The 57,671-nt window shown below is 58.2% G+C and carries 48 protein-coding genes and 6 pseudogenes; 30 read left to right on the forward strand and 24 right to left on the reverse strand.

The window, feature by feature from the left end; translation table 11 throughout:
* Positions 1-368: 368 nt before the first annotated feature.
* The 7 genes and pseudogenes from JAB4_RS29510 (at position 369) to JAB4_RS29540 (ending at position 8,449) form a co-directional block, all read left to right on the forward strand.
* Positions 369-3,338, forward strand: coding sequence for a hypothetical protein (locus JAB4_RS29510; protein ID WP_139143916.1), 2,970 nt, complete (start codon positions 369-371; stop codon positions 3,336-3,338).
* A gap of 329 nt (positions 3,339-3,667) precedes the next feature.
* Positions 3,668-4,054, forward strand: a complete 387-nt coding sequence (locus JAB4_RS29515) for a transposase (protein ID WP_070224719.1) — start codon at positions 3,668-3,670, stop codon at positions 4,052-4,054.
* Positions 4,051-4,398, forward strand: a complete 348-nt coding sequence (gene tnpB, locus JAB4_RS29520) for an IS66 family insertion sequence element accessory protein TnpB (RefSeq protein ID WP_070224718.1) — start codon at positions 4,051-4,053, stop codon at positions 4,396-4,398. Before JAB4_RS29515 ends, tnpB (JAB4_RS29520) begins: the two co-directional genes overlap by 4 nt.
* A 29-nt stretch (positions 4,399-4,427) precedes the next feature.
* A pseudogene (locus JAB4_RS29525) lies at positions 4,428-5,051 on the forward strand (IS66 family transposase zinc-finger binding domain-containing protein); the annotation flags it as partial.
* 515 nt (positions 5,052-5,566) lie between these two features.
* Positions 5,567-6,844, forward strand: a complete 1,278-nt coding sequence (ltrA, locus tag JAB4_RS29530) for a group II intron reverse transcriptase/maturase (protein ID WP_227742196.1) — start codon at positions 5,567-5,569, stop codon at positions 6,842-6,844.
* A 64-nt stretch (positions 6,845-6,908) separates the two neighbouring features.
* Positions 6,909-7,880, forward strand: a pseudogene (locus JAB4_RS29535) (IS66 family transposase); the annotation flags it as partial.
* A 275-nt stretch (positions 7,881-8,155) separates the two neighbouring features.
* On the forward strand, positions 8,156-8,449 hold the full coding sequence (locus JAB4_RS29540; RefSeq protein WP_071650206.1) for a hypothetical protein: 294 nt from the start codon (positions 8,156-8,158) through the stop codon (positions 8,447-8,449).
* On the opposite strand, the pseudogene tnpB (JAB4_RS30855) reads toward JAB4_RS29540, so the two are convergent.
* Together tnpB (JAB4_RS30855) and JAB4_RS29555 are read right to left on the reverse strand one after the other, a co-directional pair.
* Positions 8,361-9,251 (reverse strand): annotated as a pseudogene (tnpB, locus tag JAB4_RS30855) (IS66 family insertion sequence element accessory protein TnpB); the annotation flags it as partial. The gene JAB4_RS29540 and the pseudogene tnpB (JAB4_RS30855) overlap by 89 nt on opposite strands.
* A gap of 444 nt (positions 9,252-9,695) precedes the next feature.
* Complete coding sequence (locus JAB4_RS29555; RefSeq protein WP_175444839.1) at positions 9,696-10,073, reverse strand: TraR/DksA C4-type zinc finger protein; 378 nt, start codon at positions 10,071-10,073, stop codon at positions 9,696-9,698.
* A gap of 75 nt (positions 10,074-10,148) precedes the next feature.
* Between JAB4_RS29555 and JAB4_RS29560 the strand changes: the two genes are divergently transcribed.
* Complete coding sequence (locus JAB4_RS29560) at positions 10,149-11,636, forward strand: DUF1173 family protein (protein ID WP_139142999.1); 1,488 nt, start codon at positions 10,149-10,151, stop codon at positions 11,634-11,636.
* A gap of 275 nt (positions 11,637-11,911) precedes the next feature.
* Positions 11,912-12,463, forward strand: a complete 552-nt coding sequence (locus JAB4_RS29565) for a DsbC family protein (RefSeq protein WP_071650204.1) — start codon at positions 11,912-11,914, stop codon at positions 12,461-12,463.
* A 5-nt stretch (positions 12,464-12,468) separates the two neighbouring features.
* Here JAB4_RS29565 and JAB4_RS29570 read toward each other — a convergent pair whose 3' ends face one another.
* Positions 12,469-12,810, reverse strand: a complete 342-nt coding sequence (locus tag JAB4_RS29570) for an EAL domain-containing protein (RefSeq protein WP_083287453.1) — start codon at positions 12,808-12,810, stop codon at positions 12,469-12,471.
* Between the two features lie 32 nt (positions 12,811-12,842).
* Here JAB4_RS29570 and JAB4_RS29575 point away from each other — a divergent pair, with 32 nt between their 5' ends.
* Positions 12,843-13,757, forward strand: a complete 915-nt coding sequence (locus JAB4_RS29575) for a hypothetical protein (protein WP_070221482.1) — start codon at positions 12,843-12,845, stop codon at positions 13,755-13,757.
* An 84-nt stretch (positions 13,758-13,841) separates the two neighbouring features.
* Here JAB4_RS29575 and JAB4_RS29580 read toward each other — a convergent pair whose 3' ends face one another.
* Positions 13,842-16,871 carry a Tn3 family transposase gene (locus JAB4_RS29580; RefSeq protein WP_070221481.1) on the reverse strand — a complete coding sequence of 1,010 codons (3,030 nt, stop codon included), beginning with the start codon at positions 16,869-16,871 and terminating at the stop codon, positions 13,842-13,844.
* Positions 16,868-17,461, reverse strand: coding sequence for a recombinase family protein (locus JAB4_RS29585; RefSeq protein ID WP_070221480.1), 594 nt, complete (start codon positions 17,459-17,461; stop codon positions 16,868-16,870). Before JAB4_RS29585 ends, JAB4_RS29580 begins: the two co-directional genes overlap by 4 nt.
* A 241-nt stretch (positions 17,462-17,702) precedes the next feature.
* Here JAB4_RS29585 and JAB4_RS29590 point away from each other — a divergent pair, with 241 nt between their 5' ends.
* The 8 genes from JAB4_RS29590 to JAB4_RS29625 all read left to right on the forward strand — a co-directional run bounded on the left by JAB4_RS29590 (position 17,703) and on the right by JAB4_RS29625 (position 23,267).
* The gene (locus JAB4_RS29590; RefSeq protein ID WP_005797945.1) at positions 17,703-18,038 is read left to right on the forward strand and encodes a PepSY domain-containing protein; all 336 of its coding nucleotides are present in this window, start codon (positions 17,703-17,705) and stop codon (positions 18,036-18,038) included.
* A gap of 56 nt (positions 18,039-18,094) precedes the next feature.
* Positions 18,095-18,691 carry an undecaprenyl-diphosphatase gene (locus JAB4_RS29595; RefSeq protein ID WP_040329257.1) on the forward strand — a complete coding sequence of 199 codons (597 nt, stop codon included), beginning with the start codon at positions 18,095-18,097 and terminating at the stop codon, positions 18,689-18,691.
* 70 nt (positions 18,692-18,761) lie between these two features.
* Positions 18,762-19,544, forward strand: a complete 783-nt coding sequence (locus JAB4_RS29600; protein ID WP_005797951.1) for a membrane protein — start codon at positions 18,762-18,764, stop codon at positions 19,542-19,544.
* A 29-nt stretch (positions 19,545-19,573) separates the two neighbouring features.
* Positions 19,574-20,023, forward strand: coding sequence for a hypothetical protein (locus tag JAB4_RS29605; RefSeq protein WP_005797953.1), 450 nt, complete (start codon positions 19,574-19,576; stop codon positions 20,021-20,023).
* Positions 20,024-20,032: 9 nt separating this feature from the next.
* Positions 20,033-20,791, forward strand: a complete 759-nt coding sequence (locus JAB4_RS29610; RefSeq protein ID WP_005797954.1) for a membrane protein — start codon at positions 20,033-20,035, stop codon at positions 20,789-20,791.
* A 22-nt stretch (positions 20,792-20,813) separates the two neighbouring features.
* On the forward strand, positions 20,814-21,479 hold the full coding sequence (locus JAB4_RS29615) for a response regulator transcription factor (RefSeq protein WP_005797956.1): 666 nt from the start codon (positions 20,814-20,816) through the stop codon (positions 21,477-21,479).
* Positions 21,455-22,807 (forward strand): ATP-binding protein, encoded by a 1,353-nt coding sequence (locus JAB4_RS29620; RefSeq protein WP_062739164.1) that lies wholly within the window; start codon positions 21,455-21,457, stop codon positions 22,805-22,807. The genes JAB4_RS29615 and JAB4_RS29620 overlap by 25 nt, the downstream gene beginning before the upstream one ends.
* Before the next feature lie 28 nt (positions 22,808-22,835).
* Positions 22,836-23,267, forward strand: coding sequence for an EamA family transporter (locus tag JAB4_RS29625; protein WP_005797960.1), 432 nt, complete (start codon positions 22,836-22,838; stop codon positions 23,265-23,267).
* Positions 23,268-23,333: 66 nt separating this feature from the next.
* Here JAB4_RS29625 and JAB4_RS29630 read toward each other — a convergent pair whose 3' ends face one another.
* From JAB4_RS29630 to JAB4_RS29645, 4 genes are read right to left on the reverse strand one after another with little or no spacing between them, the layout of a single operon-like run.
* Entirely contained in the window at positions 23,334-23,948 is a 615-nt protein-coding gene (locus JAB4_RS29630) for a recombinase family protein (RefSeq protein ID WP_062739166.1), read from the reverse strand.
* A 60-nt stretch (positions 23,949-24,008) separates the two neighbouring features.
* Positions 24,009-25,226, reverse strand: a complete 1,218-nt coding sequence (locus JAB4_RS29635) for a TniQ family protein (protein WP_070221479.1) — start codon at positions 25,224-25,226, stop codon at positions 24,009-24,011.
* Positions 25,223-26,131 (reverse strand): TniB family NTP-binding protein, encoded by a 909-nt coding sequence (locus JAB4_RS29640; protein WP_009687862.1) that lies wholly within the window; start codon positions 26,129-26,131, stop codon positions 25,223-25,225. The genes JAB4_RS29635 and JAB4_RS29640 overlap by 4 nt, the downstream gene beginning before the upstream one ends.
* A 2-nt stretch (positions 26,132-26,133) precedes the next feature.
* Positions 26,134-27,816 (reverse strand): DDE-type integrase/transposase/recombinase, encoded by a 1,683-nt coding sequence (locus JAB4_RS29645; protein WP_011875634.1) that lies wholly within the window; start codon positions 27,814-27,816, stop codon positions 26,134-26,136.
* Between the two features lie 318 nt (positions 27,817-28,134).
* On the opposite strand from JAB4_RS29645, the gene JAB4_RS29650 reads away from it, so the two are divergent.
* The 4 genes from JAB4_RS29650 to JAB4_RS29665 all read left to right on the forward strand — a co-directional run bounded on the left by JAB4_RS29650 (position 28,135) and on the right by JAB4_RS29665 (position 31,964).
* Positions 28,135-28,515 (forward strand): hypothetical protein, encoded by a 381-nt coding sequence (locus JAB4_RS29650; RefSeq protein ID WP_157808928.1) that lies wholly within the window; start codon positions 28,135-28,137, stop codon positions 28,513-28,515.
* Between the two features lie 354 nt (positions 28,516-28,869).
* Positions 28,870-29,976 carry an IS5 family transposase gene (locus JAB4_RS29655; protein WP_070221477.1) on the forward strand — a complete coding sequence of 369 codons (1,107 nt, stop codon included), beginning with the start codon at positions 28,870-28,872 and terminating at the stop codon, positions 29,974-29,976.
* Between the two features lie 231 nt (positions 29,977-30,207).
* The gene (locus JAB4_RS29660; protein WP_232731426.1) at positions 30,208-30,741 is read left to right on the forward strand and encodes an MgtC/SapB family protein; all 534 of its coding nucleotides are present in this window, start codon (positions 30,208-30,210) and stop codon (positions 30,739-30,741) included.
* A gap of 74 nt (positions 30,742-30,815) precedes the next feature.
* Positions 30,816-31,964: a patatin-like phospholipase family protein gene (locus JAB4_RS29665; RefSeq protein ID WP_070221475.1), complete on the forward strand. Its 1,149-nt coding sequence runs from the start codon at positions 30,816-30,818 to the stop codon at positions 31,962-31,964.
* Between the two features lie 130 nt (positions 31,965-32,094).
* Here the strand turns inward: JAB4_RS29665 and JAB4_RS29670 are convergent, their stop codons facing one another.
* The 10 genes and pseudogenes from JAB4_RS29670 to JAB4_RS29710 form a co-directional block, all read right to left on the reverse strand.
* The gene (locus JAB4_RS29670) at positions 32,095-32,661 is read right to left on the reverse strand and encodes a hypothetical protein (RefSeq protein ID WP_070221486.1); all 567 of its coding nucleotides are present in this window, start codon (positions 32,659-32,661) and stop codon (positions 32,095-32,097) included.
* Positions 32,662-32,767: 106 nt separating this feature from the next.
* A complete protein-coding gene (gene phaP, locus JAB4_RS29675) occupies positions 32,768-33,328 on the reverse strand; it encodes a TIGR01841 family phasin (RefSeq protein WP_071650202.1) in 561 nt (186 codons plus the stop codon).
* A gap of 348 nt (positions 33,329-33,676) precedes the next feature.
* Positions 33,677-34,402 carry a transporter gene (locus tag JAB4_RS29680; RefSeq protein WP_070221474.1) on the reverse strand — a complete coding sequence of 242 codons (726 nt, stop codon included), beginning with the start codon at positions 34,400-34,402 and terminating at the stop codon, positions 33,677-33,679.
* A gap of 483 nt (positions 34,403-34,885) precedes the next feature.
* Positions 34,886-35,103: pseudogene (locus tag JAB4_RS29685) on the reverse strand (type II toxin-antitoxin system RelE/ParE family toxin); the annotation flags it as partial.
* Positions 35,103-35,300 (reverse strand): annotated as a pseudogene (locus tag JAB4_RS29690) (CopG family transcriptional regulator); the annotation flags it as partial. The pseudogenes JAB4_RS29690 and JAB4_RS29685, both read right to left, overlap by 1 nt.
* Before the next feature lie 108 nt (positions 35,301-35,408).
* Positions 35,409-35,540, reverse strand: a complete 132-nt coding sequence (locus tag JAB4_RS31070) for a zinc ribbon domain-containing protein (RefSeq protein ID WP_232731431.1) — start codon at positions 35,538-35,540, stop codon at positions 35,409-35,411.
* A complete protein-coding gene (locus JAB4_RS29695) occupies positions 35,492-35,728 on the reverse strand; it encodes a hypothetical protein (protein ID WP_070308611.1) in 237 nt (78 codons plus the stop codon). The genes JAB4_RS31070 and JAB4_RS29695 overlap by 49 nt, the downstream gene beginning before the upstream one ends.
* 191 nt (positions 35,729-35,919) lie before the next feature.
* Positions 35,920-36,324, reverse strand: a complete 405-nt coding sequence (gene flgB, locus JAB4_RS29700; protein WP_100429664.1) for a flagellar basal body rod protein FlgB — start codon at positions 36,322-36,324, stop codon at positions 35,920-35,922.
* 788 nt (positions 36,325-37,112) lie between these two features.
* A complete protein-coding gene (locus tag JAB4_RS29705; protein ID WP_227742197.1) occupies positions 37,113-38,762 on the reverse strand; it encodes an alkaline phosphatase D family protein in 1,650 nt (549 codons plus the stop codon).
* A 400-nt stretch (positions 38,763-39,162) separates the two neighbouring features.
* Positions 39,163-40,071, reverse strand: a complete 909-nt coding sequence (locus JAB4_RS29710) for an NAD(P)/FAD-dependent oxidoreductase (protein WP_070221977.1) — start codon at positions 40,069-40,071, stop codon at positions 39,163-39,165.
* Between the two features lie 332 nt (positions 40,072-40,403).
* Between JAB4_RS29710 and JAB4_RS29715 the strand changes: the two genes are divergently transcribed.
* The 5 genes from JAB4_RS29715 to JAB4_RS29735 all read left to right on the forward strand — a co-directional run bounded on the left by JAB4_RS29715 (position 40,404) and on the right by JAB4_RS29735 (position 46,312).
* Positions 40,404-40,808: a hypothetical protein gene (locus JAB4_RS29715; protein ID WP_139143934.1), complete on the forward strand. Its 405-nt coding sequence runs from the start codon at positions 40,404-40,406 to the stop codon at positions 40,806-40,808.
* Positions 40,809-40,844: 36 nt separating this feature from the next.
* On the forward strand, positions 40,845-44,030 hold the full coding sequence (locus JAB4_RS29720; RefSeq protein ID WP_070221981.1) for a CusA/CzcA family heavy metal efflux RND transporter: 3,186 nt from the start codon (positions 40,845-40,847) through the stop codon (positions 44,028-44,030).
* Positions 44,031-44,072: 42 nt separating this feature from the next.
* On the forward strand, positions 44,073-45,509 hold the full coding sequence (gene lpdA / locus JAB4_RS29725; RefSeq protein ID WP_070221983.1) for a dihydrolipoyl dehydrogenase: 1,437 nt from the start codon (positions 44,073-44,075) through the stop codon (positions 45,507-45,509).
* Positions 45,510-45,532: 23 nt separating this feature from the next.
* Positions 45,533-46,033 (forward strand): signal peptidase II, encoded by a 501-nt coding sequence (gene lspA, locus JAB4_RS29730; RefSeq protein WP_070221985.1) that lies wholly within the window; start codon positions 45,533-45,535, stop codon positions 46,031-46,033.
* 78 nt (positions 46,034-46,111) lie between these two features.
* Positions 46,112-46,312 carry a hypothetical protein gene (locus JAB4_RS29735; RefSeq protein ID WP_139142992.1) on the forward strand — a complete coding sequence of 67 codons (201 nt, stop codon included), beginning with the start codon at positions 46,112-46,114 and terminating at the stop codon, positions 46,310-46,312.
* Between the two features lie 94 nt (positions 46,313-46,406).
* Here the strand turns inward: JAB4_RS29735 and JAB4_RS29740 are convergent, their stop codons facing one another.
* Positions 46,407-48,335: a cytochrome c/FTR1 family iron permease gene (locus tag JAB4_RS29740; protein ID WP_070221987.1), complete on the reverse strand. Its 1,929-nt coding sequence runs from the start codon at positions 48,333-48,335 to the stop codon at positions 46,407-46,409.
* Positions 48,336-48,504: 169 nt separating this feature from the next.
* Here JAB4_RS29740 and JAB4_RS29745 point away from each other — a divergent pair, with 169 nt between their 5' ends.
* The 3 genes and pseudogenes from JAB4_RS29745 to JAB4_RS29755 all read left to right on the forward strand — a co-directional run bounded on the left by JAB4_RS29745 (position 48,505) and on the right by JAB4_RS29755 (position 50,943).
* Complete coding sequence (locus tag JAB4_RS29745) at positions 48,505-48,843, forward strand: hypothetical protein (protein WP_139142993.1); 339 nt, start codon at positions 48,505-48,507, stop codon at positions 48,841-48,843.
* A 121-nt stretch (positions 48,844-48,964) separates the two neighbouring features.
* A pseudogene (locus JAB4_RS29750) lies at positions 48,965-50,127 on the forward strand (IS3 family transposase); the annotation flags it as partial.
* Between the two features lie 435 nt (positions 50,128-50,562).
* On the forward strand, positions 50,563-50,943 hold the full coding sequence (locus tag JAB4_RS29755; protein WP_071650215.1) for a CzcE family metal-binding protein: 381 nt from the start codon (positions 50,563-50,565) through the stop codon (positions 50,941-50,943).
* Between the two features lie 560 nt (positions 50,944-51,503).
* Here the strand turns inward: JAB4_RS29755 and JAB4_RS29760 are convergent.
* The 4 genes from JAB4_RS29760 to JAB4_RS29775 form a co-directional block, all read right to left on the reverse strand.
* Positions 51,504-51,905 (reverse strand): hypothetical protein, encoded by a 402-nt coding sequence (locus JAB4_RS29760; protein ID WP_139142994.1) that lies wholly within the window; start codon positions 51,903-51,905, stop codon positions 51,504-51,506.
* 842 nt (positions 51,906-52,747) lie between these two features.
* Positions 52,748-53,898, reverse strand: a protein-coding gene (locus JAB4_RS29765) for an IS3 family transposase (protein WP_139143955.1) whose coding sequence is annotated in 2 segments (ribosomal slippage) — positions 52,748-53,652 and positions 53,652-53,898 — 1,152 coding nt in all. Because the reading frame shifts where the segments join, the coding sequence is not laid out codon by codon here.
* Between the two features lie 57 nt (positions 53,899-53,955).
* On the reverse strand, positions 53,956-55,671 hold the full coding sequence (locus tag JAB4_RS29770; protein WP_070219752.1) for an ATP-dependent helicase: 1,716 nt from the start codon (positions 55,669-55,671) through the stop codon (positions 53,956-53,958).
* On the reverse strand, positions 55,668-57,521 hold the full coding sequence (locus JAB4_RS29775; RefSeq protein ID WP_070219782.1) for an AAA family ATPase: 1,854 nt from the start codon (positions 57,519-57,521) through the stop codon (positions 55,668-55,670). Before JAB4_RS29775 ends, JAB4_RS29770 begins: the two co-directional genes overlap by 4 nt.
* Between the last annotated feature and the right edge of the window lie 150 nt (positions 57,522-57,671).

The following is a 57,671-nucleotide window of genomic DNA, read 5'->3' on the forward strand; positions in this document are numbered from 1 at the left end:
GTCGCGATCACCGATGCCTGCTAGGAAATGATGCCGCGCAGTAGTATTTTGGTGTTCATTCTTTGACAGGTAAGAAGTGGTCGCCGCACTTAGCAAAGCGGCACCGGCAACGCTCCCTCTGCTGCGAGAGCTTTGGCAGCATCGAAACTTTCCTTTCAGTCTCGCAGCGCATTGTTTAATTAGTTGAAACCAGAGGGATAAGCTTGGAAAATTCGGTAATGCAAACGGACGGCGGACGGCAGCAGCAGGTAATAACAGCTGAGACCCAACTCACTTCGGCAGCGGCATCCATCGATAGCATCACTCGCTCACAGCTTGAGCACGCGCTAGACGCGGAGCGACGCGGTCTTAAGGTGTATGAGAGCCTGATGAGTCTGAACGAGATCATCGGGACGCAGTACGGCGACCGCGTCCTCTTCGAGCTGCTTCAGAACGCGCATGACGCGCACGACGCTGGCGAGAAAGGCGAGGTCGCGATCCGCTTGGTGGTGGCCAATGACCAGAAGAGCGTATTGCTCGTAGCCAACAAGGGTCGCCCTTTTTCTGACTCGAACTTCGTGGCAATCCGCAACATCGGCACGAGCGATAAGGAGATCGGGGAAGGGATCGGGAATAAGGGCCTAGGCTTCAGAAGTGTCGAGGCACTGACCGACGACGTCCACATCTTTTCTGCCGGCTCTGAGATGCCTGCGCCCATGTTCAACGGCTACTGCTTCCGGTTCGCATCAACTGTAGAGATCGAAGCGCAATTGGCGGAGATTGGTGCTTTACCGGAGATGGCCGCTAAAGTCGCCGCCGACATTCCTCGCTACCTCATTCCCGTCGCCGTTACCGAGCAAACGGACGATGTGCGGCGCCTCGCCTCGGAGGGGTACGCAACGGTCGTTTGCCTTCCATTGGCTTCGTCCCGTGAGGTCGAACTGGCACAGAAGCAGGTGGCTGCGCTAACTAACGCGGCCGCGCCAGTCCAGCTCTTTCTCGATCGCCTCGCGTCGCTGGAAGTCTCGATCGTTCGAGATGGGGCCGAGGTAATGAAGGCAACGCTATCCCGCGCGGTTGAACCGATCTTGCGAGACCCGTCGTCGAGCATTCGGATGCAACGTGTCACACTGAGCGACGGAAGCGTTTTTCTGGTCGTCAAGCAGACGCTGCAAAAGGACGTCGTACTCGCAGCGGTAACGGAGAGCATTTTGGCGGCGCCGCCACTCAAACGTTGGCTTAGCTGGAAGGGTGAAGCTGTCGTTTCGATCGCCGTGTGCTTGGACAAGGCGGTCGCTCCGCGTCTGTACAACTTTCTTCCAATGGACGACCACGCGGTCTCGCCGATGGCCGGCCATATTGATGCGCCGTTCTTCGCGGACATTGATAGGCGTACCATCAAGCCCGACTTGCCACTTAACCAGTTGCTGATCGAAGCTGCGGCGGACACCGCGGCGAAGGCCTGCCTGGCGATCGTTGACGAGAACTTGGCCATTCCGCCCAGCGCAATCGTCGACATGGCTGCCTGGTCGGGTGCACGAATTGCGACGATTGTCGGCGCGTTCAAGGCGCTCGAACGGCCGATGGAATTCGCCGCGATCTGGCCGGCCACCTCTGGCCGAGGCATTATGTGGGTACCATTGAACGAGCTCTACGCATGGCCGGGTATCACAACAAAGCAAATGACCCCTTTACGGCTTGCGTCGATTGCCGAGGCCCATATCCTGACTGGAGTATCCGACGATCAGTTGTCTCGGATCAAGGCGCTCGCGACCTTCATGTCATTGCCGCTGGAGTTGCATAAAGCAGTGTTATGCAATTGGGTCGAAGCAACGGCTTCATATCTCTTGTCGAAGAAGAAAAACGCGGCCGCCACCAGGTGGGGAGAGTTCTACCAGGATGTACTCTCAATCTTCTCCGTGTCGAAGATCGAACTAAACGCGTTGGAGGGCAAGAAGGTTCTGCTCGGAGACGGAGACAAGCTTCTCGTCGCGACGGCGACCGGGCTGGAAGATGCGCCCCCTGTGTTTGTGCGGACAACAGGTGCGGGCGGACAGCGAACCCAGGGACTTCCCAATCCACCTTCGGCCATTTCGCGCAAGTTCCGGTTCCTGAATCAGCAGTTCGCGGTCCCGGACGAGGTCATCCACCAGTTCACAAAGGCCGGCCTTCTTCGACAGTATGATCCACTTGAGACGTTGGCGGCCCTCAGGAGCGCCTTGGAGTGGGGAAGTGATAGCCAGCGACAGGAAGCCCTGACGTGGGCCTTCAGAGTCTGGCTCGGCACTGGCGACAAGCCAGTGGAAGCCGTGTTGCGTCAGGCTGGTTTGAGCGTGCCGAGCCAAGGCGGCTGGATTCGTGCCGAGAACGCCCTGATGTCGTCGTCGTGGAGCTCCCTTGGGCGAACCCTCGAGCAGTATCTCGATGAGGCTTCATCCTTCTCCCTAGACTGCAATGAGCAGCGCAAGCGCCTACTCATCGACTTCTCCGACTGGCCCCGCGCCCGCGCTGATGATAGGCGCGAAGACTGGACCCGCTTCCTTCAAATTCTCAAAGTCCCAGACGGACTTCAGCCTATAGCAGCTAACCTGCCTCGTGCGGCCACGCCGAACGGCTACTGGAACTGGTTCCTGAGCGCCGGCGACCCCAAACTTGGGTTTGACGTGACCTGGATCAAGGAAGCCTCTCAGCATAAGCTGCTCTACCCGCAGACCGAGTACAGAGTACGCCATGAAGCTTGGAGAGTGCCGGGCCAACTTGAACACGATCAGCTGCCGACATCCGCGAAGGAGGCGCTGTCGAACTTCTTGGTCGCCTACCTGAGGGTCTGCGGATCAAGCCACTTTGAGTTCGAAGTCCAACACTGGCGCGGGTACCAGACAATCAGACTTTTCACGCCGCTTTATATTTTCCTGCGACACGGCGGGTGGCCGACTAGCACTCGCTCGGACGAGGTCGTCTTCGCACCACCATGCGACAGTTGGTCTACGAGGGTAGCCCGTCAGAACCCACCTCGCTTCGTGGCGCGATTTAAGTCCGAACCCGGCGCCCGCGAGGAGCTCCCAGCCATCCTCTTCGACCCCAAGGTCGGCCTTCGCGACTGGTCGGACGCGTCGAGCGCGCCAGATCGGTTGGCATCGCTTGCCGCAGTGTTCCTGGATCTTTCTACTGCCGAAAGACGCGACCTGCGCGACCAAGTTCGGCGTGCGTGGGCCGACATCGCGGTGCACCGAAGTGCGCTGCCTGCATCGCTTGAATTAATTGTGGAGCGGGCGGGAACCCCTGCCCAACCCGGTCGGTATCAAAACGCGCGACCAATTCCGCGTAGTACGAAGCGGCTCCGTCCGGTACGGCTTTGAGCAGCGTTAGACCCTTTGCAATCATCTACACGCCATGGACGGGGCCTAGCTCAATCATTATTAAAAAGGGTATGGTCCCGCCCGGAACTGCAACATCCCGCGTCGCGTCTATTTCAGAACCTCACAGTTCGGCCGGAGCGCGCGGAAAGCGTTGCGGCGCCAGAGGCGCCTGCCCGTGGCGTGCGGCGCTATGGGAGGATCCTATCAGGGACGGTGCCTGCAAGCTTGATTGGCAGTAAGCGTAAAGCCAGCGCCGTCTTTACCTCGACTACTCCTGCCAGCATGATTTGAGGTTGAGACACAAATCGATTGTGTCCACAAACTCGATTATGGACACAATAATTCAACCAGTCGCAAGACCCTCAAAACGTGGCAGCTACCGGCGCCACTCCGATGCATTCAAGCGGGCCGTCGTCGCCCAGTCGCTGCTGTCGGACGCATCCGTTTCGCGCATCGCCCGCCAGCACAACCTCAACGCCAATCAGGTATTCGCTTGGCGTAAACTGTTCGGAGAAGGCCAGCAGGAATCTGGCAATAATGTCTGCACACTGCTGCCGGTGACGGTGGTGGCGCCGGTCATGGCACAGCCCGTGGCTGAGCAGGCACCAGCGTGCGGCGGCATCATCGAACTGACCGTTGGCAAAGCGCGGCTGCGGCTGGAAGGCGCCGTTGACACTGCCGTGCTGCACCTGGTGTTGCAGCGGCTGCTGCCATGATCGGCCTGCCGGCCCACACCCGGATCTGGATCGTCGCTGGCATCACCGACATGCGCTGCGGCTTCAACGGCCTGGCGGCCAAGATAGAGACGACGCTGCAGGCCGATCCATTCAACGGCCATGTGTTTGTATTTCGTGGCCGGCGCGGCGACATCATCAAACTGCTGTGGTGGACTGGCGACGGCCTGTGCCTGCTGGCCAAGCGGCTTGAGCGGGGCCATTTCATCTGGCCGCAGGCCAGCAGCGGCACGGTCACGCTGACGCAGGCCCAACTGTCGATGCTGCTCGAAGGCATCGACTGGCGCCAGCCGGTACGCACCTGGCAACCATCGTCGGGCTTGTAAACGTCGGCGCCCTCGCGTAAACTTGGCCCATGCTCAATTCAGCCGATCTGCCCAACGACATCAATGCCCTGAAGGCGTTGCTGCTGGCGGCCGAGCAGACGCTGCGTGAGCGCGACACCGTCATCGCCGCGCACGACGAGCTGGTGTCAGGACTGCGCGCGCAACTGACGACGACCGAGGTCGAGATCGAGCATCTGAAGCTGATGATTGCCAAGCTGCGTCGCATGCAGTTCGGTCGCAAATCCGAGAAGCTGGACCACCAGATCGAACAGCTGGAACTACAACTGGAAGACCTGCAAGCGACCGAGGGTGAGGCCGAGCGCGAGCGGCCGCCTGCAGACAAGGCACCGCGCACCAAGTCGGCGCGCAAACCGCTGCCGGAGCACCTGGCGCGCGACGAGCGCGTGTATCAACCGCAGGCCGAGGCTTGCCCGGCGTGCGGTGGCGGGCTGCGCAAGTTGGGTGAGGACGTCGCCGAGCAACTGGAGTTCGTGCCGGCCAGCTTCCGCGTGATTCGTCATGTACGTCCGAAGCTGGCGTGCAAGTGCTGCGACACCATCGTGCAGGCACCGGCGCCAAGCCGGCCGATCGCGCGCGGCATTGCCGGACCGGGGCTGCTGGCCCATATCCTGGTGGCCAAGTTCGCCGACCATCGTGTGTTACGAACACAGCCTCCATAGTAGTGCGGAGAACTGTGGTGCTTTATTGGAGATGAGGGTAGGCCCCTCGGAGTCGGTTTGCAGGAGCAGGCTCCAAACCACCTCAAGCTGCTGAGGTAAAGAGCCTTGGTGGTGAGCGTTGAGGAAAAGGCGTGGCAATGACTGCGTCAGGTATGTTACAGAGAGACGAATGAAAATGAACCGTCGATGTGGTGTCGAAACGATAAATGGTGTCGAAACCGGGCCTTGGTGGTTAGCCCGGGATGAAGGTCGAGGGATGCCTGCTGACTGCTCGACCGGCGCCCGGCATGAAGACGGCGTGACTCTGTATCAGGCTTCAGTAAGGAACGTAAGAACCTGTCGTCCCGATGTTAAGGAAGAAGTTCAAGTGGAAAGCCTCTGCGAGAACGAGAGTACCGATGCGGGGCACAGGGACGGAGACGCTCGTAGTAGGGTGGAAGGCTCTGTAATGGGGCTGGACCGAAGGGGCGTCGTCGTTCAGCCTCAGCATGGATACAACCTGGAAGGGGATGATGTTCATGTCTGAGGCAAAGTCATTTGATATTACCAAGCGGGAAGTTTGGGACGCATATAAGCGCGTTAAAGCTAATCGTGGCGCGGCTGGAGTTGACGGGGTTGGTATCATCGAGTTCGATCATGATCTAAGCAAGAATCTTTACAGGATATGGAATCGAATGGCCTCTGGCAGCTACTTCCCGTCGCCGGTCAAGCGGGTTGACATTCCCAAGGGGGATGGCAAAACCCGACCGTTGGGAATTCCCACGGTAGCTGACCGGATTGCGCAGATGGTTGTTCGGCGGCGGCTTGAGCCGTTGTTGGAGCCGGTATTCCATAAAGATTCTTATGGATACCGACCAGGGCGCTCGGCACATCATGCCGTGCGTGTTGCCAGAGATCGTTGCTGGCAGCGTCCTTGGGTGCTTGACCTTGACATCAAAGGGTTCTTCGATAACATCGATCATGACCTCCTGATGAAAGCTGTGCAGCGGCATACCAGCTGTCGGTGGACGGCGCTTTATATTAAGCGCTGGCTGACTGTAGATGTGGTGATGCCGGACGGAACTCGGCAAATGCGGGACCGGGGTACGCCACAAGGGGGCGTAATTAGCCCCTTGTTGGCAAACCTGTTCCTGCATTACGCGTTCGACAAATGGATGGAGCGACAGCATCCCAAGGTGTTGTTTGAGCGCTACGCGGATGACATCATCTGCCATTGCGCGAGCGAAGCTGAAGCGCAGTCTTTACTGACTGATCTGAAGGCACGCATGGCGCAGTGTCAGCTGGAATTGCATCCGGAGAAAACTCAAGTGGTGTACTGCGTCGATGCAAACAGACGTGGCGTTTTTGCAGTCAAGCGGTTCGATTTCCTTGGTTACACTTTTAAGCCTCGGAAAGCGATAAATCGACGAGGAGAGCTGTTCACCAGCTTCTCGCCGGCCGTGAGCGACAAAGCGGCGAAAGCTATGCGACAAGAGATGCGTGACTGGGGCCTATCGCGTCTGAGCCGATATGATCTCGGGGAACTGCTAGCGCGGATTGGCCCGAAGATTGTCGGCTGGGTGCGTTATTACGGGCTCTTCCATCCATCGACTTTGCAACGCTCCCTGAAAACACTGGACTTTCATCTGGTGCGGTGGGCGCGGCGCAAGTACAAGCGGCTTCGCGGCCATATTTCGAAGGCATGGGATTGGCTGTCCGAACTTCAACGTCGCGCTCCGGCATTATTTCCACATTGGGGCGCAGCGATACAAATGATTGGACGATAGGAGCCGGATGAGTTGAGAGACTCACGTCCGGTTCTGGGAGAGCGTAGGGGTGAGAGTCCCCTGCGCCACTCACCTGCCGCTGTACCGGCAGTCTGTCATCTATGCCCGCGAAGGTGTCGAACTGGAACGTGCGCTGCTGGCGAACTGGGTCGGGGCGGCCAGCGCGCTGCTGCGCCCGCTGGTCGAGGCGATCCGGCGCCATGTGCTCGCTGGCGCCAAGCTGCACGCCGACGACACGCCGATTCCAGTACTGGCACCAGGCAATGGCAAGACGAAAACAGCACGGCTGTGGACGTACGTGCGTGACGATAGCGCCTCCGGCGACACCACGCCAGCAGCGGTCTGGTTCGCCTACACGCCGGACCGCAAAGGCATCCATCCGCAAACCCACCTGGCCAGCTTCAGCGGCGTGCTGCAGGCTGACGCCTATGCCGGCTTCAATGCGCTGTACGTCGACGGCACCATCCAGGAGGCGGCATGCTGGGCGCACGCACGGCGAAAATTCTACGATTTGCACGCGGCCAGGCCATCTGCCATCACGACCGAGGCGTTGCGCCGCATCGCCGAACTGTATGTGATCGAAGCCGAGATTCGCGGCAAACCACCGCACGAACGACAGCTGGTTCGCCAATCAAGAGCGCGCCCTTTGCTCGACGACTTAGACCATTGGCTGCGCGCCACGCTCGAAAAACTGTCGCGCAAGTCGGACACGGCGGCGGCAATCCAGTACGCGCTGAACCTATGGCCGGCGTTGCTGCGTTACTGCGACGACGGCATCATCGAGATCGACAACTCGGCCGCCGAGCGGGCGTTGCGCGGTGTCGCCATCGGCCGCCGCAATTACCTGTTCGCAGGTGCCGACAGCGGCGGCGAGCGTGCCGCCGCGATCTACTCGCTGATCGGCACGGCCAAGCTCAACGGTGTTGACCCCGAGGCCTGGCTGCGCCATGTGCTGACCAACATCGCCGATCATCCGGTCAACCGGGTCGACGACTTCCTGCCTTGGAACTGCGCCGCGCAGCTCCCTTCGGCTTAAAAACACGCCGCTTCCCAGCGGTGTGATGCCATCATCTTCTAATTCATTGCCGGGCTCAAGACGGTGCTGGATTTACGCTTACGATTGGCAAGGAACGGAGTAATTTTGTCGTAAGAGATATGTAACCGTTCTCCAGCCGAGGGGCACGGGCTCTCACCCAGGCTTCTGATTCAGGCATTGAAATCGCAGCCTCTAGGTAAGCGGCCAACCATCCCATCTATGAATTCCTGATTGGCCTCGCCAAACTATCCTCTCGATCACTACGGGAGTTAAAGATGTCAAACGAGGACCGGCAGAAGATGTGGGAGGAGCGGGTGGCGCAGTGGCGGGCCAGCGGACTGTCGCAGAGGGCATACTCCATCGAGCATGGCTTTCCGATTCGCCAAGTTGGCTATTGGGTACGGCGTTTGGCCAAGGTGTCGTCCGTGCCCAGCTTGTTGCCGGTGCGGGTGGCGCCGGCGGCACCTTTGGTGGCTACGATCAGCCTGCGCAACGAGCGCGGCTGGACGTTGAGCTTGCCGAGCGAGGTGCCGGCCAGCTGGCTGGGCGAACTGATGCGCGCGCTGTGATGGAACTATCGGCCGATGCAATCTGGCTGGCGACAGCGGCGGTGGACACCCGCTGTAGTTCGTCCGGCGCCTTGCCGCGTATCTCGGCTTCGATCACATACAGTTCGGCGATCCGGCGCAATGTCTCCGTCGTGATGGCCGACGGCCTGGCCGAGTTCAAGCCATAGAAATTATGGCGCGCGTGCGCCCAGCACGCCGCTTCCTTTATCATGCCGTCGACGTAAAATGCAATGACGCGCGCATATGCGTCCGCCTGCAGCACGCCGCTAAAGTGGACCAAGTGGGTTTGCAGATGGATGCCACGTGCGATCGGCCGGCTCGGCACAGGCGCCTGCACGATCGTTTCGCAGCAACTGCAAGCCAGTTTGCGACGCACGTGGCAGATCACGAAGAAACTTGCCGGCACCAACTCGAACTACTCGACCACATCCTCGCCCATATGGCGCAGGCCTCCGCCGCAGGCCGGGCAGGCGTCGGCCTGCGGCTGATATTCGCGCTCGTCGCGCGGCAGGTGCTCTGGCAGCGGCTTGCGGGCCGGCTTGTGGCGCGGCGCATTGTCCACCGACTGGCGCCAGTCTATGCCTTCGAGCAGCATCGACAGTTGGGCTTGAGATAGCGCCACCGTACCGCTGTTAGCCTGCGGCCAGACTACGCGGCCCCGCTTGAGCCGCTTGGCCAGCAAGCACAGGTCGTCGCCGGTCCACCACAGTAGTTTGATGAAGTCGCCGCGTCGGCCACGGAAGACGAACACGTAGCCGTTGAATGGATCGGCTTGCAGCGCTGTCTCGACCATGGCCACCAGGCCGTTGAAGGGTTTCCACTATCCGGCTCGCTATCACATCCAATCATGAGCGGTACCAATCAGTCCCTATGCTGTCACCCAATGAGGAATGTAGGATCCTTTGGCTCACGAGTTTGCTATAAGGCAGGTTTTCCATCTGCACTGTTTGCGGAATCGAAGGGTGCTTTGCACTTGGCCTGGTGTGTTCGCGATAGTCGCCCATAAGCGCCCGCAATTCACGCAGGCCGAGTCCTGTCTCCTCGTGCATACTGATTAGGATCGCGGGAGTGACCAAAAGACGTCGCTTCCTAATCTTGCAAATTTGCGGCGGTTGTACACCGAGGCGATGAGCCAGATGACGGTCATACTTCAAACCCAAAAACCGCATGACTGTGTCGAGCAGTATCTCAGGACTGTAATGAGGATTGCTGAGTTCCACTACCTTTGGCGAGAATTTAACCAAGCTCATACCCAATAGCGCCTGGTTTTGCTCTCCCGGCGCTGCTGCGCCTCAATGCACAGTGTGGTGGTGGGACAGATCAAGAGACGATCCACTCCTATCGGTTCGCCTGTTTCTACGCACCATCCAAATTGGCCAGCTTCGATCTTCCTCATCGCTGCACCCACCTCCAAGATCTGTCGTGCGTCGCGCGTCCGATTCGATAACGCCAACTGGTGTTCTTCTTCGGCGCTTGCACGATCAATCGGATCAGCGACGTCCGAGCAAGACGCTATTTCGGTTGCCGCAGCACGCATCCGCGACTGGAGAATGTCTTCGATATCGATGAGTCGAGCACGGAAGAATGCGGTTTGTGCGTCGCTCATATATTCGATGTCTGTCATGCACACAATCTGCGCTTCAGTGAGCGCAACCTGTGGCCTGATGGTGATATTTGCGACTGCAGCAGGGAAGCTTTGTTGAGCCATCTTGTCGGTTGTCTGTTAATGGAGGTGTGGAATCAGGAATTGTCCCATTCACTTTCGCAATACACATATTTAAAGACGCGAAAAAAAGTGACTTTTTGCAATATGCCCGTAGAGGGCGACCTCAGCCCTTCATTCAGAATAGAAACAAATTGCTTTTCCAGTCAGGCAACTGGTGTAACGTGTGAAAATTTCGTCTTCAGCTACTTTCTTGTCCCAATCATGAGCAATGTACATCCGGTATCGATCACGCTAACCGGCGTGATCAAAACGTATTCGACCAACTTCCAGACCGCGAACCAATTTCAGCAAGGTTGGCGGTCAGCATTGAAAGCTGCCTACGGACGTGCGGAGGTGCGGTGCGGCTGCAGCGGGATGGGCGCCAAGCGCTTGGCTATTAAGCACTACGACGATACCGATCAGTTCTCACTGGCTAGGTTCAGCATGACCGGGGGTGAGCATGCTAGCGACTGTCAATTTTATAGCGCCAACTCTTCACAAACCGGGCTGGGTACGACCACCATCAATGTGGTTGACCCGCAAGCAGACGGCTCAGTATTGATCCGCTTAGAGATTGGAATGGTGGAGCGGGAAACATCCGCATCCCAGTCAGCGCCGATCAGGCAGTCTGCCGATCGCCCCGCTTCAGTGAAAAGGTCGTCAATAAAATTATTGGGTTTACTTCACTATCTATGGGATGCAGCCGAACTAAATCAGTGGAGGCCCGGTTTCACCGGGAAGCGTCGACCATCCCTCGCATACTGGCTTGTTCACAACGCTGCGGACGATATTTGGATAGGAAACGTCAAACTCGTTCTCCAGCTGCTACTTCCGACGTTTGGCGCCGATACGCGCGAAGCAGAACGGAATCGTGATCGCACAGCTTCGGCTCTGAGCGGAAAGAGGCGTATGCTCGTCATCGCCCCTTTAGCGGCATGGAACCAGGGCCGGGAACCCCAGATGGAACAACAGATGAAGATCGCCGGCTTTCACGGAATGCCAATTGTGTACATGCAGGAAGGGCTATGGGCATCTACGATGCGGCGGTTCGCAAATGCTATGTCGGCTTGGCGGAACGGAACTGGGGCCGTCGCCATCGCCCAAATAGAACTACGACAGGGAAAACACGGTATTTACGCAACGGCGATCGACGTGGCCATCATGGCTGTCACTGCGCAATTTATTCCTGTGGAGTCGAGTTATGAGCGGGTTGTGGCGGAGATGCTTGTTTCCCAGCACAGGTCGTTTTCTAAACCTCTGCGATTCGATGCCAGCTCCGAACAGGTCTTGCCTGACTTTCTTCTGACGGATACACCGAAGGAAGTACCGATGGAAGTGTTCGGCCGTAGTGACACAGAATATCTTAAGAGGAAGGCTGCAAAGAAGGTGTACTACGATGACAAATTCGGAGCGCAAGAATGGTGGTATTGGGACGCCGTTGGGAACGCGACAAATGTTCCACCCTTTCCGTCACTGCGTTGACCGCGGGGTAGGAGCGCTGGGAGGCATTTATTCATTGTAATTGACGCTCGAAGGGTTCCAACTCGCGTTTTCATATTCGCTCACGTCATCTTCTTCGGAATTGCACGATGCAGCTCCGGCGCCAGCGCCGACAAGCACAAAGAGAACCATTCCCAGCAACGTAAGATGGGATGGGTCCAGGCTAAAGAGTGCGGGCAGAAATTGCATAGGTTTGCTCTCCAGAAATATTGAGTCGTAAAGTAGGATCGATGTATCCATAATAACCGTGAATCCAGATGTCACAAGTCAACAAAAAATCTTCGAGAGCAGTGATGGCTGCTGGCGCTGGAATTATTGCAGTCGCCATCTTTGGCTTTACTTTCCTGGGCCCTCAACCGGGGGTTCTACAGCTCGACAGCCAGGCGCTGACATTGCTAACCCAACAAGGGGCTTTCAAAACATCAAAGGGTGTTGGCGAGCGCGCGATTCACGTCTTTATGAGTGCTGACTGCAAGTTCTGCCGCGAAATTGAGCCAGAACTAGCACAGCTTGAAAATGTGACAGTTTACCGCCATCTTCTACCAGGCCACAGCAAGGTAGGGCGTACTTCAGCTGTCGCAGTATGGTGCTCTAGTGATCGCGTGACGGCTTGGAAAAACGTTGCCGGTGGAATGGCAATACCATCGAGTACATGCGATGCAGGGCAGCTCGATACCAACCTGTCTCTTGCCAAACGTTTGGGGCTGACAACGACGCCGAGCATTATTTATGAAGACGGAACTGTTTCAGCTGGATTGCTCTCTGCAGGCGAGATCGTTAAGCGGATGTCAAAAGCAACGATACCTTGAAGGCGTCAGCAGGGATCGCGCACCAGGTTCATTCCAACAAGCCTGTCAACGAACCAGCCCTGAACCAAGTCCACATCAAGTCCGCGAGCAAAAGCAAACATTGCCTCAGACTCTACACCTTCAGCAACTGATTTGATTCCTTCACGCCGCCACTGAGATATAAGCATGCTTAGCATGCGGCGGGCATCCTGCCGCTGCATGCATGTGAGTAAAAATTCCCGATCGATCTTTACTGCGGTGACATTACGAACAGCATACAGGCGCTCCAGTCCGTCGCGGCCGGCGCCGAAGTCATCAAGTGCCATTTTCGCGCCCACATCGATCAGCTCATTGACCTTTTCGGCAATAGTTACACGGTCCGTGTATCCGCGCCGGCCTCGTGCATCTGGTACCCGATCACGGCGAGGTCAGCGCCCCGCTAGGCCATCATGTCAGGGAGGTGCTCACCCGGCGCACCGACGGATGGAAACCACCTAAGGGCGGTGGCCTGTACCGCTTCCTGAAACTCGCGAAACAGGAAACGCAGCGCGTGGTTTGGATGCTGCCAGAGGCGTCCCAGCGGCGCTTCATTGCCGACCACATGCCTGAGGCGGACGCTAATGCGACGGATCGGTTCATCGAGTACTTCAAGCGCCAAGCCCTGGCCGATCCGTACACGTTGCTGCAGTCGCTTCCCTCAGGGAAGGACGGTGCGCAGATCCAGGTGTTCAAGGGGTTGAGCCTCGAAGCGGCTTTGTATGTCGCGTCACTGACTGGCTCGATCATCCACGTCGACACGGAGGCGCACTGGGCGCAGCTCCTGATACACGCCCAGCCTGGCGGCACGCAGTCGCAGTCCAAATGGGGCGCCGTGCGACAGGCCTTGAGTGATATCACCATCCCTGTAGAATTAAACGCGCAGCAGGTGGCAAAACGGATCAATAGCGGGGACCGCCCGCCGATCCGAAACTTACTGCGACGGCTGGTCGAATCGATTTCAACCCCGGAAGGAGGGGCCGATCCTAGTGTGCTGGCGACGCAAATACGTCAGGTGCGCCGCAAGGTCGAACGGACGGGGAAACACAATGGCGACAGTACCCAGCTTCCGGTACACCTTGACCTGCATGTGCCACCGGCGGGGTTTGCCCGTCACGAGGTGCAGCGTATGCTCGTTATGTTTGCCGGCGTGACCAAACCCCAGTCCATTCCATGCGCGTTGCGGTTGGTGTTCGAGGAGCCGAAGGCGGACATGAGCGAGACGCCACTCCTACCAACCAATCAAGCAGCTGGCCCATCGGGGACCGCCTCAAACTAATGTCAGCTTTGGTTCCCTCTACATCGGCGTTGCATTAATAACCGCGCTGTAGGGGGTTGTAAGCCGGAACCGCCGAAATTTCCGTCACCCTAGCTCCAGCCCGTCCAAGAGTGCTGCCAGGTCGATTATCTTTCCGCCGTTCTGGAAGGTATAGTGGCCGTTGAGCAGGATATGCCGCCAGGCTGCCGGCGACAGCTGGGTAATCAGCTCAACGGCCTTGGCGTTGCCGCTCGCTTCGTACTTCGTCAGCAGGTGCGACAAGATTGCAGAGTTGTAGTAGATGATCGCGTTGGCGATCAGTCTGGCGCACTGGTTGCTAATCTCAATTTCGATGTCGGTGCGACCGGTCAATTCCTTCTTTCCACCGACCTGCGCGATGGTCGAACGTAACTGGTGGTAAGACTCGATGCGGTTCTGCGAGCGATGCACGTTTCGTTCCAATTGCGGATTGCGCAGATAACGCAGCGTGTAGATGCTGCGCACCAGCTTGTCGAACTCGAAGATCGCCCGCCGCGTCGGATTCGGCGCTGTGTACGTGCATAGCTTACGGATCAGCGTACCCTGGGTCATTTCCTTGAGGGCCAGCGTGGCGACGATCTGATCGATATTCGGCTTCTCTCTGACGATGAGCTGTCGGTCGATCTGGCCGACAGGACGAATCAGGCACTTCTCATACAGTGCCGGATCATCGGCGCAATACAATTCCTGGAGTTGGTCTTCGAGGTCGGTGAAACGCGGCTCGAAGCGCAATCCGAACCAGTGCAGGATAGCGAAGTTGGCCTTGTTGACGCTGTGCATGTCGCCGGTGATCGCGGTCGGCACGATATTCGACGTATTGCGATACCAGATGTCGAACACGTGGTGGCCTTCGTAGTCATGCGCACCGATCAGGTAGCCATTGAGCGGCACGTGGTTGCATAGCAGCGTGTAGGCGACTACGCCCTTGCCTCGCCCGAAGTATTTGCGCGAATGGCGTGCCTTCACGGTTGGCCGCTCGACGCCGAACTTCTGGCCATCGACGGCACCGTACAGCGTGCTCAGGTCGAACGAGTAGTAAGGAAAGATCGGCAGCGCGGCGATGACGTTGCTGATGCAGTCGTTGGCCGCGTTCAGCGACGCTTGCCGAAGGTACTGCTGGTAAGTTGACTCCAGCACATGGTAGGGAATGTCGCTGGTGCGCGCCATGACCTGGTTGCCGTGGTTCATCGCCTGCGCGATGATGACCGCCATCAGACTATCCGCGTCAGCCACCTTTTTCGCATAGCGTGGTTGCAACGGCGTCAGCGCCGACAGGAACTGGCACTGTCCGTTGACGAAACGGAACACATCGGCCACATCGCGGAACGGCAGTTGCTCGTAGAACGCTTGCTCGCGTGCTTTCTGGTTTTCGGCCTTGGGCCTGCGCCAGGTTAACGCCTGAGTATCCTTGTTGTATTCCATGTGCGTGAGCTTGCCCTGTTTCAGTTCACGATTGAACGCCAACCACTGCGCACGCAGCTCGGCAGTCAGGGCGTCGAGCTGCGCCTCAATCGGCTGGCGCAGGAACGGAATGTCCATTTCGACCAACATATCGACCTTTTCGTCCATCGAGACTAGCTCGTCGGAGAAATGGCGGTGTTGAAGGCTGTCATCGAGGTAGAGTTCGCCCGACTTGAAGCGCTTCCTGATTTGCCGGTAAAGCCAGAACTCGTAGCGGTCGGCATGCAGGCCCGTTGGCTTGCCATCGGTATCGAAGATTAACAGGTACGTACGCAACCGTTTTGGCAACGTGGTTGGCGGGCACTCTGCCAGCGGCCGTTGCGACAGACGTTGCTGCTTGGCGAACACGCTTCTGGCCCAGACAAGCGCCGCGAGCCACGGACTGTCCGGGTCGATGCCTGCGAAGTCGAGCGCGACATATAGAGGTCGTAGATGACGGCGGATGCGTTCGGCCAGGCTGTCCACCGCCTGCCAGTGCAGAGCCAACTTGCTCACCGGCTTCACACTCATGCGCTGACCGGTCATCTGGAGCGTGTCTTTCGGCATGATCTTGTAGGCGCGCTGGCGCACGTTGCCAAACGGCGTGGTATCAGCCACCGCGTCATCGACATAGAGCAGCAACAGACGGCCAACCTGCGGCGTATCCGGTTGACGGCGCACCTGTTCGGCGACAAACAGTTGCTGCGCTCCGGCGCTGCTCTCTTCCTCCAACTTCTTCATGTGGTAGGCCATCGCATCGACCAGGTTGTCGGAGAGTTGCCGGTAGCGCTGCCAGGCGTAGCACAACAGGTAGAGACGGGTCTGGTCCGCCTTGAGGCTGCGCAGGTCGTGAACGGTATAGAAGCTCGCCAGGCTCGCGTAGTAGAGCAGATTCTGTTGCGAGACACCCAGTTTGGGCAGCAGCGCCTTGGCAATCCGGTGCAGCGGCTCCAGCAAGGTGCGCTTCTCGCGCTCGCGGATCATCTGACGCCAGCCGAAGTCTTTGGCGTCCTGCTTGAGCGCCGCCAGCTGGGACAGGGTGTCATCACGCACCAGAAGCTGGGCCAGCGCGGCCCTGGCGGCATCGTCCAGCGCTTCCGCCAACAGGCAGCCAAGGCGCCGACGTTCAGCGGACAGTGTTTTGCTGATTAATTCTTGCAGCGTGGTGTAGCCTGGACGGATGATCTTGTGCTCGTTGAGCCAGACGATCAACTCGGCGATAACGAACCCCGGCGTCACATCGCGCCTTGCGGTTAACGTGGCCTGCTGTCCAAGTTGCGGCAGGAAGTCAGCAGTCCACAGCCGGTAGCCGCCCAACTCGGCGATCCGCTCGCGCTGGGCGTAGTGCTCATGCTTGGTAATCGGCTTGCGCTCGAACGACTCGCCGTGAAAATAGTGATTCAGTACGAAGGCGCCATCATCATCGACCTCGTTCCAGTCGAATCGGAAGAAGGACTGCTTGGCCTTGAAGTAGCCGATCTGCAAGATGCAATAGACCTGGGCGTGCAGGCTGGGCCGGCTACTGGCGAGCGCCAGTTCGGTTTCCGTCAGCGCCAGGAATTCCAACCGCTGTGCATCGTCGAAGTCTGGTAGGCCATACAGGGCTTCCTGCTCGGCATCCGACAGGACTGTCAAGCGCTCGCTCTTGGCTTTCATGGTGATGAAGCTCCACGCGTTTCCGTCCAGCCGATCCGGGCCAGGGTTTCGATCAAGGTAGTGCGCTTGACGCCGAAGTTGCGGCACACGGCGGCCTTCGACATCCCCCCGTTGAGTGCGGCAATGATGGCGTCTCGTTTTTCGCCAACGATGACTGCGGGTCGGCCGCCGATCCGGCCGCGCCTCTTGGCAGCGGCCAGCCCAGCAATGACCCGCTCCTGGATCAGGGCCCGTTCGTACTGCGCGAGCGCGCCGAACACATGGAACAGCAGCTCGCCCGATGCCGTAGTGGTATCCATACCTTCGGTCAGCGACCGGAAGGAGACATGTTTGTCCTTCAGCGTGTTCACGATGGCGAGCAGGTGCGACAGCGAGCGGCCGAGCCGATCCAGTTTCCAGACCACGAGCACATCGCCGGGCCGGACGAATTCGAGCGCTTGGGTCAAACCTGAACGATCGTCCTTGGCGCCGGAGGCGCGATCCTCATACAAGTGGCGCGCATCGACGCCGGCAACGAGCAGTGCGTCGCGCTGCAAATTTGTGTTCTGCCGGTCGGAGTCCGACGACACGCGCATGTAGCCAACCAGCATAAGCGGATAACCATTAAAATGATGTTTCCGTATAGTAGCCCATAGCGACAGGGTTTTCCGCATATTTTCGGTGCCAATGAGCGAATGTTTTGGTGTCATTTTCAGAAGACGACTGCACCAATTGTCAGGAGTCGATAACACTACATCGGCGAGAGCGAAAACTTCCCGGCTCAGTGCGAGCTAAGTCTGCCTGCGTACCTTCTCCACTGTGCAAATCCCTGCACTCTTCTGGAGAAGCATCATGTACCGCTATACCAAACTTTCCCTTCTGGCCGTCGCCATCGCTGCAACCGGCGCGGTCGCCTACGCCGCCAATGGCGGTATGGAAAACGACGCACTGGCAATCAGCAAGGCCAAGATTCCCCTCACACAGGCGGTCACCGTCGCCGAGCAGCACGCCAATGGCAAGGCGTCACGCGCCGAGTACGAGAACTCGAAGCAAGGCTGGGTCTACGACGTGGAAGTCGTCAGCGGGGCCAAGGTCTTCGATGTCCGGGTCGATGCCGACAAGGGCACGGTCATCTCGTCTGCCGAGGACAAGGCGGATCACGATGATGACCACGACAAGCGGGACTGACTCCCGACAGTATGGCCGGATCGTTTCCCTCGGAGGCGATCCGGCCCGGAGACCTCATGGAATCACTCAACCATACATTTTTTCTCTGGCTCAACGCACCGGAGCATCCCAGTGCTTTGGCTCTGACGTTGGCCACCTTCTTGGCCGAACAGCTCATCTGGGCGGTTCCACTCCTGATCGGCATCGGCTGGCTTCGCGGCGGCGAGCCTACCCGCAAGACGATGCTCGTTGCTAGCGCATCGGGATTGCTGGGCCTGCTCATCAACCAGATCATCGGCCTGGCTTGGTTGCATCCCCGACCTTTCATGATCGGCCTGGGTCACACCCTCATCCCTCATGTTGCCGATTCGTCTTTCCCAAGCGATCACCTGACGCTGTGGTGGGCGGTTGCCTTCAGCCTCGCGCTGCAACGAGGCCCACGAATTGCAGGCGTGACTTTGGCTTTGCTGGGCGTTCCCATTGCCTGGGCGCGCATCTACCTTGGAGTGCACTTCCCATTCGACATGCTCGGGGCCATCGCCGTTGCTGCAATCTGTGCCTGGCTGACGTTACGTGAAGCACACTGGTATCTATTGCCAAGTTATCAACTTGCCACCGGAATCCATCGGCGGCTTTTCAGCGGGTTGATCGCGCTTGGATGGGTGCGCGAGTGAGCCTATGGGCGGGCTAAGTCAGCATGTTCAAACTGCTGGCAAACCATTTCACCCCCGGCAGGAGAACACCATGAACAAATTGCCCACGAGCAGCACCACTGGCTGGCTCAATAAAGTCCCGGAAGTCGCGCTGTCGTTCTGGATCATCAAGATCATGTCCACCACGGTGGGCGAGACGGGAGCCGATTTCCTGGCGGTCAACGCAGGGTGGGGGCAAGGCGTGACTCGAACCGTCATGGCTGCCCTGTTGGCGGCCGCCTTGTTCATGCAGTTGCGCACCCGACGCTATACCCCTTGGATTTACTGGCTGACGGTGGTACTGGTCAGCGTGGTCGGCACCCAGATCACCGATCTGCTGACCGATGGCCTTGGCGTCAGCCTGTACATCAGCACCTCGGCGTTCGCCGTTGCGCTCGCCGCGATCTTCTTCGTCTGGTATCGGATCGAGCGCACCCTGTCCATTCACGACATTGTGACGCGCAGCCGGGAGCTGTTCTATTGGGCTGCCATCCTCTGCACGTTCGCGCTGGGCACGGCTGCTGGCGATTTGGCGACCGAGGCATTGGGCTTGGGCTTTACCTGGGGCGCGGTGGCGTTCGGTGTGCTGATTGGCATCACCTATACCGCCTGGCGCATGGGCGGCAACGCCGTTCTGACCTTCTGGATCGCCTACATATTGACCCGCCCCTTCGGGGCCGCACTCGGCGACTTGCTGACTCAGGCCAAGACCTATGGCGGCCTTGGCATGGGTGCCATGTGGACAAGCGCCTTGTTCCTCACGGTGATCGTCATGCTGGTGGCCGTCGCGCAGATCGGCATGAATGGACGCCGCTCGGCCCAGCTCGTCGAATAACCATCTTCGCTCTACACAAGGAGAAAAACATGCTCATAAAGCACTCAATCGCTCGCCCTGTTGCCGCCATTTCGGCCGCCGTGCTCGTGGTCCTCGCGGCTGGTTGTTCCAAATCTGCCGATCAGAACAACGCAAGCTCGGCATCAACTACACCGGCCCAGACTGTCTCGGCCTTGCAAGTCAAAACTGCATCCAAGCTGGGCGACCTGTCGGCCTTCCGCAGCATCGCCACCGATGTCGCCGCCATCGTTGACAAGGGCGATCTGCCTGCTGCCAAGTCACGCATCAAGGACTTGGAAGTCGCATGGGATTCGGCCGAAGCCGGACTCAAACCGCGCGCGGCAGATGACTGGCATCTGCTCGACAAGGCCATCGACAAGTCGCTTGCGACGCTTCGCGCAGACACGCCAAGCCAGGCTGACTGCAAGGCTGCGATGGATGCCCTGCTGAAAACCTTTAACACGCTCGAAGGAAAGTGAGCGCGCCCCATGAAAACATCCACTGAACACGCGCTGGCCAAGGTGCCCGAAGTCACGCTGGGCTTCTGGCTCATCAAGATTGCCGCCACGACGCTCGGTGAAACTGGCGGTGATGCGGTTTCGATGTCCATGAACCTGGGCTACCTGGTCGGTACAGCCATCTTCGCGGCGATCTTCCTGGCTGCCGTCGTCGCGCAGGTCAAGGCCAAAGGCTTCCATCCCTTCCTGTACTGGACAACCATCATCGCCACGACCACGGTCGGCACGACATTGGCCGATTTTGCGGATCGATCGCTGGGAATCGGGTACGCTGGAGGTTCGAGCTTGCTGCTGGCCTTGCTGCTCGGCTCGCTCTTCGTCTGGCATCGCACCCTCGGCTCCGTGTCGGTGAGCACGGTCAGCTCGCCCAAGGCAGAAGCCTTCTACTGGCTGACGATCATGTTCTCCCAAACGCTGGGCACCGCGTTAGGCGACTGGACAGCCGACACGGCGGGCTTGGGCTACACGGGTGCGGCCGTCGTGTTCGGCGGGCTGCTCGCGCTGGTCGTGGCAGCCTACTACTGGACGAGCGTGTCCCGCACGCTGCTGTTCTGGGCGGCGTTCATCCTGACTCGCCCGCTGGGTGCCGTGGTCGGGGATTTTCTGGACAAGCCACTGAGCGCGGGTGGTCTGGCGTTGAGCCGCTATTCGGCATCGGCCGCACTGTTGGCCTTCATGCTGACTGCGATCCTGCTGTTCAGGCAGAGAGCAGCCAGGACGGCACATTGAACAACGATTGAACGGAGGGGGAATGCGGGTATTGCTTGTCGAAGACGATCCCATGATCGGTGACGCGATCCAGGGCGCATTGAAGGATGCGTCCTACGCCGCCGACTGGGTGAAGGACGGGCAGACGGCGCTCACCACGCTGGGCTGCCAGCATTACGACCTGGTGCTACTCGACCTCGGTCTGCCCGGAAAGGATGGGCTGGAGGTGCTGGCCAGCATCCGAGCCAAGGACAACCCGGTTCCCCTGCTCATCATCACGGCTCGCGATGGTCTGGATGATCGCCTGCGCGGCCTGGATGGCGGGGCCGACGACTATGTGTCCAAGCCCTTTCAGATGGCGGAACTGCTGGCCCGGATGCGCGCCGTCCTGAGGCGCAAAGGTGGCACGGCAGCTCCCGTGCTCAGCAACGGCGTGGTGACGCTCGACCCGGCCACCAAAGAGGCTTGTGCCAATGATGGCCCCCAAGTGCAACTGTCCAACCGCGAGTTCTCGTTACTGCAAGCCTTGCTGGTTCGGCCTGGTGCCATCCTTTCGCGCAGCGAACTGGAGGATCGCATCTATGGCTGGGGGGAAGAAGTCGAAAGCAATGCCGTCGAATATCTGATCCACGCACTGCGGCGCAAGCTCGGTGGCGAGGTCATCAAGAACGTCAGGGGGGTCGGATGGATGGTCTCAAAAGGCGCTTGAACGAATCAGTTCAGCTCAAGCTGTCCTTCACCTTGTCGCTGGCCATCCTCGTGGTGGCCGTTGTGGCGGGCGTATTCTCGTTCCTGTCCGCCTTCGATGAAGCGCACGAACTACAGGACGATGTACTGCGCCAGGTGGCGCAGCTCATGGATCGCCAGCGCTTGTTGCCTGCCGTGCCAACCACCGATATCCGTCTCAAGGATGTCGATGAAGAGTCGCGCGTGATCGTCCAGCGCTTGGGTGAGGTCAGTCCCTCTACGGTAGGCGTGGATGCAGGAGGCGTGCTCCCGCTCCCGGCGACCTTGGCGGATGGATTGCACACGCTGGAAGTTGGTGGCGAGACGTTTCGCGTGCTGGTCAAGACCACGGCGAGCGGCGAACGCATTGCTGTGGCTCAGGAGTCCGGTTTCCGCAATGAAATTGCCCGCGACGGGGCACTGCGCACGGTGATGCCTTTCTTGATTCTCGTGCCGGTGCTGCTGTTGATCGTTGCTGACCTGGTGCGCAAGATGTTCCAGCCCATTGCGGCGCTGTCCAAGGAAATAGACCAGCGGGCAGAGCAGGAACTGCATCCCGTCGAAGACCGCCACCTTCCGGTCGAGGTACGTCCGTTTGCCGTGGCGATCAATCGCCTGCTCGCTCGTGTCAGCCAGTCGATGGAATCTCAGCGCCGCTTTGTGGCGGATGCCGCGCACGAGCTACGTTCGCCGCTGACAGCCATGTCGCTGCAAGCAGAACGGCTCGCGGAAGCGGAAATGTCCAGCGTGGCGCGCGAACGGCTGACGGTTTTGCGCCAAGGGATCGAGCGCGGCCGCAGCCTGCTCGATCAACTCTTGACCTTGGCCAAGGCACAGTCGGCCACCGACCTGCCGAAGTCGCCTGTATCTGTCCAGAGCATCTACCGCCGCGTGCTGGAAGACCTCATGCCGCTGGCCGAGGCCAAGCACATCGACATCGGTGTCGAAGGCGCGCTGGACGCCGAAGTGTGGGCAAGCGAGCTGGACATGATCGCTGTGGTCAAGAACCTAGTCGATAACGCCATCCGCTACACGCCAGAGGGAGGGCGTGTTGATCTTTCTGTGGGTGTTTCGGAAGGGAAGGTCGTACTACGTATTCAGGACAGTGGGCCTGGCATTCCGTTGGCTGAACGGGATCGAGTGTTTGATCCCTTCTACCGCACGCTGGGGAGCGAGCAGATCGGCTCGGGTCTGGGACTATCCATTGTCCAGACGATTGCCAATCGCATCGGTGCTGAAATCCGCCTCGACTTCTCAGATCAAGAGAAGCAAACTGGCTTAAATGTTGCCGTTATCGCTCCCATGCGGTAGCGGTTTGAGAAACGCGGAGGCAGGCTAAATGGTTAATTCGGCGGGGTGGTTTTATTGGGCTTTGCTGTCCGCTATCCTTGCGGCACTGACGGCTATTTTTGCCAAGGTTGGCATTCAGGGAGTTGATTCCGATCTGGCCACCTTGATCCGCACGGCCATCATCATCGTCGTCCTGTCGGCGTTTGTTGCCTACACGGGGAAATGGACCAACCCCTTGGAGTTATCACCCAAGACATGGCTTTTTCTCGGGCTGTCCGGCTTGGCGACAGGGGCATCGTGGGTCTGCTACTTCCGCGCACTCAAGATTGGCGATGCATCCAAGGTTGCGCCAGTGGATAAACTCAGTCTTGTCCTGGTGGCGGTATTTGCTTTCGCCTTTTTGGGCGAACGCCCGTCACTGAGGGAGTGGTCCGGCATTTCGATGGTCGCCGGAGGCGTTCTGTTATTGGCGTTCAAGTGATAACAGGTAGGACATACTGACTCAACCAGTCGTCACGATTCGTCTACAGTAACCGCTGTCCTGCCATCAAACTTGACTGAGCAGTTTCTCGCCATCAAGGCGCAACTCGCCCTTCGGCGAAATGTGCCGATACAAGGTCTGTCTTGTGATGCCCAGTTCCTGACATAGATCGCCGACCTTGGTTTCGGGCTGCCCCATAGCGGCCATCGCCAGCCGCAACTTGGCGGCAGTCATCTTGAAGGGCCGGCCGCCCTTCCTACCGCGCGCCCTCGCCGAAGCCAATCCTGCAATCGTGCGCTCGGTAATCAGTTCGCGCTCGAACTCGGCCAGCGCGGCGAAGATGCCGAAGACCAACTTGCCGGCGGCCGTCGTGGTGTCAATGGCTGCACCGTGCCCAGTCAACACTTTCAGACCGATGCCTCGCCCGGTCAGGTCATGCACGGTGTTGATGAGATGCCGCAGATCGCGCCCGAGCCGGTCAAGTTTCCACACCATCAACGTATCCCCCGGTCGTAGCGCCTTCAGGCAGCTCAACAGGCCGGGACGATCCTCGCGTTTGCCCGACGCTTGATCCTCGTAGAGATGGGCCGGATCGACGCCGGCAGCGATCAGTGCATCACGCTGCAAGTCGGTGGCCTGTGAGCCGTCTGCTTTCGATACCCGCATGTAGCCAATCAGCATCTTGCACCTGTCACATATACGTTCGATTATGTGACAGTGTGCACCGGAAAGTTCTGGTCGTCAAAATTTGTCACTTAACCCGTCATTCTGTCTAAGACATGCAAAGGGTCCATCAGCCTCGTAATGTGACAGAAATTCCGGGGGAATGCCTTCCTTTGCAAAGGTGGCGCGCAACTGTTCCAGGGAAGCGGGATCGCGCCGACCATAGGAAGCCAACGCGAACAGCGAGCGTGCCGTCTCGGGGTCGTGCCGGGCTTCAATGATCGCCTCACTGATAGCTTGGACCGCCCGTTGCCAGTGATTGACGGGTTCGGGCTTCGGCGGTTTCGCCGGCAGACCACTGGTGAACCCGGTTTGGGGCTCGGACCAGAACAGCTTTGCATGCTCGCCTGGCGGGCTGATATCCCTCACCTCGATCAAGCTGATTGCCGTTGCCGCCGCCTCCAGCATCTGCAACCGTATTGCCGGGTTCAGGGTTTCATACGGTCGCCACAGACTTTGCCCAGCACGCAGCGGATGCCCGCAGCCTTGCCAGACTTGGCGGAGATACCCCGCGTAGGTTCCGCACGCCGAAAGCGGGGTGTTCAGCTCATCGAGCAGCGTGCGTAGCAGTCGAAACCACAATCCAGCGTGGATGCGTCGGCACGGCAGTTCCACATGGCCGGTCGTCAGTGCCTGCCAGGTACGCCGGTCCATCACTGCAATCGCGTCGCTGGCGGTGCGCGACGCAGTGTCGGCGTTCTCCCAGCCGAGAAACCGCCCAGGCACGCCCCAATAGGATTCCAGCCAGCAGCCATGCAGCGGGCAGCTCAGCATCAGGGGCAGCTTCCATGCAAGCAGTACGGCTTGGTTTGCCGGGTCGTTCAGACAGAGAGGACAGGCGCGATGTATCGGCTGGCTGGGCAGCCAGGCACGCCAGCTCGTGATGGATCGCGTCCTACGGCGGAGTTTCGGCAGCAGCACCGAGAGCTGGAACGCATAGGTTTCCAATGCGTCTGGAATCTGATCATCAAGGCTGTCCAGTAGCCAAGGCACCCAGCCGGCGAAACTCATGCAACGCAGCCGGTCCGGCTCGATGCCGCTCCGCTGGGAGAGCATCGCCAACAGCGCCAGTGGTGGCGCGGTATCCAGGTCTTCAACCTGAGCGTGACCAAGATCGTGCTCCAGCAGCTCGGACACCTCCATGTGATAGCAAAGGGCCACGCGGTTGAGCCACGAAGACAAGGCTTCGCCTTCTCTGGGGGCCGGATGCAGTGGCCAGCGTGGCGCTGGCTTCACATCAGTTCCCGCTCGAATTGCCGCCGCCGCTCGCTGGGACCGGTGTAATCGGCCATGCTCAGCGTGCGATGGTTGATCGCTTCCTCGCCGCTCTCCACGGCGACGATGGCCGCCGCCATCAGCAAGTGCGCCAGTTCGCCGATGGTGCCCTCGCTGCGTGTGAGCAGGTAGCGGGCCATGTCCAGCGTGGCAATCGACGAGGGGCGCCGCAGTGGAAGCGAAGCGGCGAAACTGGCCAGCAGTGAGCAGCAATCGTGATTGGCCTCCCATACCGGCAGCATCATCGGCTCGAAGCGATTTTCCAACTGGTCATCGGAGCGGATGGCCAGGTAGGCGTCGCGCGTGCCGACCCCGACCAGTGGGATGCGCAGTTCATTGCCGAGGAAGCGCAGGAGATTGAGGAATTCCCGGCGATTGACGCTGTTACCGGCCAGGACGTTGTGCAACTCGTCGATCACCAGCATGCGCACGCCGACCTTGCGCAGCAGTGCCAGCGCCAGTTGTTCCATTTCTGGCAGCCGTGGGCGCGGTCGCAATGGCGCACCCATCGCCGCGAGCAGCGCGACGTAGAAGCGGATTACCGACGGTTCGGATGGCATCTGCACGACCAGTACCGGAATGTGCTCCTGGTCGGCGTCGGCTCTGGCCGGATGCGTGCGCCGGAACTTCTCGACGATCATCGACTTGCCGTTGTTGGTCGGGCCGACCAGCAGCAGGTTGGGCATGCGTTGCTTGTTTGGCCACGTATACAGGATTTCCAGCCGGTTCAGCGCCTCGACTGCTCGCGGATAGCCGATCCAGCGGTCGGCGCGAAGGCGATGGATGCGTTCGTCCGCCGGGAGACGGGCCAAGCCCTGGGCCGCCGGCAGCAGGTGGGACAAGTCGATGATGGGATATTCTTCCACGGCTACCACTCCTCAATCTGGTCGAACGGTTTGGCCGGCGGCTGGTTGTCTGCCTGCTGCCCATCCATGTCAGCGCCCGGTGGTGGCGTGGTTTTGACAGGCGTTGCCGTTGCCTTGAGATGCTGGCGTCGATCCGCGTCGCGCCGCGCCTTGCGCGTAGCCTTCTGCGCGGTGGTAACGATTTCGCGCATCTGGCCGATCATGCGGAACAACGCCGACTCATCCACCTGTTCGCGCCCTTGCTGCCGCAATTTCGCCAGCGCCTGTCGTTGTTCCCAGAGGGTGACAGCCGGGTGCGACAAGGTACGGTAGGGAATTTCCAGGTAGTGCTGCCCCTCTGGTTCCAGCACCCATATGCGGCTGATGTCGCGCGGGTCGCGCCGGATCAGGAACGCAGGCAAGCGGTCCCGCCGAGCTATCCACGGCTTGAGCGCATCGGCGTAGTAGTGGATGTGGTCGATGACGAAGCCGGTGCGGGTCAGCGTGCGGCGGATGATGGGCAGAAAATCGACCAGAAAAGCCGTAGCGCGAGTGATGACGGTTGGCACGCCGGTCCGCGTGATAGCTTCGGCCCAGCGCGCGGCCGGCGGTTGGAGCAGGCCGTTGTGCACGGAGCCGTGATAGGTGCCGACCGCCAATGTGAGCCAGCGCTCCAGCTCGCGCAGTGTCAGGGCGGCCATCTTCTCGGAGGCGTATTCCCCGCGCTGGTCAGGATTGGAGAAGGTCGTCCCCGGCAATTCGTCGTGGATCATCTGCATCGCCGTGCCGATGATCCGTTCCACGATACCGCCGTAGTGCGGCTGCCCGAGCGGGCGATAGTCCAACCGGATGCCATGCTGCTCGCAGCCACGGCGCAGCGCCTCGCTCTTGAACTCAGCCGCGTTGTCCAAGTAGAGCAGTCTGGGCTTGCCGCTCATCGGCCAATCCATCTCTACGTTCAACCCTTCCAACCAAGGGCGCTTGTCGCAGGCGGCATGCACCAAGCACAAGCCGACCGAGACGGCGGACGGGGCTTCCAGCGTAACGACCATGCCAACCACGCAGCGGGTGAATACGTCGATGGCGAGGGTCAGGTATGGACGGCCAATCGGTTGCCGGTCGCGCTCGTCCACCACGATCAGGTCGATGACTGTGTGGTCGATCTGCACCTGCTCCAGCGGCGCGGAGACGGGTGGCGGAACACCACCAACACCTTGCAGGTCGCGGGCGGCATCTTGTCCTTCCCGGCGGTGAGTGACCTCGCGCGGATCGAGGCCGGCGATCCGCAGAGCCACCGTGTTGCGCGCCGGCACCCGCAGCTTTTGCAGCTTGCACGCCCGCACAACTTCGCGGTGGAACGCCGCCAAGCTACGCTTCTGCTTGGTCAGGAAGCGCTTTTGCAGTAACTCGCGGATGATTCGTTCGACCGACTCCGGCAAGCGGCCTTTACCTTTGCCACCGCTCGACTGCCCAAGAGCCAAGTCAGTGACCAGCCCCGATCCTAGCCGGGCACGGCGGATCAGGACGTAGACCTGCCGCCGGGACAGCCCCAATGCCTGGGCTGCCGCGTCGGCCGCTTCATGCCCAACCGTCTCCGACTGCGCCAACGGCCCAATGATCTCCGCGCGACGACGCGCACGCTCCCATGCCTGTTCTGGCAGGGTGGCCACGCCGTGCTCGGTAATCGGTGCGGTATCGGTCGCCATGCTCATCTCGCTTTGGTGCACACGAGTATTGAGCATAGACGAGTTTCGTGCAGAGGAGTCCTGATATCTGGCTGTCAGGAGCCGTATGCACAAGAGGCTTCAAACCGCGCTGAATGGTGCAGTCGTCTTCTGAAAATGACACGCTCGCCGGCCGGGCGCGGGAGTCCAACAAACCCTCGTTTGTTGGAAGTCTTCGCGCGGGGGAGACCTGATACGTTTAGTTGCATTGCTTACCGAACTGCTTCACCTCGTAGGCCAAACTTGCGATGTAATGGCTTTGTCGCTGCAGCCCCGCAGTTTCGCCAGAGGAGAATTACAATGAAAACTACTTTGATTGCATCAGCTTTTTTTGTATTGAGCATTGCCACCACCGGCAGCGCATTTGCCCAACATGGCTACCAGGGAGACCGGGATATGTCTGAGCGCTACCAGCAAAACAGTGACCGGAATGTGCAGGAGCGCTATCAACAAAACAATGGCCGCTATGGCAACGTTCAAATTATGGGGCTGCGCGACAATAGCTACGGCTATCGCAATGACTATGATCAGCAGCATCGTCGCGACAACGCTCGTGCCGCAAACCGCTACCAAGACTTGCACCGGGGCCAACGTCGCGGCCATGAATTCAGCGACAACCGTTACGCTTACGACGAAGGGCGCCACCGCCGAGTGAGTATGTCGCCACGGGGCCATCACTGACCCGATCAGGAATTCTTTCAATCCGGCCGTAATCCGATGACGTCCATACTCAGGGCTGACGCAGCAGTAGTTAGACTAAAATCTAAAATCGCGCCTTGACAGCGCGATTTTTTTTGAAATATGGTGGGCGGTTTTCTCTCATGGCACAGCCAAGAATGACTTAGGTTCCGACCACGGTGTTTGTCAACGTAGTTGTCACGATACTGGCTAGCCGAAGACCAAAGTTCCTCGGCTTCTTCAATCCGAGCCACTCACGCTCCGCCTAACAGGCTGCTGAAATACCAGAGCGGCCGCCCGTCCAGAGCGGCGATCTGAATGTTATCCTGTCACTCCCGTTCCCCTACCTGAGAATCGATGCGCGGCGCCGACACCTTCACCGAAAGCTTGTTCATGATGCGCAAGCTGGAAGACTTCATTCCCCAAGATCACCCGCTGCGGGAGGTCCGCAAGATGGCCAACGCGGCGCTGGAAAAGATGGCAGGTCTGTTCGCCGGCATGTACGAATCGGAAAGCAAAGGCGGCCGCCCCAGCATCGCGCCGGAAAAGCTGCTGCGCGCCATGCTGCTGCAAGTGCTCTACAGCGTTCGCTCCGAGCGGCAGTTGATGGAACAGGTTCAGTACAACCTGCTGTTCCGCTGGTTCATCGGCCTGGCCATGGACGACAACGTCTGGGTGGCCAGCGTTTTCAGCAAGAACCGCGAGCGCCTCATTCGGCACGACGCCGTCATCGAATTCTTCAATGAAGTGCTGGCCATCGCCGGCCAGAACAACTGGCTATCGGGCGAGCATTTCAGCGTGGACGGCACCTTGATCCAAGCTTGGGCAGGCCACAAGAGCTTCGTGCGCAAAGACGGTGATGGCGGCGACGGCAATGGCGACGGCGGTGACTTCAGGGGCAAGAAGCGCAGCAACGAAACACACCAATCGAAGACCGATCCCGAAGCGCGCCTGTACCGCAAGGGCAACACAGGCAGCGAGCTGCGTTACATGGGCCATACCCTGAGCGACAACCGCCACGGACTGATCGCCAATGCGCGTGTGACCCAGGCCGACGGCTATGCTGAACGGGAAGCGGCGAAGGCGATGGTGAACGATGCGCGGCAAGCGCTGAGCGATCCCGCAATTGTGATCACGGTGGGCGCCGATAAGGGGTACGACGCGGCAGAATTCATCCAGGCCTGTGCGGCCATGAACGTGATGCCACATGTGGCGCAGAACAAGTCGGGCCGCAGCTCGGCGGTGCCTGACACGATTGCCCAGAGCCTGGGCTACGCGATTTCTCAGCAGAAGCGCAAGCTCATCGAGCAGGGGTTTGGCTGGGCCAAGATGATTGGCGGTATCCGCCAGGTGATGGTGCGCGGCCTGCGCAAAGTTGACCAGATGTTCGTGCTCAACATGGCGGCTTATAACTTGGTGCGCATGCGTTCCCTAGGACAAATCCGTCCGCAGGGCGCGCAGTAAGGGAAAACGGGTTCGAAATCCGACGAAAACAGGAGAAAACGGTCATGTTCGCGTAAGACTTTTCACTTTACGAAACGAATTTCGAAATCCTCATGATTTCGCCATACGACCGTTTTCCGTCGGCTGGTATTTCAGCAGCCTGCTAATTCGATTGGTGCAACCCTGATCAACACCTATAATGCTGAGCGACAGTGGCCTTGCCAAGAGTTGCACTCCTCTTCCAGGCGATCCATGTTCGATCCTACGTCCGGGTGGAAACCGAGTAGCCGGGTGAGTCGAACACTTTTCAAAACTGAATGGGCGGGTATGGATTGGAAAACAGAGTTACTCTTTTCATGGCGCGTTATACTCGCCGCACTGTTCGGCGCCTTGATCGGGTGGGATCGAGAACGGCAAGGCAGTGACGCCGGCGTGAGGACGTGCATGGCGATTTCGATCGGCTCTTGCGTTTTTAGCTTGATTTCCTGGCATGTGTCTCCGGCCGATCCTGCGAGAATTGCGGCTCAAGTCGTCACAGGTATCGGTTTTCTTGGCGCTGGGGTGATCCTTCAGGTGCGAGGCAGAATTGCTGGCTTGACAACCGCTGCAACTTTGTGGGCCACCGCAGCCATTGGCATGGCATGCGGTTTTGGTATGTACGTGCTCGCCGCTCTCACGACAGGGCTTATCTATGCCATGCTGGTTTTGCACCACGTGCCGGGCTGGGCAACGTTCACCAAGCGCAATTTCAACGTTCGAAATAAGGCTGAGGCAGAGCACGATTAGCTTCAGACTATGTCTCGTGCAACAGCAACATGCCATCCCCGGCCAACTTACATGCGAGAGATGACTCCATTCAAATGAACACCAGCGTGAATTCTCCTGCGCCCGTCCGAAAGAAGCGGGTCGCCCTTGTCCTGCAGGGAGGGGGCGCTATGGGTGCTTACCAAGCTGGCGTCTACCAGGCGCTCGAAGAGCGCGGTTTTTGCCCGGACTGGGTGCTTGGTACGTCCATTGGTGGCATCAATGCGGCGATTATCGCTGGTAACCCGCCAGCCGCCAGACTTGCCAAGTTGAAGGCTTTTTGGCAAACGGTATCCCAGGAGGAATCTGTCGGGCTCGATTTGATGACAGATCCGATGCGGCAAAAATCTACCCAGTGGGCGACCTTTGTCGCGGCGGTAGGAGGCATCTCTGGATTCTTCAAACCGAGATTTTGGAGCCCGTTCAGTATGGGGCTATCAGTACCTCCGGAAGAAGCAAGCTTCTACGATACCGCCGAGCTAGCCGATACGCTACGTGACGTCGTCGATATTTCTTACTTGAATACGTCAGGCAACATGCGCTTGACTGTGAATGCGCTTAAAGTCAGCAGTGGCGAATTGGTCAGCTTCGACAGTCAAAAACAGGCTATCGGGATTGAACACATCATGGCAAGCGGTGCCTTGCCGCCTGGCTTTCCACCCGTTCGAATTGACGGGGACTTGTATTGGGATGGGGGGTTGTATTCGAATACGCCGATAGAAACCATTTTTGATGACACGCCTCCGGTGGACACGCTTTGCTTCATGGTTGATCTATGGCGCGCCGAGGGACCGGAGCCAACGACCTTGAACGAGGTACAGACGCGTCAAAAGGACATTGTTTTTGCTTCCAGGTCGAATCGTCATATCGAGGCATATCGGCGTACGCACAATCTACAATGCATGCTTCAAAGGCTCTATGCGAAGCTACCGGTCGAGCTACGCGCTGACGTTGGCAACGAAGTGCTAGACCAACTGATTCCTGAGACAACCTTGCATATAGTTCGTCTGGTCTATCCCGGGCGCGACTGGCAGATGGCCGCGAAGGATATCAATTTCGCCAGCAGCTCGATATCATGGAGATGGGAGCAAGGCTATCGCGACGCACTGCAAGCAGTTGATCAGGCGGGTTGGCTTGTAGAGACCACCGAACATAACAGTGTGATAGTGCACGACATTGTCCGCAATTCAGAAAGAAGTGCGTAAGCGATACTGCTAAACGCCCGCGCCCAAATATTTTTGTGATACCTGCTTTCGAAGGGACCAACACACAGCTTGGCTACCTCGACGGGCGCCTTCTTTTTGGTTGATGCAACACGGGCGCGCCTCCTATCTCCTATTCCCGCTCGGGAACGGGGACATTAAAACCGTTCAGTGTTGTTGATACCAGTGCATATAGACCAACGAGATAAATTAATTCATTGGTCCCACGTTGCCCAAAGGTTGCAAGAGCGAGCCGGTATAGCGGCTCTGGAAGTGCGCCGCCGCGACACAGCGCATACGAGAAATCAAATGCGACATTTTCGTCTTTGGACAGGTCGGTAGGCTTGAGATCTGCCACCAACGCGGCAAGTCGCTCAGCGGACATTCCTTCCCGCTCAGCGACAGCGACATGAGCATAAATTTCGTAGGTGGCGTTAAAATGGGCACCGACGATGAGAATAGCAATCTGTCGAATATTGTCCGGCAGCACGGCGTTGGCTGTCATCGCTAGGGTCAGGTCCCAGATCGCCTTGCCGATTGCCGGCTCGTGCAACCATGGATTCCATGGCCCCATTAGTGCCCCGTCTTCTCGCTCAACTTTGAAGGCGTTAAAGTTGCTCGCAATTCCTTGGCGCATATGGTCGTAGAGGGCCTTCTGTTCGACCGTAAGGTCCGCCGGGGCGATTAGGGGAAGGCGCACGAGTAACTCCTTGAAATCATGTCTAAAAGCCTCATCGCACAATGTGTGTATGTGGCGTTATTTTCCCCGTGCTGCCTAGAGGCACCCGAAATATACATATAATCGTTTATTTGGGTTTGGCGGGAGGATTTTCAGGGATGCCACCTTGTATATTGCCTTCACGAGCACCTTGCAAGCTCGCACCTGCTCGCCCATTGTCTTTGTCGTTGCTGTGTTGAGCAAACGAGTTAGTGAAACTCCGCATTGTTTCTTGCTGTTTTTCCATACTGCGTTGTGTCTCCTCGGCAGCAGTGCGGGTCACATCCTCAGCGAGCTTCTGTGCGGTGCTCGAAGTTTTTGGAGCGTGTTCTTCGCTAATACGCGCTATAGCGACCTGCGAGTCTGCAGCAAGGCGCGACAGCTGCTGATGATATGCACGCAACTTCTCCGATGCTGGCAATGCGCGAGATGCTACGGCATCGATCAACGGAGCCGGGTGGTCGGTCGACAGAACATGCTGAGCACAGTGATTGCACTCTTCAATCATCGTTTGAACAAGCTGCATGTTCACCTGACTCAAATTTTGAATCGTTTCAAACAAAGATTTTGAGATATCATTAAAATACGCAGTTTGTGATTCCAAGTGGCTTTGAAGAGCCGGGGCGACAGCTTTTGAATATGGGAACATAGGAATACCTTAAAATGTTTTGTGGAATGGGCATGGTATCGAAAGGACCGTGAATACCAAGCGCCATGCAGATTTTGAGCCAGAAGAACTAATGACTCAGCGAAATTGCCTCAAAGTTTTCGTGCGGAAAACAAATGTAGCACATCAATAGGCTAGCTTAAAAGCCACTTTTATTGAAGCGATTGTTCAATCGTGCGGGCCATCACTTTGAGTGGCTGGCTATGGGAATGCTCGGAATGCCTCATGCCAGTGCGTAGTGTAGATAAAGTCGAACTGCGAAATCGGGATCTTTACGTATATCATGGGTCGCACAGAATTTGTTAGCAGCGCGCGCATGCCAAGTCCACATTAGATGATCATCTCGACAACCAGCAGCGCAATGAAACCTATAAAAAATGTAGCCGTCTGCAAGGGCGTTTCGGCTACTTCGTGCGCCTCGACCAACAACTCTTCGGTCACAAGATATAGCAGCGCTGCGACCCCGAATGCCAAAGTTGCGTCGAGCACGATCGCTGACGCGTTGGCAAGCACAAGCGCACCGCCCAATGCGCCAAAAAGTAGGCATGCCATATAAAAGCCGATAAAGCTAGCAATTCGAGTACGTGTGGCGCCGACGCTAACCAGTGCAGTAACGGAGGACAGTCCGAGAAAAAGTACTTCGAGCGAGAGCGCTACGGTAAGTATCAATCCTTGTTTTTTACCCGCTGCGAAACCAAGCCCGATCAGCACACCGTCGAGCACGAAATCGACGCCAAGGATCCATAACAGGCTGTCGACATTTTTTCCCTTCGGAGCTGCATCTTGCCCGGCCTTCTCAGTAAAATGTTTTATCGCGAGCATAACCAAAACACCGAGGGCGAAACCCGTTAGTGTTGCCCAAGGCAAACGCCGATGCATTAAGTCAGGTAGTAACTCAGTGGCAAGTGCAGCAAACACTACCCCGGCCGTAAAGTGCTGGATAGCACTACGAAGCGGCGCGCCGGGAGGGCGGAGAAGCGCCGCGCCCCCACCAGCGGCAAGGGCGAGTACGGGATAAAGTGCGTAATTGAGTATGCCGCCCACGGAGGATGTCATTAATATTTCCACTCAGATATAAATTCCTAAGAAAATGTCCTTTTGCATCCATTGATTTGGAGCACATTCACTTAAGCGCTCCCGATCAGTATGCCATGAGATTATATAAACTACAGGTTCAAGGCGCTCCAATCGAGGGCTACGGTGCTTATATCCAATTTGGTATCAAACTTCGGGGACGCACCGAGTCGCACTGCCCTCCAACGAACCTTCATGGTGCGCTACCGCTTGCGACGTCTTTTTTTCAAATCATCCGTTAAAGTCTGCGCCAGTGGCTCGAAAACCAACTTGCGCTGCGCATTCCTTACATCGCCTATGGGCGCGAACATTACCGGCGTTACGACTAGGCCGCAAGGCGCAGAAACCAAGATCAGCCGGCCCAATTCGCCGAGATTATGGTGCCTGAAAATATATTCGAACGAGGTTGCGGACAGCGGCTTTCGCTGCACGACGACGTCGGCAGGTAACGAAAAACTCATATAACTGGTCCTCACGTATGTGCCAAGTCCGCATGACATAAACCACGGAATCGGCGATCTCATAACGGCCGACAAGTAGCATGCGACCTCGCGCGGGTCGAATTTCTCCAGCCGCTGGCCGAGGACTTTAAGGCGCGCCGCAGCGGGTCCGTTTGCGCTGGCATTGAATTCATGCAGGCGCACCACGTTGGACAATACCTTGCTGGTCCACTGCGACCGCATCAGCGCACCACCGGCGCGGGCAGCGGGTCGTCCGTACCGAGGCTATCGGCCAAAGCCTGCACCGCCTGGTGATCGATGGCGCGGCGGGCATCGACGTCGGCCATCGCCTCGCGGGCCAGACAGCTGCGCTCCCCCTCCTGTCCGACCCATGCGCTAAGCCCCTGTTTGAAAACCCAGCCGTGTGAGCGCTCAAGGCGGCCAGGAAACTGGCCGACGTTACTATGTTTGCACTAACAACAAATTTTGGTCCGCGGAGCCGAGAACAGGTAGTTCAGTTCATAAGGATGACATGGACATCGCCGCAACTATGCGACAGCTTTACCGCATTGACCGCAGAATTTTGTGCCTACTTGCAAACTAGTGCCGCACTGGAGGCATGCTACAGGAGTCAGTGAGGTGCCGCATTGGTGACAAAATTTCGCTCCTGGTGCATTAATAGCCCGACATGTGGCGCACGAAACTCCATTGCTAACCGGAGGAGGGGTATTGCTATAACCTCCACCGGGCGGAACGCCGTGACCACCACCACCGTGATGGCCACCTCCATGATGTCCGCTATCCCTATGCCCACCACCATGACCACCGCCATGCCCTCCCAATATTCGATCCAAAATGCCCATTTCATGACTCCTTAACAATCGTTGAACAACTCTACTTTGTAGCGATTGAACCTGCTCCATGAATCCTCGCTTATCGTCATCGAAATTAAGCGCCGGCGGTCATCTTGCGGTCCACATGCTCCAAGAAAACCTATTGCCACCCGCGATTTGATGCGGCAAGGATGGCAGGCAGGAATCGACGGGCAATGAAATTAATTTAATATGGTAGCGACTTGAAAAGTTCACTCATCTCTTTGTATTCGTGTGCAACTTTTTGGACTGCAAGCTCGTAACGAATGGCGGTTTCTGCGAATGCGGCGCGTTCCACGTCCATGTCAACGGTGTTATTGTCTGCGCTCGCTTGAGATGGCACGCGGTACAGGATGGGAAAAGGGTCATTTGGAAGGACTGACCGAAAATTTTGATCCCCTTTCGACTGAGCTTCCGGTTGTCTCATCGCTTGGCTCAACGCAGCCTTGAAATCAACATCACGCGCCTTGTAATGTGGCGTGTCCGCATTGGCGATGTTCGACGCAATCAGCTCGAGCTTTTTCGCGTAAATGCTCAGGGACTTCTCCCAGAACACGTCGCTGTCCGCTTCTTTTGCCCTGACGATTTCCATGGTGTATCCGCAATTTACCAGGATCCAATGCTACGGTAATATCAACTGTCATAGAGGAAAGAAAAGAGGGGCGTTTACCTTTCACTTTTTCATTTCAAAGCAATTCGGTATCAGATACCGCCCCTGCAGAGTACTCAAAAAATTAGACGTGCCGCTCGCGCGCATGTTTTGCGCAGGCTGCAGCGCAGTTCTCGCACGCCGTCTTACACGCCGCACAGTGCGCATGTTTGTCTGCGTGAGCGGCGCATGCCTGTGCACACATCGTGCAAATGTGGGCGCAGAGCGCGCAAAAATCGCCATGATGCTCTGATCCTCTTGCCAACGCATTCATGGTAGCAGTGCAAATATCCGCGCAATCGAGATTGATCAGTGCACAATTCGCACCACCACCTTCCCGGATATCCGCAGCCGCGCAAGCTTGGGATGCATGGATTGCTTCTTCGCAGGCTTCAATGCAGGCTTGAAGATTTTTGTCGTGCGTGCTCGTACTTTGACTTTGCATAGAGGTCTCCCATAGAGTTTCTGTTAAGCCAAGTTGATATGGCAGCATTGATAATAGTCCGTATGGCCCAAATTGCGCGCAGCATTGGTTGTTTCTCACATGCAAGGAATTGATGCGTAACCATGCTTAACTTTGAATCAGGGGGCGGGCGGGGGAAGCCCTGCGCTGCTCCAAGTTCGGCAACCTCACTCACCAGAACAGGTTTTGGGTCAGGACGTACGTTGCGATGCATGCGGCGAGTTGGTTGCCTTTCTGATGATTGCACGTGGCGCAACCGATGACTCGCTCAGTCATGGCGCCCCTCCAGAAGCATCGCAGGTGTACGGCCGCAAACTTCTAGATCCCACTCGGCAGACCACTTTTCGCTACGCCGCATCAAGACCACGTAGTTACGCTCGGCTGTGTAGATGTGCTTGTGGCCAGGCAAGGGCTTCAGGCGGACCGGCTGGCCCGGTAAGACGCTTTCACCCATCATCGCAAGATATCCGAGCGCGCGGGCGTACAACCTCGGCGGCGGCGGATGCGCGATTCCAGACGCGACAAGCTGATGCATTATCGTTCCGTCCGTAAACGCCATTTCGCCGCGCGTGGCCAGATGTATCTCGCCCGAGAGCACCGTGACGGCGATGCGGCCTTCGATCGCACGTAGTTGCAGAGCCTCCAGCATGCGCCGCCACTCGGCACGGTGCGATCGGCTCTGCCATTGATCCAGCATGTCATCCTCATATTTTTGGACGCCAGGGAGCACGTGCAGAAATTTCTCAATCCAGCTTAACCGCGGGCCCAGGAGCGGCACGCTGGACATGAGCAGAATCCGGTCGTCCCGGTTGGTCGCTAAGAGTGCCCGCTCAAATGCGGCCCAGCCGAATGGCCCCATCACCTGAGTCGGCCGGCGCTCCGAGCGAAGGTCAGGCGCAACCACTGAGAACCGAGGGAAACGGACGACCTGGGTAAGACTTCGGAGTTCGCTCGTCTCCTCGCTGATTGCGGGCTTTTCGAGGGTAGCGCCGACTTGGAACAGCATGAACATGCGCCGCGCCACATTAAAGAGGCCGCGACCGACTTGGTCATCGAGAAGCTTCTCCGGAATGCTACCCCAGCCATCAAAAATATCATGGTCATCCCACATCATGAGCGAAGGTACGCGGGCATTCAGATGGGCGATATCCGGCTGAGCCAGAAGCGTAAGGTATCGGTTGAAATAGTGACTTTCCGCCGCCGTGCTCATGTCGGCGCTGAACGACTGCTCTGTCATCTCCACCCTCGCCTTCGCTGCCCACCTTGCGAGGGCCGGATGAGACTGAAAGACTTCGTCGGCATAAAGTTGATCGCCGCCCTGCAATAGAAGGCCAAACGGCGTACGCGCGTGCTCTTCTGCCAAGCGGCGCCACATCGCGTTGCGCTCTACTGCTGGCCGATCCGTGTCGGCGTGCTCCTGCCCGTTGCAAGACACATAGGCGATCCGCACATCGCCTGAAAAATCTGCATGCACGGGAAAGACGGCATCGCCCAAACGGTAGGTAGCGTTCTCGCGCGCCGGCAGATCGAAGTCATATCGCCATACCGTCCGGCCAAATTGCGAATGTAGCTGCACCGGCGTGATGATTTGCCCCTCCTCCGGGACCAGGACTGGTGGGCTGAGGTGGTCTAAGGTGATAACGATGGCGGAAAGTCGACACTGACGCTCGTTGGCGCCGCGCACCAACAGTACAGGGCCAATGGTTTCTAGCTGCCTGGTCATTTCCGGATGCCCGCAGAGGCGGTCCGCGGTGGGGTGCGCCGCCCTGGCCCTCACATCCAACTGCTGCCATGTTCCAGGTTGGGGTATTACCGCTGGAAGGGCGTTTGTCTCAGTGCCGTAGGTAACCAAAGGGATTCCCGTATCGCCTGCCGTTAAGCGCGCAAAGGCCTTGCGTCGAATGTCAACGAATTTCATCGGGGTGGTGCTCTATCTATGCTTTCAACTCCCAATGTCTCATACTTGGCTTGGCGAAATCGAACTTGATTATACCTTTTCCGCTTTGATGCAATCGGCGAAGGTTTCGGGTCGAGACGCTAGCGTTCAACGAGTTAATGCCATTAACTCCATACTGGCCATCGTCGCCGTACATGACGGACCTCGGCCGGCGACTGGATATCGCAGCACCTTGTTACAGCTAATTCTCATGCGCTCGCCTTCGGTAGCAGAGAATTTCGGTTTGGGGAGATGGAATGCAGGTTGAATCCGTTTCAAATGCAGCTCGCTACAGTGAATGCGACTACACCGGCAAGCGATAGCACTTCAGTTCGAGTATACCAACCGATCATGTAAAGCTTATCCATTGACGGCGCCACTGCTAGCCGCGAAATAGGCGCGGCAGCTCGTTATGGATATGGGTTGCCGCCACGGCGGCCTGACCCGCTGCCACGCTAATTTGGTTCAGGCCAGCCACGACATCGCCCACGGCGTATAAGCCTGGCACTGTCGTGGCCTGTTGCTGATCCACAGTCAGCTCACCGCAATTGCCAGTTTTCGCGCCCAGCGACTGGGCAAGATCGGAGCGGGCCACTTCCCCCAGCATTGGGTAGACCACATCAAACTCGTGACTATCATCATCGGCTGTGTGCAGAATGGGCATCATTTTCTCACTCATAGTTATGCCTTGAAGTGGCGAGAGCACGTAGGTCACCATGGCTGCATCAAGCTCGGCGCGTTGAGCGGCACTCAGCCGTACCTCATCACGTTCGAATAGTGTCACGCTGGCACTGAACGTGCGCATAAAGAGGGCATGACCGACCGGGTTGACGTTGGACGACACGACCGCGATACGCTTGTCGAGCACGTCGAAGCCGTCGCAGACGGGACAAAGCCTGAGCGCACCGCTGGCGACCGCTTCGTGCCAGTTCTCGATTGGCAAGCCGGCATCCGCAATGCCCGTCGCCAGCAATACAGTTCGGGCATATATCTGGCCGCCATCGTGGTGGGCAACAAACACATCGCCTTCCCGGCGCAAGCCAGTAATTTCACCTTGAGTCACTTCGCAGCCGTAATTACCCAACTGGCGTCGCAAATTCTCCAGTAACTGCGAACCGCGTATGCCGTGCGGGAAACCAGGAAAATTATGGGTTACCGGAATTAAGTCAAGCCTGCTGTGCCCTTTATCGATGACAGCAATGTCGCGTCGGAAACGGCGCAGGTATACCGCCGCTGTTAGGCCAGCGGGTCCGCCGCCAATGATTAGCGTGTCCAGGATGGGGGGAGTCATCCCTTGATTGTAACAGCAATGCACAGCACAATCGGCCACCTGCTCAACCGCGTGATCGCCCATTGGCTGGACATGCTGGACGAAATCTTGGCCTACACCAAGGCCGTGCTGAACATTCTGGTTAGTTGCAGATAGTGCTGGTTCGTGGCGATGGAATGCAGGTCGGCGCAGATAAATACCGGTTCATTTGCAGCTAATGCTGGTTTGAGGGGACCGTCAGTTGCAGTTATTCCTGGCAGAGAAGCTGCTGGAATGCTGGTCGGGCCCGTTTCGAATGCAGGTTATTACACCTATCGCCGGATGACGCGGCGCGTGTAGCAGTTGGCGCGACCGTGGATGTCTCAACGGATGGCCGTTCCGGATCGGCCCGCATCACCAGTATGTCGCGAATTCTCGATCCAACAACGCGCCAAGTGCGCGCAATCGCGATGCTGCCCAATGAGCGCGGCACCTGGCGCATCGGAGAAACCGCGCGCGCCTCCATCGCTCTTTCGGGCAAAGCCGATGGCGGCCAGCTTGCAATCCCACGCACAGCGGTACAAACCGTCGAGGACAAGCCGAGCGTGTTTGTTCGCGCGAAGGATGGGTTCGCGATCAAACACGTCGTTCTGGGCGCTGCCGCAGCTGGCTATGTGAAGGTTTTGTCCGGCTTGAAGGGAAACGAACAGATCGCCGTGAGCAATACCTATCTGTTGAAGGCCGAGCACGGCAAAGGTGAGGCTGGCGACGATGACTAATTTCCTCATCCCAGAACATTCCGAGGATTTCCAACCATGATTTCACGCATCGTCAATTTTTCTGTCGCTCGCCGGTGGCATGTACTCATCGTGACGATTCTGCTGTCGATCATCGGTGCTGTTGCGCTAACCCGCCTTCCCATCGACGCAGTACCGGACATCACTAATACGCAGGTCCAAATCAACGTCGTGGTACCAGCCCTCTCGCCAGCCGATGTCGAGCGCCAGGTAACGTACCCGATCGAAACCGCGTTCGCCGGCATCCCGGGACTTGAATCTACGCGCTCGCTGACCAGGCATGGCTTCGCGCAGGTGACAACCGTATTCAAGGATGGGACCGACATCTATTTTGCGCGCCAGCAGATAGCCGAACGAATGCGAGCCGTCGAGCGATCGCTACCCCCTGGCGCCAATGCAAGCCTGGGACCGATCGCGACCGGTCTCGGAGACGTCTATATGTGGACCGTCGAGTTCGCGGCGAAGCCAGGCGCGAAGGCGGGTTCAGGTGCCGGCCTGCAGGCCGATGGCAGTTATGTCACGCCCGAGGGCGAGGTGCTGCGCAGCGCGGCTGAAAAGGCGACCTATCTTCGTACGGTACAGGACTGGATCGTCGCGCCCCAGCTAAAAAACACCGAAGGACTGGCCGGAGTTGATGTTATTGGCGGCTATGTCAAACAGTATGTGGTCACGCCCGATCCACAACGGTTGGCGGCACTGGGAATCAGTTTATCGATGCTGGGTGAAGCACTTGAACGCAACAATACCAGTGTCGGCGCTGGCGTAGTCTTCCAGAACGGCGAGGCACTTACCGTGAAGGCCGATGCGCGCATTACTTCGACAGACGAATTGGCCAAGACCGTCATCACTACCCGGAGCGGTACGCCGGTTCTGGTTTCGCATGTCGCCACTGTCGGTCTCGGCCAGGAGGTGCGGTTTGGATCCGCGTCAGAAGGCGGGCAAGAAGTTGTGGTAGGTACTGCCGTGATGCGCATCGGCCAGAACAGCCGGACGGTCGCCGCTGCGGTAGACGTGCGGTTGAAGGAAATCGCACGCTCGCTACCTGCGGACATGCTGATCCGGCCAGTGCTCGATCGCACCCGCCTCGTTGACGCGACCATCAAGACAGTTGCGATCAATCTGACCGAGGGTGCGTTGCTGGTGATCGTGGTCCTGTTTGCGCTTCTCGGGAATCTGCGCGCGGCACTCATCGCCGCAGCGGTCATCCCGGTCACCATGATGCTGACCTCCGCCGGCATGCTCAAGGCAGGCTTATCGGCTAATCTCATGAGTCTGGGTGCGCTCGATTTTGGCCTGATTGTCGACGGCGCTGTGATCATCGTGGAAAACGCGCTGCGCCGCATCGCGGAACGACAGCATTCTCTCGGCAAAGTGCTTTCCAGGTCCGAGCGGCTGGAAACGGTAGCGGCTGCAGCGCGCGAAATGATCAGGCCGAGTGTCTACGGCCAAGCAATCATCATTCTCGTGTATGTGCCGCTGCTGACCTTTCAAGGCGTTGAAGGCCGCATGTTCGCGCCGATGGCATTGACTGTCATACTCGCCCTCTTGTTTGCCTTTATTCTCTCCCTGACGTTCGTGCCAGCGGCAATCGCACTATGGCTTTCCCGCCATGTCGATGAGAAGGAAAACAGGATGGTGAAAGCCGTATCGTCGACTTACGCGCCTTGGCTGGACCGGGCTCTGACCCGGCCCAAGCTGATCGGCGTGATCGCCGTCGCCGCTTTTGCCGGTGCCATTGGACTGTTTTCCACCCTGGGCCAGGAATTCCTCCCGACGCTCGATGAGGGAGACGTACTGCTACAGGTGGCCCGCATTCCAGGAACCTCCATCGATCAAAGCCAGGCCATGCAGTTCGCAGTGGAGAAGGCTGTCGCGAAGCTACCAGAGGTAAAGCTGGTATTTTCGAGAACCGGGACGGCCGAACTGGCGGCAGATCCCATGCCGCCCAATATCACGGACACCTTTGTCATTGTCAAGGACCGGGCCGAGTGGCCGAAGCCGAAGATGAGCAAGGCTGAACTGGTTGAGAAGATCGAGCATGCCGTAGCGGGCATCCCTGGTCAAAACTACGAACTTACGCAGCCGATCCAGATGCGCTTCAACGAGCTGCTTGCTGGCGTCCGCGGTGACATCGCCGTTAAGGTCTATGGTGACGACTTCGACGTGATGGTACGGACCGCGGAACAGATCGCGACGAAGCTGCGTGCCGTGGAGGGTGCTGAGGATGTGCGCGTGGAGCAAGTGCAAGGGCTACCACTACTCGATGCGCGCCTTGATCGCGACGCCATGGCGCGAGTGGGGCTCACTGCGCAGGACGTGTACGACACTTTGGCGGCGGCCGTCGCCGGGCGCGAGGCCGGTTCGATCTACGAGGGTGACAGGCGTTTCGATGTCGTGGTGAAGCTGGGTGAAGGGATACGAAACGATGTGGAGGCGCTGCGCCAACTGCCGGTCCTGACTCCGAGCGGAAAATTTGTGCCGTTGGGATCGGTGGCGGTACTAGCCACGGCCAAGGGCCCGAATCAGATCAGCCGTGAAAACGGCAAGCGCCGGGTGGTGGTGCAGGCAAACGTGCGCGGTCGCGACATCGCCGGCGTCGTCAAGGAAGCCCAGGGTAGTATCAACGCTGACGTGCGGGTGCCTGCGGGCGTATGGCTCACATGGGGCGGACAATTTGAAAATCTTGAGCGTGCCCGCTTGCGTTTGGCGGTGGTGGTTCCAGCATGCTTCGCGCTTATCGTAGTGTTGCTTTACTCGGCCGTAGGCTCATGGCGCGCCGCTGCTGTGGTGTTCACTGGAGTGCCACTTGCTCTGATCGGTGGTATCGCAGCGCTGTGGATTTGTGGCTTGCCGTTTTCAATATCGGCGGCGGTGGGTTTTATCGCGCTATCCGGTGTGGCGGTGCTAAACGGTCTGGTGATGGCCGGCTCAATCGACGACCTGGCGAAAACGCTGCCGTGGGATCAGGCCGTGCGCGAAGGTGCGTTGCGGCGACTGCGGCCGGTATTGATGACGGCACTGGTTGCCTCGCTCGGATTCGTGCCGATGGCCCTGGCGACAGGCGCGGGCGCCGAGGTCCAGCGGCCTTTGGCCATCGTCGTCATTGGCGGGCTGATTTCGGCCACAATCTTGACTCTGTTTATGCTGCCTACCCTGTACCGGCGCTTTGCGCGTCCCGAGGAAAGCCTGGCCGAGGGAATCTGATGAGAACGAAACTCGATTGTTATTGCACCTGAAGGACGGGACATGGAAAAACATTATGACGTAGCGATTATCGGCGCGGGCTCGGGCGGGTACATCGCCGCGATTCGGGCGGGACAGCTCGGGCTTTCGGTCGCCTGCATTGAATCGAATCCTTATGCGGCGCCGGACGGCCAACCGCGTCCCGGCGGGACATGCCTGAACGTGGGCTGCATCCCGTCTAAAGCATTGCTTGCGTCCAGTCACTTGTACGAGCAGGTGGTACACCACACTGCCGAGCATGGCATTAGCACTGGTCATGCGACGATCGACGTGAACAAGATGGTCGACCGCAAAGACGGTGTGGTGACCAAGATGGCCAAAGGTATCGAATACCTGTTCAAGAAGAACAAAGTCGAATTTATCAAGGCGCGCGCTAAATTCGTGGGCGCGGGCAATGGCGTATTCGAACTGGAGGTATTGAAAGACGGTACAACGCAACGGATCTCGGCACGACACATCATCGTCGCCACGGGATCGAAGCCACGCCAGCTGCCCGGCACGCCAATCGATAATCAGACCGTCTGCGACAATGCGGGCGCACTGGATTTTCGAGAGGTACCAAAGCGCCTATGCGTAATCGGGGCGGGGGTCATCGGCCTTGAGCTGGGGTCGGTGTGGCGCCGGCTGGGCGCTGAGGTAACCCTGCTCGACGCCATGCCTGACTTCCTGCCTGGCTGCGATATCGCTGTCTCGAAAGAGATGTTCAAGTTAATGTCGAGCCAAGGGCTGAAGCTGGAGCTTGGGGTGACCATTGACAGCATTGCACTCTCCAACGGGGAGGCGGTGATTTCGTATCGCGGCCCAACCGGCGCACCGATGCATCTCATCAGCGACAAGGTGGTCGTCGCGATCGGACGAATACCAAATACCGATGGCCTGGAGCTCGACGTCATTGGCGTGCAACCAGACGGTCGCGGATATATTCCCGTCGATGAGCACTGCAAGACAGCGGTGCCTAACGTGTTTGCGATCGGCGATGTAGTGCGCGGCCCCATGCTCGCGCATAAGGCCGAGGAAGAAGGCATCATGGTGGCCGAAATCATCGCCGGGCAATCCGGCCATGTAAGCTATAACGCTATTCCCTCAATCATCTACACCAGCCCCGAAGCGGCATGGGTCGGAAAGACGGAGCAGGAACTGACACGTGAGGGCCGCGCCTTCAAGTCGGGGCAGTTTCCGTTCGCGGCAAATGGCCGCGCTCTCGGTGGCGGAGAGGCACAGGGGTTTGTGAAGGTACTTGCTGACGCCCAGTCTGATCTGGTGTTGGGCGTGCACATTGTCAGCTCACTCGCGTCCGAAATGATTGGTGAGGCGGCGATGGCATTGGAGTTTTCAGCCTCGTCCGAAGACATCGCCCGGATTTGCCACGCGCACCCGACCCTGTATGAAGCGATCAGGGAAGCGGCCCTCGCCGTCGATAAGCGCGCCCTCAACATTTGATGTCCTCTGTTAGCAAAAACCATATGCGTAAGCCTTTAACTCCCCTCGCTGCTGTGTTGTTTGCCGGCCTGATTTGTGCGGCCGACCTCGGAAGCAAGGCTCTGGTGATTAAACACCTGGCGTACGGTCAGAAAATCGAGTTGATGCCGTCGCTGAACCTAGTTCATGCGGTCAACGAAGGTGCGGCCTTTGGTCTTCTCGCCACCGCGGGAGGCTGGCAACGCTATTTGTTCATAGCGATAGCCGTACTGGCATCGGCATTTTTGATTCACATGATAAGAAAGCCCCGGATCGGCTCTGTGGAAAGGCTTGGTCTGGCGATGATTCTCGGCGGCGCCGTCGGAAACCTGGCCGATCGAACCGCTCGCATGGGAGTTGTGGACTGGCTCGACTTGTACGCCGGGGTACATCACTGGCCAGCTTTCAACATCGCTGACATTGGCATCACGCTGGGCGCCGCTGTGCTCATCTTAAACGAGGTTTTCCGCGCCAGCGCGAACGTGTCGCCTGCCGGCAAAGGGTAATGCTGAGAGACGCAATGAGGACCGTGTGGTAAATTTGCGTCGGGGTTTTATTTTCAAAACCACATAAGGACGGCGTAAATGCTTAATCGCAAAAGAGAAATCGCCAAGTTTTTTTCCGGCTTCGAGGCTTTTCATACCGTTTTTCACGGCTATCTACTTGTTACAGGCGCAGAAGTCTCCGTACTTGGAGTCGCAGCCACTCCAGGGTGGAATTTAACAGGAATTATTCTGAACGGAACGATTGCCATAGCGCTCGGCATCTACGCGTGGAAAGCATAGGAAACCAAAGCACATTATGATCTTCAAACATAGGGCGCGCGCAATCCAACTATTGCTGGCCATTCCACCGGCTTCCGACCGCCCCTGTTAGCCGTTACCGCCGTGCTTTCACCACATTGAATCCAAATCCGATCACTGCAGCCGAAAGCAGGAGTAGCTGGGCGCCGTAGGTCTGCAAGGTTGGATAGATGCCAAGGATAGGTAGCCGCAGGCCGTCCACCGGTGTCGCCATCAACCAGCCTGCTTCCTGCAAACCGGCTATTCCCTTTCCAACGAGGACTACGGCCAGCGCGGCGATCAGCACGGAGCTGTATGAGAAAAATTTTCCGATTGGCATGCGCGCACTGGTGCGCAAGAACACGAAGGCAATCACTGACAACAGAACTAGCCCGGTCACGAATCCGCCGAGCAGTGCAGATCCGTTTCCATCGGCCGCGAGTGCTGAGTAAAAAAGGACCGTCTCAAACACTTCCCGGTACACAGCGATGAAGGCAAGCGCAAACAGCGCCCACGCCGAGCGTTTCTGCATCGCTGCGCTGAGCTGCCCGTGCAGATATGCCTGCCACTGCCCTGCCTGGCCCTTCTGGTGCATCCACAGCCCGACGGAGAGTAGCACCACCGCTGCAAAGAGCGACGACAAACCCTCTGTAATCTCCCGGCTGGCGCCACTGATGCTGACAACGTAGGTAGCCACTAGCCAAGTGACGCCGCCGGCCGCCAGCGCGGAGATCCATCCAGCATGTACGTAGCGCAGTACCTGTGGCCGCTCGGCTTTACGGAGGAATGCAACCATCGCGATCACGATCAGTAAGGCTTCGATCCCTTCGCGCAGGAGGATGGTGAGGGCGCCGACGAACACTGTGGTGGCGTCGGTTTTGTCTTTGCCGGTGACCGCTTCCACACGGACAAAATAGACATCGAGTTGCCGTGCGTGTTCCGAGGCGGCCGCCAGGTTGCCACTGGTGACGGCCCCCCTGTACAGTTGCATGGTTCTTTCTACGTCGATCAGTAGCTGGCGGTCGGTAGCATCAAGCGTCGCCTCGAGTGGTTCGAAGCCATCCAGGTATGCCGACAACGCCAGTTCGGTGGCCGTGGCGCGGTCCCCCACTTTCAACGCTTGCAAGCTGCCCTGAAGCAGTTTACGAGACAGAGCGATTCCGGACTGCCCCTTTTGCTGACCAACCACTTCGGGATGGGTCCGTGTATACGCAACTACCGCCCGGGCGGTAGTTGGCGGCATTGCCTTTGCAAGTTCCTCCTCCGTCACGGTTACAAGTGCACTCATGTCCGGTAGCGTTTTACCTGGCGCGGTATCGCGCGCGAACGCTTCTTTGCCCGCTTTGATGTCCGTATCGTTGAAGCCGAGAGTTCCTACAAAGAACGCCAGGGACCAGCGATCCGCGTCTGACAAGCTGGCAAAAGCCGGCATGGACGTCCCCGCAACACCTTGGCTGATCACCTGGTGTAATGCCATGAGTGAGCGCGACCGAGCCCGCTCCCTGTCGGTGAACGCGATTGGCTTCGGTTCAAGCCTCGTTGCGAGAGGGCCGTCACCGGCTCCGGCCGCGCCGTGGCAGGACGCGCACTGCGCCTTGTACAGCGTGGCGCCACGGGATAGCTCGGGCACGCTTCTAGGCGCCACCGGAAAAGGATAAGCCGCCAGGAGCAACTTGTTCGCGTCCCGGGCGAGCTCGCTGACGCGCAGCGGTGGATCTTTACGTGCAACCGCCTGTTGCAGGCGAGTTACGATCGAAGTCAACGCAGCGTGCGAAGCGTGGGGTGGCAGCGCGATAACCTGAGAGCGGGCGCGCTCAGAAAACTCCTGCATTTCCTTGTATTCCATCTCGCTGATAACCGACCCGTTTTGGACGGCGCCGGCGTAGTCCACGGCCACATAGTCGAGCAGTTGCCAAAGTTGTCGGACCTCCGGCTCGTTTGACTGGGGAGATGCGTGGACATTGTGTAGCGCGAAACCGTAGCAAAATGCGAGATGGAGAAATAGTTTCCAGATGGGGTGCTTCATTCTTGACCGTTCACAGCGACGTTATTGCGGGTATTACACACCTTGTAGCAGGTTGAAGGTCAAGGCTTTTCCAACCGCGCGGGGCGTTTCGCAACTGGCATAGTTGAGTCTCGTCATTTCGTGAGGACATTGCCGACTTATCATCGGAATGTGATTGTATAATGCGGCCATGAAACGCCTTCTCCTCATCTTTCTGATCATCCTGTTGCCGCTTCAAACGGCCTGGGCGGCAGGGCTGTGCAATATCGTGGGAAGCGCGGACGCGGCTGGTACTATCGCGATACTGCCCGAGAATGTAGCTGAAGCAGAGGCATTCGATACAATTGCGGAGCAAGGTTGTGGGACGGTCTGTCCTGCAGGCTGCACCCTGTCGGCCGCTGTTATATCCAGCTCGCTAAATCTGAGTTCGCTCGCAAATGCTGAGCGTACCCGGCTGCCTCCCGAACTCGATTTCGAGTCGCACATTTCCGACGGCCCCCGCCGGCCCAAATGGTTTTCTCGTCGCTAAGCCTGCAACAAGCGCACATCAAGTCTGGCCATCTGGCTCCTATACCGCCAAGCCCCATATAGTGGATCCACGATTTGAGACAGCAGTTTAAGCTATGGTCCTCAACGGAGGACGGCGGGAAATGACGGAAGCAAAGAAGCGCAAAGTGCACAGTGCGGAGTTCAAGGCGAAGGTCGGTCTGGAGGCCGTGCGCGGGGTCAAGACGGCCAACGAGATCGCCCAATTGCACGGCGTCCACCCGGTGATGGTGAGCCAGTGGAAGAAGGAGATTCTGGCCAAGGCCGGCACGCTGTTCGAGGGCAAGCGCGGACCCAAGGTTGAGCTGGAGCACGAGAGCGAGGACCGTCTGTACGGCGAGATCGGACGCCTGAAGATGGAGCTGGACTGGCTTAAAAAAAAGTCAGGCCTGTAAGCGGCGCCGTGCGGCTGGGATGGATCGAGCACGAAAGCGAGCTGACGCTGGTACGCCAGTGTGAACTAGCCGGCGTGTCGCGGGCGACGGCATATCGGCCGCGCTTGGCCGCGCCCGCCGGCGAGGACGACCTGACGCTATGCGCGTTGATCGACGAGGAGTACACCCAGCATCCGTTCTACGGCAGCCGGCGGATGGTGGTGATCCTGCTGCGACAGGGCTGGCTGGTGAACCGCAAGCGGGTGCAGCGCCTGATGCGAGTGATGGGCCTGGCGGGAATGGCGCCCGGCCCCAGCACGACGGTCCGGCATCCGGGGCACAAGGTCTATCCATACTTGCTGCGCGGGGTGGCGGTGGTCCGCCCCAACCATGTGTGGAGCACGGACATCACGTACATCAGGCTGGCGCGCGGCTTTGCGTACCTGGTGGCGGTGATCGACTGGTATTCGCGGCGCGTGCTGTCCTGGCGCATCAGCAACAGCATGGACGCCTCGTTCTGTGTGGATTGCCTGGAAGAGGCGCTGATTGGTCACGGCAAGCCGGACATCTTCAACACCGATCAGGGCGTCCAGTTCACCAGTCAGGCGTTCACCGGCGTGTTGCTGCGCGAAGGCGTGGCGATCAGCATGGACGGCCGGGGCCGGGCGCTGGACAACATCTTCGTCGAGCGCCTGTGGCGCAACGTCAAACACGAAGACGTGTACCTGAACGGATACGCGACGATGGGTGACCTGACGGTCGGGCTGACGCGGTATTTCGCCTTCTACAACGAGGAGCGGCCGCACCAGTCATTGAACTACCAAACGCCGGATGTGGTGTACGCCAGTGGCGAGGGCGGCGGCGCGATGATCGTGGATAAATACGGCAGTGCCGCGGTCACGGCTGCGGTAACTTCAGGCGCTGCGGCGGGGCAAGGGGCTGCGCCCCAAACCCCGCCCTACCGGGAGCGAGCGGCGATCAACTCCGCTGTCGCGGGAGTGGTAGATTAAGCAAGACAGGACAGCGCTGTTCCGCTGTAAGCAGTGGCATGGCCATAGCTTAAATTATGGTGCGAATTGTCTTGACGGTGGGGTCCACTTTACCAGACTATTTGAATCCTTCCAGGCATCCCTCATTCAACGTTGAGATACGCTGGCCAGTTCCTGGTCTGCGCCTCTATACCTAAATTCGTATCCCGTCTTTTGGAAATCAGATGGCGGGAAATATCCGACTCGCCGGCGAGTTTCGCACGGCCATTTCGGACAAGACGAGATATCGCTCCACAGGCGGCGTTCGCCGCCTTCTAACTACAAAACAAGGACTCAAAAATGAAACTGTCATCTATATTTCTCTCATGCGTGGTCGCCGGCGCACTCGTCATTTCGTCGACCGCATCGGCCGCTGACGCTAGTTCGCCGCAAGCGCCGGCGGCCGATAAAGTCAGGACCAACAAGGAAGTTCGTGAGGATAGCCCGTTCGGTTATGTTGCCGTACTTGGTACTGCTGCCGAGGAAATCATTATTGTTCCGGGCAAGACACGTCACATCAAAGTGGTCCGACTTGAAACATATCGGATCGTCCATGGTTCCTCTGTTGTGGTTTGGACATTCGATACTTTTGGCCTGCCGACGTTTCCATTATCAAAAATTCTACCTGGCTCGTCGGACGTTACGGTTCATGTGGGTGAAAACCCTATGTACGCCAATTAGTCAGCTTATGATGTCTGAGCAGTAGCTCTCCACGCGCCATTCGCATGCAGCCACCCTGCCGCAGGAACAGAGAAGCGACGGCGCCGTCCGCACCCTTGTCACTAAGCTGAAGGAGCAAAAAAAGCGACTGCAGAGGGTCAAAGATGCGCTCGAAGAAGAGGCAGCTGCGACGGCAAAGGCCCAGCTCGCAGGCTTGGCGTCCGTGGGCCCCGATGTCCTTCCCCCAATCTAACGCGTTCACTGCATTGGCACCCCTAGTCACCTGGTGGTAGCCGGCGGCAATGTCAAAAAGGAGCCTCGGCTCCTTTTTTTCCGTTCTCAACGACGTCGCTGACGCCGCGGCGGTTGTCAGCCAAGTTGATGGCTGGCCGCAGGGATATCGTGAAACTCTCCATCCTCGGACTGGAAGACCTCAAGGCGAAGGACTAGGTCTCGCATGTTCGCGAAGATGACTGGCGCCACAAGACAATGTGCTGGTGAACGATAGGTCGGGGAGCTGGGATTCGCTTACGCGACGCTTGCCCCAGCTTGTACAGATTTCAACACGCATGAAACGGGAACTACTTTGGCAGAGGTTGCTCGCTACGACCAGACGGAGCAGGGCCGACGTGTGCCATCTTCCTGCAACCAGGGTTCTGAACAACCCAGCCGTATTTGTTTGCAGTCTCATTTTTCATGAGCTCCATATCACATACATACCCGGGGAAAGTAGCCTTCAGGGTGGCGGATTTTGTTTGCATGTCGATAATGTTGATAGCGATCTTCTCATCTGGCACGTTGTTGAGGGCTTTAATTAACTCGCGAGCAGCGAGCGTAGCAGCATAATCCGAACCGCTTACGAACTTCGTTGTGTTGGCAGCGCTAGCGTACGGTGCGGGCTGTTGTGCATTGGCACCTGCAGCGACCAACAAAACAGCAAAAGTCGCGGTACTCCGAAGATTTTTCATATTAAAGCCTTTCATAATTATGTCGTTGGATGGTAGGGAATGTGTCAATTCAAACAAATTGGTTTGACGCATCCGTGAACGTATAGCGCTTAAATTGAGTCATGCAAAGCTAATTGGACAATTTTTTTCGAAATATCTACGCGGCCAATGGGTATTTGTCGAATTAGCAAAGGTCGACGAGACAAATAGGTAATTTGCGTCGGCCCGTACGTGGAGTACAGCCGAGCTATCCTCACCTAAAAAAATGATGGAGGAACGTGGCGGGTCGGTCGACCAATCATTGACACCGTCGGTGAACGAAAGGGCCAGGTGCTCAGTGACATCGACGCGCGCCACCACCTTCCACAGCGACCAGCGACGCCACACCGGAGTTTTAAGCGTCGCAGCTCACAGATAACGATGGCCAGCGGCACCGGGTTGGCACGGTCCTCCGCAAAATGCTTGTCAGGCCCGCGGAACTTGCGGTCCACCGGCCACGTCGCAGCGCTTTGTTGCGCCACCTCCGGATGGCTACTGCCCGGGCGGCGCCATAGCTGCATGAAACGCTCGGGTCTACCTCCTCGACCGCCCAAGCTTCTCCCCCAAATTCAGGATCTTCCTTATTCATATATGTAATGGCTGGCGTTTGAAAGTGGCCGTACTCGCATTCGAAACCGATTTCGGCTCGAAATAACTGCAAACGAAAGGGGTTCCGTGCTGACGCTATCTGCAAATTAGCTTGCAATCAACGGCGCCGGCTCGCATTCCATGGTCGCCCGCTTACGATAACTGCAAATGACGGCTCAGGCCGGCAAGTGCCCCTTTTTCGTCCTGCGCGAAGGGCTGTCAACTGAGAGCACTGAATCGCCACGAGTTTTCTAGACACTCGCAAGCCGCTGGAAATACTGCTTTTCATATTCGACCGGCGACAAGTCATTGCTGAAGCTGTGCCGACGCTTTGGATTGTAAAACATCTCGATGTAATCGAAGACATCCTGCTTTGCTTCATCCCTGGTGCCGTATGTCTTTCGTCTAATTCGTTCCCGTTTCAAGAGCTGAAAGAAGCTTTCGGCGACGGCGTTGTCATGACAATTCCCGCGTCGGCTCATGCTCTGATGCAGGTTGTGCTCGTCCAAGAAGTCGCGCCAGTCGTAGCTGCTGAACTGGCTGCCCTGATCGGAATGCACCATCACCGTATTCTTGGGCTGCCGGCGCCAGACAGCCATCAGGAGCGCGTTCATCGCCACCTCTCGATCGATGCGCGAACTCATCGACCAACCAACTACCTGCCGCGAAAACAGGTCCAGCACCACGGCCAGATAGAGCCAACCTTCGTAGGTACGGATATACGTGATATCCGTTACCCAGACTCGATTCGGTTCTTCGACGTTGAACTGGCGCTGTAGATGATTAGGGGCCACCAGCGAAGGCGCGCCGCCGCGTTTGTATTTGCGCTTGGCATAACCGGTTTGCGAACGAATACCGGCCGACCTCATGAGGCGGTGAACGCGATTGATGCCGCATTGCTCACCGAGCTCGCGCAAGTCATCGCTCACTTTGCGGTAGCCGTACACGCTGCCGCTTTCCAACCATGACTCCTTGATTGGCACGAGCAGACGCTTGTCTTCTTTAGCGCGGCGGCTTTCAGGATTGAGGCGCCAGGCATAGAAGCCGCTGGGATGCACTTCGAGCACCTTGCACAGCCGGCGCACCGGGAACTGGCCCTGTAACTCTGCAATTAAGGTGTACCTTACCCGGACGTCTTGGCAAAGTACACCGCGGCTTTTTTCAATATGTCACGCTCCTCCGTGACGCGTTTGAGTTCAGCCTTCAAGCGCCGCATCTCGTCAGACTGGGCATCGACAGCCTTGCGCTCTGCCTCAGGCACGCCATAGCGCTTCGTCCAGGCATACAGGCTGTGGATGCTTACCCCGAGCCGCTCTGCTACTTCGCTCGCTGGGTGCCCACGGTGGGATACCTGCTTGACTGCTGCTATCTTGAATTCTTCTGTGTACCGCTTGCCACTCATAAGTTCTCCTTGGGTCCGATATTATGGCTCAGGAGTGTCTACAATTGTCGTGGCGATTCACACCTCCTTTAATCCTCTAGCCAGAAGAGCAGGCCTGAGTTCCTTCAAAGAATTGTGCGGCACAGCCACCCAAAGCAGGTCTCGAGCCCGAGTCGCCGCGACATAGCCGATGCGGCCGAGCTCAGTCTCGACGCCCTCAAGCAACGCTTGCGCATGTTCCTTGAGCGTCATGTACAGGACGGCGTCCAGGCTTTCTCCCTTCGCCCTGTGCACGGTGTCGACTCGCAGCGCATGGGCATCGCTGTCAGCCAGCTCCTCAACGCTTGCGAGCGGCAAGTTCGGTAACGCCCTCTTGGACAGCTTATGCCCAATGTTATCGATCGTTTTCAGGCCAAAATTCGTCACTATCTGGGCGAGGAGGATCTTGATGCGGGCGAGGAGTAAAGGGTGCCACTGCGTGTCGGCGACCAATGACGAGGAAGGGAGCCCACTGACCGAGTCACGTGTGAATGCCCATATTTGCTTCCGGAGTTTCCTATCCTGCGGATTGATGGAGTGCTGCGTGATCTGGCTCACAAGCCCATGGGGTGGGCTGTCCAGCAGCGCGACCACGGCAACGGCCACGTGCTGGAAAGCCTTCAGGAAGTCCTTCCTCCGGTCACGTAGAACCGCAGCAGCGGCCAGAGTCTTAACGAGGCCTTGACCGGCCGTCGCCTCGTCGCCACGCAGAGTCTTCGCCAGGCCTTTGCCACGGCAGAGAACGCCGGAACGCTTGGCGTCGGAGCCGGCGGCGGACATCGCTTCATTGAAGGCGGCGATGAGTTCGGGGTGCTCGTTACGCTTATAGCCCGTGAAGAATGCGCCATGCGGTGTGCTGGGTGCGGGCCGCTCCGCAACATCGCCGCGGCCGCACAGGCTGTTAGCCAGATCGACGATGCTGGGGGCCGACCGAAAGTTCCGTTGCAGCGAGTGTTGCTGAACATCAGCGCGCTGGTGATAGTCGGTCAGGAACTTGCCGTCGGCACCCGCGAACTCGTAGATGCCTTGGTTAGGATCGCCGATGAGCGTTACACATGAGCCGGCACCGATGAGCAATTCCAGGATGGCCTCGTGCACCGATCCGATATCCTGAGCTTCGTCGATCATGATATGCGGGTACCGGCGAGCAACGGCGGTGAGCAGTTCGGGCCGCTCCTTTAGCGCCCGGTATGCCCAGTACCGTCCCAGGTCATGTGTGTACGCGCCGGTCCTACCCAGCTTCGCGATGAGGTTGCGCGCCGTGGACGCGTCCACCAACTCTATTTGGTCGTTATAGAGATGGAAGAAGACCTCGTCACCGCTCACGAACGCCAGGTGCAGCGAGGTGATTGGCTGGGGAAACGACGACGTCGAGAACTTGAAGCCCTCCAGAAAGGCTTCGTTGCCCGTCACCAGGAAGGCCGGGCGCGCGGACATCATGGTCCGATGGCCATGCGGGCGGATGATGTTGGTGGTGATGAAGCCGTCCAGTGTGTCGATGTCAACCCGCGACCGCCTTGCGCCGGAGGGCAAACTGCTTGCCAGGTCGTTGTAGGCCTTGCGGAATGTGTCGACGGCGACATTTGAAAACGACAGCAGCGCCACGCGGCCACGCGCATCGCCGAGATTGCGGCGCATCTGCACGAGGCGGTGCACGGCCGTCTTTGTCTTGCCGCTACCGGCACACGCGACGACGCACAGCGGCACCATCGGCGCGTCGACGACGGACTGCTGCTCGGGTGTCAACGCGCTCATGGCTTCGGAGTCGCCGCCAACTGGCAAGCATGCTTGATGGCAGCCTGAATGTACGTTGGCACGGTGAAAGCAACCTTGTCGTCCGAAATGACCTGCGCCAGAGACTGGGCGAAGCTGCCTTTCTTGACGTTGTTCTTCGGGCGTTCAAACATGCCGCGGAACAGCGCCTTGGCCTTGGCAGCGTCGCCGACTTCCATATCGACCGTGAGGGTCAACGACTTGGCGATTCTCGGGTGTAACTCGGCCAGCGCCTTGAGCATGGCCGTGCGATTGGTGGCCTCCAGTGCCAGGTCGTACTCGAAAGTCTTGAGGCCGTAGAAGATCTTAACGTATGCATCCTCGCAGCCCTTCATCTTAGCGGTGTTGGCCGAGACGGTGATGGCGTCACCGGGCGCCGGGTAGACGGGCTCTGTGTCTTCCTCTTCCTCTTCCTCTTCCTCTTCCTCTTCAGAAGCGCCCGCGCTTTCAACGGCAGGCGCCGGTAGAGGCATGCAGCCTACGGCCACCGCCTCAGCCTGGGGCTCGGCTTTGGGCGGCACAGGGTCGGCGTCCGTCAGGACCGCGACAGGAATCTTCAACCCCGCGTCTCCGAATAGGGGAAGGAACGAGTCGAAGTTCAGCCCTTCGACACTGATGAGGCTCACGCCGTGCTGGCGTAGATTGCAGTCAACACGCTGGGCCAGCGCGTTTATCATCATGAGCTCCGCCGCCCCCTCCACGAAAATTACGCGGCGGGCGAAGAAGAGCTCGGCACGGGTGACATCGAGGTAGCGCTCCAGCTTCTCGCGCTTGCCCTTCTTAAAAACCACGCTGCGCGGGAGGAAGGTCTCTACGGCGGCACCCGTGTCGACCAGACACACCAGGCTGTCCAGGTCGGCGATGCTCGCGAAGTTTGGCGAATGGCTCGTTACGAAGAGCTGGACTGGTTTTTCGCCTTCGATCACCTGTATGGACTGCAGGTACTGGAGCAGCACGGCCTGAAGTTGGGGATGTAGGTGCGCCTCGGGCTCCTCTACGATCAAGCCCCGGTAGCAGGAGTCTGGATTCTTGGTCAGCTCGCTCAGCACGACCGCCATGTAGACCAAGTTGTTAAAACCCAACCCGTTCTGCTCGATCTCGAAGGAGTCCACCAGGAGCGACAATCTGGACTTCAAGCTCTTGAAGTTGCTAGCACTCAGACCGACCTCCAGCAGCTGCGCGAGTTGCGGTCCCAGCATCGTTTTGTGCTGGAAGTTGATCGCGTCATGCGTACTAACGATGGGCAGGTGCGCCTTTAGCTTGCCATCGAGTTCCTGCAACGCCTTGTTGATGCCATCGATGCCAGCATCGTCGGCCAGCAGTTGCAGCAGACGCGCAAGCTGGCTGGTGCGACCCGGCTTCAGGCCTTGGGACGCATCCCTGAGCGGCGGCAGGTATACGCCCCGCAGGTTCTCCATCATGTCCGCCGTCAGGCCGACGTCCTCGTTCTCGCCGCACCAGCGTTTGGCGCGCAGGCGGCCGGCATTGTCGGCGTCCGAGTAGCGGATCTTGATGTGTGCATCGAGCCCGCTGGCAGCGCCTGGCACGAGTGCGGCCAGGAAGTCCGCTTCATCGTCGAGACTAAGCCCGCTGAACACGTACTCGAACAAGATGTCACCTGATGGGGAGCCGCCGTTGGGCCGGTGAACATCGTCTTCACCGAGCCGCGGGTAGGGCTCGTCATGACCAGCCAGCAGTGCACGCAACGCGTCGACCACGGCCGTCTTGCCGACATTGTTGCCGCCGACCAGGACGTTTAGGCCGGCTTGAAACGACAGTTCCGCGTGTTTGAGCTTGCGGAAATTTTTGATCACTAGTTTGGCAAGGTACACTCTTGTTCTCTCTTGCTTGCGGGTTCGCTGCAACACGCAGACGATGCCGAGGTTAGTTGCCTTATATTTTGGGCGGTGCAAGTGTCCGGCGGTGGGCCGAAAGCGGAAATTGCATACTGAACATTGTATCGTACAGACGCAGCCATGCGA

Origin of the sequence: Janthinobacterium sp. HH102 (genome assembly GCF_001758625.2) — a bacterium.
GTDB lineage: Bacteria > Pseudomonadota > Gammaproteobacteria > Burkholderiales > Burkholderiaceae_D > Janthinobacterium.

Bases quoted from the DNA above. Each gene is read 5' to 3' on its own strand.
- JAB4_RS29510 (WP_139143916.1), top strand. From the start codon at position 369: ATGAGTCTGAACGAGATCATCGGGACGCAGTACGGCGACCGCGTCCTC.
- JAB4_RS29515 (WP_070224719.1), top strand. From the start codon at position 3,668: ATGGACACAATAATTCAACCAGTCGCAAGACCCTCAAAACGTGGCAGC.
- tnpB (WP_070224718.1), top strand. From the start codon at position 4,051: ATGATCGGCCTGCCGGCCCACACCCGGATCTGGATCGTCGCTGGCATC.
- ltrA (WP_227742196.1), top strand. From the start codon at position 5,567: ATGGATACAACCTGGAAGGGGATGATGTTCATGTCTGAGGCAAAGTCA.
- JAB4_RS29540 (WP_071650206.1), top strand. From the start codon at position 8,156: ATGTCAAACGAGGACCGGCAGAAGATGTGGGAGGAGCGGGTGGCGCAG.
- JAB4_RS29555 (WP_175444839.1), bottom strand. From the start codon at position 10,073: ATGACAGACATCGAATATATGAGCGACGCACAAACCGCATTCTTCCGT.
- JAB4_RS29565 (WP_071650204.1), top strand. From the start codon at position 11,912: ATGTCACAAGTCAACAAAAAATCTTCGAGAGCAGTGATGGCTGCTGGC.
- JAB4_RS29580 (WP_070221481.1), bottom strand. From the start codon at position 16,871: ATGAAAGCCAAGAGCGAGCGCTTGACAGTCCTGTCGGATGCCGAGCAG.
- JAB4_RS29585 (WP_070221480.1), bottom strand. From the start codon at position 17,461: ATGCTGGTTGGCTACATGCGCGTGTCGTCGGACTCCGACCGGCAGAAC.
- JAB4_RS29590 (WP_005797945.1), top strand. From the start codon at position 17,703: ATGTACCGCTATACCAAACTTTCCCTTCTGGCCGTCGCCATCGCTGCA.
- JAB4_RS29595 (WP_040329257.1), top strand. From the start codon at position 18,095: ATGGAATCACTCAACCATACATTTTTTCTCTGGCTCAACGCACCGGAG.
- JAB4_RS29600 (WP_005797951.1), top strand. From the start codon at position 18,762: ATGAACAAATTGCCCACGAGCAGCACCACTGGCTGGCTCAATAAAGTC.
- JAB4_RS29605 (WP_005797953.1), top strand. From the start codon at position 19,574: ATGCTCATAAAGCACTCAATCGCTCGCCCTGTTGCCGCCATTTCGGCC.
- JAB4_RS29610 (WP_005797954.1), top strand. From the start codon at position 20,033: ATGAAAACATCCACTGAACACGCGCTGGCCAAGGTGCCCGAAGTCACG.
- JAB4_RS29615 (WP_005797956.1), top strand. From the start codon at position 20,814: ATGCGGGTATTGCTTGTCGAAGACGATCCCATGATCGGTGACGCGATC.
- JAB4_RS29620 (WP_062739164.1), top strand. From the start codon at position 21,455: ATGGATGGTCTCAAAAGGCGCTTGAACGAATCAGTTCAGCTCAAGCTG.
- JAB4_RS29625 (WP_005797960.1), top strand. From the start codon at position 22,836: ATGGTTAATTCGGCGGGGTGGTTTTATTGGGCTTTGCTGTCCGCTATC.
- JAB4_RS29630 (WP_062739166.1), bottom strand. From the start codon at position 23,948: ATGCTGATTGGCTACATGCGGGTATCGAAAGCAGACGGCTCACAGGCC.
- JAB4_RS29645 (WP_011875634.1), bottom strand. From the start codon at position 27,816: ATGGCGACCGATACCGCACCGATTACCGAGCACGGCGTGGCCACCCTG.
- JAB4_RS29650 (WP_157808928.1), top strand. From the start codon at position 28,135: ATGAAAACTACTTTGATTGCATCAGCTTTTTTTGTATTGAGCATTGCC.
- JAB4_RS29655 (WP_070221477.1), top strand. From the start codon at position 28,870: ATGCGCGGCGCCGACACCTTCACCGAAAGCTTGTTCATGATGCGCAAG.
- JAB4_RS29660 (WP_232731426.1), top strand. From the start codon at position 30,208: ATGTTCGATCCTACGTCCGGGTGGAAACCGAGTAGCCGGGTGAGTCGA.
- JAB4_RS29665 (WP_070221475.1), top strand. From the start codon at position 30,816: ATGAACACCAGCGTGAATTCTCCTGCGCCCGTCCGAAAGAAGCGGGTC.
- phaP (WP_071650202.1), bottom strand. From the start codon at position 33,328: ATGTTCCCATATTCAAAAGCTGTCGCCCCGGCTCTTCAAAGCCACTTG.
- JAB4_RS29680 (WP_070221474.1), bottom strand. From the start codon at position 34,402: ATGACATCCTCCGTGGGCGGCATACTCAATTACGCACTTTATCCCGTA.
- JAB4_RS29695 (WP_070308611.1), bottom strand. From the start codon at position 35,728: ATGAAATGGGCATTTTGGATCGAATATTGGGAGGGCATGGCGGTGGTC.
- flgB (WP_100429664.1), bottom strand. From the start codon at position 36,324: ATGGAAATCGTCAGGGCAAAAGAAGCGGACAGCGACGTGTTCTGGGAG.
- JAB4_RS29705 (WP_227742197.1), bottom strand. From the start codon at position 38,762: ATGAAATTCGTTGACATTCGACGCAAGGCCTTTGCGCGCTTAACGGCA.
- JAB4_RS29710 (WP_070221977.1), bottom strand. From the start codon at position 40,071: ATGACTCCCCCCATCCTGGACACGCTAATCATTGGCGGCGGACCCGCT.
- JAB4_RS29720 (WP_070221981.1), top strand. From the start codon at position 40,845: ATGATTTCACGCATCGTCAATTTTTCTGTCGCTCGCCGGTGGCATGTA.
- lpdA (WP_070221983.1), top strand. From the start codon at position 44,073: ATGGAAAAACATTATGACGTAGCGATTATCGGCGCGGGCTCGGGCGGG.
- lspA (WP_070221985.1), top strand. From the start codon at position 45,533: ATGCGTAAGCCTTTAACTCCCCTCGCTGCTGTGTTGTTTGCCGGCCTG.
- JAB4_RS29735 (WP_139142992.1), top strand. From the start codon at position 46,112: ATGCTTAATCGCAAAAGAGAAATCGCCAAGTTTTTTTCCGGCTTCGAG.
- JAB4_RS29740 (WP_070221987.1), bottom strand. From the start codon at position 48,335: ATGAAGCACCCCATCTGGAAACTATTTCTCCATCTCGCATTTTGCTAC.
- JAB4_RS29745 (WP_139142993.1), top strand. From the start codon at position 48,505: ATGAAACGCCTTCTCCTCATCTTTCTGATCATCCTGTTGCCGCTTCAA.
- JAB4_RS29755 (WP_071650215.1), top strand. From the start codon at position 50,563: ATGAAACTGTCATCTATATTTCTCTCATGCGTGGTCGCCGGCGCACTC.
- JAB4_RS29760 (WP_139142994.1), bottom strand. From the start codon at position 51,905: ATGAAAGGCTTTAATATGAAAAATCTTCGGAGTACCGCGACTTTTGCT.
- JAB4_RS29770 (WP_070219752.1), bottom strand. From the start codon at position 55,671: ATGAGCGCGTTGACACCCGAGCAGCAGTCCGTCGTCGACGCGCCGATG.